Raw genomic sequence first — 53,387 nt, forward strand, 5'->3', positions numbered from 1 at the left:
GTCGGCGAGGTCGTCCACCAGGTTGTGATGAACAAGCGATGCGGACGGCCTCAGCGAGTGGCGTGTCTAGGCCCATACTGGAGTCAATGACAAAGCCAGCTGCACCGAAGCGCTATCTGCCCACCAGTCCCTTCAAGGCACCGGCCGCGGCGGCCCCCAAGCAGTTCGCCGTCGGCGACCAGGTGACACACGACATGTACGGCCTCGGCCGGGTCATCGGCATCGAGGACGGAATCGCGGTGCTCGTCGACTTCGGGTCGGCTCAGGAGCGCATCCTGAGTCCGTACTCCAAGATGAGCAAGCTGTAGGACCGCCGTGCCCGGTCACGGCACACCAGGTCCCAGCGGCCTGTAACGAACGGGAGACCTCTCATCGAACTGACCTCGTTGTTCTCCGCCCCGGAAGGGGCGTCCCGCAAAGCCAACGCGGGATCGCCCCCTCCGGCGACGAACCCCTTCCAGGCCCCGGACTTCGGGGAGGACGAGACCTTGCCGTTCGACGACGGGCAAGCGCTCTCGGACATGGACGAGGCCTTCCGCAGGGCGGGCTAGTCGAGGCGGGCTGGGCTTCCAAGGGCCCTGTCCGGCGAAGCCCGTCAACCACACGCCGCTCATTCAGTGCTCTTTCCGCGGTCCTTTCGCGGTCTTTACGCGGTCCTTCAGTGATCGTTCGCCGGCCGTCCGACGGCCCGGAAGACGGCCACGGGGTCCAAGTAGTCACGCCAGTGCGCCCCTTTGCGGTCCTTGACGGTGATCACGGAGACGAAGTGGTTGTCGTAGGCGCGCCCGGTGCGGACAGCCCGTCCGTGCACCGCGTATTCGAGTACGACCACTGACGTCCCGGGGTCCCGGTGGACGGCCGGTCCGTCCGCGCTGTGCAGGACCATGACGTCGCCGTAGCCGCGGTACAGGTCGGCCACCGCCCCGCGCCCCCGCACCCGGCGCGGGTAGCCGGGCACGGAGACGACGTACTCGACGACCACGTCCTCGGCCAGGAGGTCGAAGAAGTGATCGCCGTCGACGAGGCCCGCGAGCCCCTCCTGGACGATCCGGAAGAACGGGTCCAGCGCGGCGAAGTCGGTGAGGCCGGTGGACAGGCCGGTGGACAGGCCGAGGGACAGGCCCAGGGACAGGCCCAGGGACAGGTCGAGGGACATGGTCACCCCGCCACCGGTACGGCGCGGGCGCGGGCGTCGCGCCGGGCGAAGTCGTGGAAGCTTGCCGGCGGTCGGCCGGTGACCTTCTCGATGTCGTCGTTGGGCGTGGAGCCCTTGCCGGAGCTGATGCTCCGGGTCGGCCGGCGGAGCAGCACCGCGTAGTCGGCGGGGACGAGCCCGGCCGCGATCGCGCCGCCGATCCACACCTCGGGGTCGATGTCCTGGTGCCGTTCGGGCCGGCCGGTCACGGCGGCGAGGATGCCGGCGACCTCGCCGCCGGTGAGCGCCCGCGGTCCGGTGGGTTCGTACCGGGCACCGGCGTCCCTTACGCCGCCGCGCTGAACGCCGGCGATGTCACCGTCGGTCGTACCGCGATCGTGACCGGGGCCGAGGCGCCGCGGTCGGCGAAGACGAAGAGGCGGAGGACCAGGAAGCGGCCGATGCCGGCGATGCCCGAGGCGCTGAGGTAGACGATCTGCTCGGTGAGCATGCCGGGCGAGGGGTGGACGGTGTGGAGGACGAGGATCGCGGCGGAGGTCGCCGCGTAGGCGGCCGTGGCCGAACCCGCCGACTGCCAGTGCTCGCGCCGGCCGGGGCGGCGGCCGGTGCCGAAGGTGAACAGGGCGTGCAGCTCGGTGCAGAGGACGGTCGAGGCGACCGTGATCAGCGCGTTCGCCGTGGCCCAGGGCATCAGCGCGGCGAGCAGCGGTACCGCGAGACTGGACAGGACCCCGACACCGCCGCCGCACGCCACGAACCTCACGAAGGATGCGAAGGGGCCGGGCTTCATGGGATGTCCCTCCGTACGGCGGCCGTTGGGCCTGCGCCGATCCTCCGCCGATCCCCTTGACCGGCTGAGGTCAACGATGCCGTCGTACGCTTCCGGGCACGATGAAGCGGTCTCCCGAACCGTTGGTGTAGCGGGCTCCACCAACGGGGTCGGGCATATCCCCGGGTGCTCCTCGGGTCAGCTGTCCTTGTCCCGCGCCCGGAGCTCCTCGATGTAGTCCTGTGCCAGCGCCGACGTCCTCGTGAACCAGTCGGCCAGTACGGCGATCTCGGCGGGGGAGTAGTCGGCGAACTGGGCGTTGAGGCGGTCGTAGTAGGGGCCGTAGAGGGCGACGACCCGGGTCACCGCGTCCGGGACCGAGGCCACGCGGACGCGCCGGCGGTCGGTGGGGTCGGGGACGCGGGTGATGAAACCGGCGCGTTCGAGGCGGTTGAGGATGCCGGTCACTGCGCCCGTCGTGACGTGGGCGTGTTCGGCCAGGTCACCGGCCGTGAGGAGGTTCTCCCCCGCCTTCAGGACGCAGGCGAAGCAGAGGAGATCGGTGACGTTCAGGCCCAGCCGCTCGGCCATTTCCTGCTGACCGAGCTGGGCGGTGGCGATGAGGGAGTCCATCGCGTCCAGCGCCTGGGCCGGGGTGGCGGTGGGGCGAGGCTTGGCTTGCATCGTTATTGCCTTAGCTCGTGAGAGTTTTCTACTATGAACTTCTTAGGGTGTGAGGTATCTGTCATGGCTTCGAGGGAGGCTGGCACGTGAGCGCACACCAGTATGACGAGGGGCATACGGTCGCCGGTTGGACCGGATTCGGCATCGCGACCGTCGGGTCGACGGTCGCGGGATTGGGAGTGTGCGTGGTCTCCGCCCCGCTGATCGGCGGCGGGCTGGGGATCGTCGCGGCAAGCGTTCTGGTCACCTGGGCGCTGCATCTCAACGGGTGGGGCAAGCCGCCCGGCCGGCGGGACAGGGCGCAGTGGGGGATGCGGGTGCGGGATCCGCTGGCGCGCGCGGGGCATCCCGGGTGTGTCGGGTGCCGGCTGGCCGGGCGGGGGCGAGGGCAGGGGCTGGGGTGGAGGCGGGCGGTCGAGGCCCAGGAGTACCCGGTCGTGCCGGTGCCTCGCGAGTCCGCCCAGATCGGGGAAACCGCAGGCTGAGGCGGTTGTCAGTGCCGCCGTCTAGTCTCGTGGGCGATGGCAGAGACATCACAGGCGGCACAGTCATGGAAGTGCTCGGGGCTGCGGTGGGCGGCGGACGGTCCCGAGTTGAAGTGGGACGGCGGGCGGGGAAGCCTGTTGCGCCGGGGGAAGCGGGTGGCCTTCGAGGTCGCGGAAGGGGGCGTGCGGACATGTGTGGGAGCGCGGGGGCATCCCTGTCCGGTACGGGCGGCCGTGCCGGCGCGGACGACGGGGGCGCGGTGCGAGGAGTGCGCGCGGCTGGACCGGGCGCACTCGGTCGCCGCCGACACGATCGCGGACGACCCGCGGCCGTATCACGTATATCTGGCCTGGTTCGGACCCGGCCTCCTCAAGGTCGGCATCACCGCCGAAGAGCGCGGCTCCGCGCGGCTGCTTGAACAGGGCGCGATCTGCTTCAGCTGGCTGGGCCTCGGCCCGCTGATGGCGGCCCGCCGCTCGGAGGAACTCCTGCGCGCCGCACTCCGCGTGCCGGACCGGATTCCCTACGGCGAGAAGCGCGCCGTCCGGTCCGCGTTGCCGGACTCGGCGGCGGAGCGGGCCGCCGAGATCGCCGACCTGCACGCCCGCGCCCTCGCGCTGCGCGAATGGCCGGAGTCGCTCCACCGCGAGCCGTACCGACCCGTGGACCACGTCGACGTCTTCGGCCTCGCGGGACTCCCGGCCGCCGTCGGTGAGGTGAGCGCCCTGGTCGCGGGCGGGGTGGTGAGCGGGGAGCTGGTCGCGGTCGCGGGACCGGATCTCCACCTCGTGACCGGGCGGGGCGTGATCGTGCTCGACACACGGCTGATGACGGGGTGGGAGCTGATTCCCGCCGGGGGTGACACAGGTGGATTCACCGTGCCGGTACGGGAGTTCAGGCGGGAGGCGCCGGGGGTGCAGGAGGGGTTGTTCTGACGTCCGTTCCGGTGTTCCGGCGGCGTGGCCGAAGTGACCGTGGCCGAAGTGACCGTGCTTGAGGTGACTGTGGTTGAGGAGTGGGGTGGGGGTGGGGGAAGCCGTCATGGAAGTCGCGTCACGGTCAAGCTGGCCCCCGGCGGTGCGGCTCGCGCCGGGGCAGTGGGTCCGGCGGCAGCTCACCCACCGCTTCAGCAGCGCGGCCGGCGTGCGGGACTGCGGCGGGCGGGAAGCGGGAAGCAGGAAACGGGAAACGGGAAGTCGGCAGGGAGGGTCAAGACTTGGATCCCGTACGGATCCCTTTCGGCAAGCCGATGGACTCCGTCCGCCGCCGGGGCCGATCGTGGGTGACATGAGCGATCACCGTATTGCCCCTGTCCCGGTACCCGGCGCCGCTCCCGTCGCCGCCCATCAACCTCCCTACTACGCCGTCGTCTTCGCCTCCCTCCGGACCGAGGGCGACGGCGGGTACGGGGAGACGGCCGAGCGGATGGGGGAGCTGGTGAAGGAGATTCCCGGGTTCCTCGGGGAGGACTCGGCCCGGGTGCCGGGCGGGCTGGGGATCACCGTCGCCTACTTCCGGGACCTCGCCGGGATCGAGGCATGGCGGGCGCACGCCGAGCACCGGGCCGCGAAGGCGTACGGGCGGGAGCACTGGTACGAGCGGTACTCGCTGCACATCGCCAGGGTCGAGCACAGCCACGGATTCGAGCGGGCGCATGGCTGAGACGGAGGCGGAGGTGGAGTGGGAGCAGGGGGCAGGGACAGAGCCGGAGGAGGGGACAAGGGCGGTGGCCGAAGCGGTCGAAGTCCGGGCGTTCTGGCGGCGGCTGGGGCTGCCCGGACTCGTCGACGTGCACACCCACTTCATGCCCGAGCGGGTGCTGCGCAAGGTCTGGGGCTACTTCGACGCGCTCGGGCCGGCGACCGGCGGTGCCCTTGAGTGGCCGATCACGTACCGGAAGGAGGAGGACGAACGGGTCGCGCTGATAAGGGAGTTCGGAGTACGCGCTTTCACAGCCATGCTCTATCCGCACAAGCCCGGCATGGCCCGGTGGCTCAACGGCTGGGCCGTCGACTTCGCCGCACGCATCCCCGACTGTCTGCACACCTCGACTCTCTTCCCGGAGGAGGGAGTTGAGGACTATGTCCAGGAAGCGCTCGACTCCGGGGCGCGGGTGTTCAAGGCGCATGTGCAGGTCGGGGCGTACGACCCGGCCGACGAACTCCTCGATCCCGCTTGGGGGTTGCTCGCCGAGGCGGGGACGCCCGTCGTGGTCCACTGCGGTTCGGGGCCCGCGCCCGGCAAGCACACCGGGCCCGAGCCGATCGCGCGGGTGCTGGCCGGGCACCCCCGGCTGCGGCTGGTCGTCGCGCACATGGGGATGCCGGAGTACGAGGACTTCCTGGACCTGGCCGAGCGGTACGGGGAGGTGCGGCTGGACACGACGATGGCGTTCACGGACTTCGGCGAACGCCTCGCGCCCTTCCCACCGCGTGCGCTCCCCCGGCTCGCCGCGCTCGGGGACCGCGTGCTGCTGGGCAGCGACTTCCCGAACATTCCGTATCCGTACCTTCACCAACTGCACGCGCTGGAGCGGCTGGACCTGGGCGACGACTGGCTGCGGGCCGTCTGCCACGACAACGGGGCCCGGCTGTTCGGACTGTGAGGGCGGGCTGAGCGTACGGCGGGTACAGGTGATGCAGGGGAGAACGTGCAGATACGGAGGAGGGTGACGCGGGCACGGGAGGGATGCACGGCTGCATGACCGCCGGATGAGCGTTGGGCAAGCGGTTCCAAGGCGTTCCCTGAGAGGCGCCTGTGAGTTTCTCAGGAAAATCACAGACTCTAGAAAGCGTGCTCTTAGAGGACCCCGACAAGGTGTCCACTATGACCACGACCTCGCCCCAGGGGCGCACCGAACTGCTGAGGCCGGACGGGAGCCCCGTCCGAGTGCTTGTGGTGGACGACGAGCTGTCGATCACCGAGCTGCTGTCCATGGCCCTCCGCTACGAAGGCTGGCAGATCAGAAGCGCGGGTGACGGTACCGGCGCGATCCAGACCGCGCGCGAGTTCCGGCCCGACGCCGTCGTCCTCGACATGATGCTGCCGGACATGGACGGCCTGACCGTTCTCGGCCGGATGCGCCGGGAGCTGCCGGACGTTCCGGTCCTGTTCCTGACGGCGAAGGACGCCGTCGAGGACCGTATCGCCGGGCTCACCGCCGGCGGCGACGACTACGTCACCAAGCCGTTCAGCCTCGAAGAGGTCGTCGCCCGGCTGCGCGGGCTGATCCGCCGCTCCGGTGCCGCCGACCGCCGCTCCGACTCCGTCCTGATCGTGGGTGACCTCACCCTCGACGAGGACAGCCACGAGGTGTCGCGGGCCGGCGAGGGCATCCACCTCACCGCCACCGAGTTTGAGCTGTTGCGCTTCCTCATGCGTAATCCCCGGCGTGTACTCAGCAAAGCGCAGATCCTCGACCGTGTGTGGTCGTACGACTTCGGTGGGCAGGCCAATGTGGTCGAGCTCTACATCTCGTATCTGCGCCGGAAGATCGACGCGGGACGTGAGCCGATGATCCACACCCGGCGCGGGGCCGGTTACCTGATCAAGCCTGCCGCGTCATGAGCGGGCGACGACGGCCGCATGCGCAGAAGAAGCGAGCGGGTAAGCCGCGCACCCTGCGGACTCGGCTCGTCGTCGCGTCCGTGACGCTGATCGCGGTGGTGTGTGCGGTGATCGGTACGGTGACGACTGTCGCGTTGCAGTCCCATCTGTACCAGCAGCTTGAGGGCAAGGTGACGGACACGGCCATCCGGGCGGTGGGCCGTCCGCAGGGCAGCCCGGAAGGCGGACCGGGTGGTCCGGAGGACCCGGGCAAGTCATCCGCCAACTCGTCCACTTCTTCTTCGGGTTCCGATCCCGGCAAGACCGTCACGTCGGCCGGCAAGGTCAACAGGCTCCTCACCGGCCTCATCGGTCCGACGCAGGAGAAGAGCGTCGCTGCCTATGTGAAGAAGGGCGCGATCACCACCGCGTCCTACAACAAACAGAAGACCGACAGCAGCGGCGCGGGCAACGGGATGGCCACCGTAGGTCTCAACACGGCGCAGAAGCAGGCCGTCGCCTCCGTGGCGAAGGACAACAAGACACACACCCTGACCATCCCGGGTCTGGGGAACTATCTCGTCAAGTACGCCGCGATCCCTGACAACAGCAGCGAGGGCTTCTACGTCGCCCTGCCGACCACCGACGTCGACAACACCGTCAACACCCTCATCCTCGTCGAGCTCAGCGTCACCGCCGCCGGCCTGGTCGCCGCCGGGATCGCCGGCTACGTACTGGTCGGCATCGCCACCCGCCCCCTCCGCCGCGTCGCCGCCACCGCCACCCGGGTGTCCGAACTCCCCCTCCACACCGGCGAAGTGACCCTCAACGAACGCGTCCCCGAGTCCGAGACCGACCCGCACACCGAGGTCGGCCAGGTCGGGGCCGCGCTGAACCGGATGCTCGACCATGTGCACGGCGCCCTGCACGCCAGACAGCAGAGCGAGATGCGGGTACGGCAGTTCGTCGCGGACGCCAGTCATGAACTGCGGACGCCGCTCGCCTCGATCCGCGGATACGCGGAGCTGACCCGTCGCGGACGCGAACAGACCGGGCCCGACACCAAGCACGCCCTGGGGAGGATCGAGTCCGAGGCGGGGCGCATGACGCTCCTCGTCGAGGATCTGCTGCTCCTCGCGCGCCTCGACGCGGGCAGACCGCTCCAGTTCGACCAGACCGACCTCATCCCGCTCGTCGTGGACACCATCAGCGACTCGCGCGCGGCCGGCATGGACCACAACTGGCGCCTCGACCTGCCCGACGAACCGGCCCTCGTGTCGGCGGACGCGGCCCGTATCCAGCAGGTGCTGGTCAATCTGCTCGGCAACGCCCGCAAGCACACACCGCCCGGTACGACGATCACCGCACGCGTGCAGCGGCGCGGACCGTGGATGTGCGTGGACGTGGAGGACAACGGCCAGGGCATCCCGCCGGATCTGCTGCCGCACGTCTTCGAGCGGTTCGCGCGCGGCGACTCGGCGCGTTCCCGCTCCACGGGTTCGACGGGTCTGGGCCTCGCCATCGTGCAGGCGGTCGCGACCGCACACGGCGGCGCGGTCACCGTGGACAGCGTTCCCGGACGCACGGTGTTCACCGTGCATCTGCCCGCGCTCGCACCCGCTGTGCCCATGCCCGCCCCCGAAACGAATTGGCAATCGCACTCACAGGCACAGCACAGTGCCACCACATGGGTGCAACAGGGCGCTTGAGGAGAGTCGGTGCATGCGAACCGACTCTTCTCCCGGCACCCTGCCGGCGCGGGAGCACCTCCCGGCCGGAGACGCCGGTACGCCTGTCCTGGACGTAGTGATCCCCGTCTACAACGAGGAGAAGGACCTCCAGCCATGTGTGCTCAGACTGCACGAGCACCTCAAGCGCACGTTCCCGTACGCGTTCCGCATCACCATCGCGGACAACGCGTCGATCGACGCCACCCCTCAGGTGGCGGCGCGGCTGGAGTCGGACATCCCGGAGGTCACGTCCTTCCGGCTGGAGCAGAAGGGGCGCGGTCGAGCACTGCGCACCGTCTGGTCCGCTTCGGACGCCCCGATCCTCGCCTATATGGACGTCGACCTCTCCACCGACCTCAACGCGCTGCTCCCCCTGGTGGCGCCGCTGATCTCGGGTCACTCCGACCTGGCGATCGGTTCCCGGCTGGCCCGCTCGTCGCGTGTCGTGCGTGGCGCCAAGCGCGAGTTCATCAGCCGGACCTACAACCTGATCCTGCGCGGCTCGCTCCAGGCCCGCTTCTCGGACGCCCAGTGCGGATTCAAGGCGATCCGGCGTGATGTGGCCCAGGCGCTGCTGCCGCTCGTCGAGGACACCGGCTGGTTCTTCGACACCGAGATGCTGGTGCTGGCCGAACGGGCCGGACTGCGCATCCACGAGGTGCCGGTCGACTGGGTCGACGACCCGAACTCGACCGTCCACATCGTCAAGACCGCGACCGAGGACCTGAAGGGAGTGTGGCGCGTGGGCAAGGCCCTGGCCTCCGGTTCGCTGCCGCTCGACCGTGTCACGCGTCCCTTCGGCGACGACCCGCGCGACCGTGACATCAAGGACGTGCCCAAGGGCCTGGCCCGTCAGCTCGTCGGATTCTGCGTCGTGGGCGGTCTCTCCACCCTCTTCTACCTGGTCCTGTACAGCGCCTTCCGGCAGTTCTCCGGCTCGCAGATCGCCAACGCGCTCGCGCTGCTGGTCTCGGCGGTCGCCAACACGGCCGCGAACCGCCGCCTCACCTTCGGGGTGCGCGGCAAGGGCGGCGCCGTCCGTCACCAGGCACAGGGCCTGGTCGTCTTCGCCATCGGCCTCGCGCTGACCAGTGGTTCGCTCGCCGCGCTGAACGCGGCCAGCAGCGACCCGGCGCACTCCACCGAACTGGCGGTCCTGGTGGCCGCCAACCTCGCGGCGACCGTCCTGCGCTTCCTGCTCTTCCGCGCCTGGGTCTTCCCCGACCGCGGCGACAGCGCCGAGGACTCGGCCGTCGGGGACCTCAACGCCCCCTCGTCGCCCACCTATGCGACGGCGACGCCCCAGCACACGCAGCACCACGGTCCGTACGCCCCGCTGCCCCAGCGGCAGCAGCCGCAGGCCCACCAGGGGGCGTACGACACCACCACGCACACCACCCAGTTCCGCGCCGGTGAAGCCGCGGACGGCACCTGGAGGGACGCGACGATGCGGTTGCAGCCGGTGCGTCCCCACGACACCGACCCGAGGGACGCCCGATGAGTACCGACACCGATCAGACGACCTATCCGGGAGGAGGCAGTCCCTCGTCCTGGGGGCCGCCGACCGGTGACCTGGACACCGGCAGAGACACGGCCGTACAGGAGCCGGTGGCGCCCGCGGACACCCTGGCCCCCCAGGCCGGTGAGCCCAAGCAGCCGCTCGGGCGCCGGATGTGGCGCGGCCGGCCCGAGGACCCGCGCTGGGTGCGCCCCGCGTTCTGGGGCATGCTGCTGGCGACGGCGCTCCTCTACCTCTACAACCTGAGCGCGTCCGGCTACTCCAACTCCTTCTACTCGGCGGCGGTCCAGGCCGGCAGCAAGAGCTGGAAGGCGTTCCTGTTCGGCTCGCTCGACGCGGGCAACGCGATCACCGTCGACAAGCCGTCGGCCTTCCTGTGGCCGATGGAGATCTCGGTCCGCGTCTTCGGCCTCAACTCGTGGGCGATCCTGGTCCCCGAGGTCCTCATGGGCGTCGGCACGGTCGCGGTCGTCTACGCGGCGGTGCGCCGCCGGCACAGCCCCGAGGCCGGTCTGATCGCGGGCGCCGTACTGGCGCTCACCCCGGTCGCCGCGCTGATGTTCCGGTTCAACAACCCGGACGCCGCACTGGCGTTGCTGATGTCCCTCGCCTGCTACCTCGTCGTCCGGGCCCTGGAGGACGGCCGCACGAAGTGGCTGGTGTGGGCCGGTGTCGCGATCGGCTTCGCGTTCCTGTCGAAGACCCTTCAGGCCTTCCTGATCCTGCCGCCGCTGGCCATCGTCTACGCGGTGTGCGCGCCGGTGGGCGTGAAGAAGAGGTTCGCCCAACTGGGCCTGGCCACGGGCGCGTTGGTCGTCGCGGCCGGCTGGTGGGTCGCGCTCGTCGAGCTGTGGCCGGCGTCCTCGCGCCCCTACATCGGCGGCTCGCAGAACAACAGCTTCCTTGAACTGACCTTCGGCTACAACGGGTTCGGCCGCCTGAGCGGCGACGAGACCGGCAGTGTCGGTGGCGGCGGTGGCGGCGGCGGTACCGGCCAGTGGGGTGCCACCGGCTGGAGCCGGATGTTCAACTCCGAGATCGGCAGCCAGATCTCCTGGCTGCTGCCCACCGCGCTGATCCTCCTCGTCGCGGGCCTGGTGGCCACGCGCAAGCTCAACCGCACGTCGGTCAGGCGCAGTTCGCTCCTGGTGTGGGGCGGCTCGCTGGTGATCACCCTGGTCGTCTTCAGCTACATGGCCGGCATCTTCCACCAGTACTACACGATCGCCCTCGCCCCCTACATGGCCGCCGTCATCGGTATCGGCGCCGGTTCCCTGTGGGAGAAGCGCGGCGAGATCTGGGCGTCGATCACCCTCGCGGCAGCGGTGGTCGCCGCGGGCGTGTGGGGTTACGTCCTCCTCAACCGCACCTCCGACTACCTGCCCTGGCTCAAGTGGCTGGTCCTCCTCGGCTCCCTGGCCGGCGCGCTCGGCCTGATCTTCGTGGCGAAGATCGGCCGCCAACTCGCCCTCGCGGCGGTCGGCTTGAGCATCGTGGCGGGCCTGGCCGGTCCTACGGCGTACACGCTCTCCACGGTCAACTCGGCGCACACCGGCTCCATCCCGACGGCCGGTCCGGCCGGCGCGAGCATGATGGGCGGCATGGGCGGCGGCGGCCGAGGCGGCTTCGGCGGCGGCAACCGCACCGGCGGCACGGGCACGATGCCCGGTCAGCAGGGCGGCGGCACCACCCAGAACCAGGGCGGCGGCTTCCCGGGCGGCGGCACGATGCCCGGCGGCGGTACCGGCGGCGGTACCGGCACAGCGCCCGGCGGCGGTACGGGCACCACCCCCGGTGGCGGCGGCACCACCCAGAACCAGGGTGGCGGCTTCGGCGGCCAGATGGGCGGCGACGGCGGCGGCATGGGCGGCGGCGGTGGCGTCGGCGGCCTGCTCAACGGCGCGACGGTCACCTCCGCCGCGAAGAAGCTGCTGTCGGCGGACGCGAGCAAGTACACCTGGGTCGCCGCGTCCATCGGCTCCCAGAACGCCGCGAGCTACCAACTCGCCACCGGCGACCCGGTGATGGCGATCGGCGGCTTCAACGGCACCGACCCGTCCCCGACGCTGGCCCAGTTCCAGAAGTACGTGGCGGACGGAAAGATCCACTACTTCATCTCGGGCGGCACCGGCATGGGCGGCAGCAGCACCGGCAGCTCCTCGCAGATCTCCTCGTGGGTCGAGAAGAACTACAAGAAGGTGACGGTCGGTTCGGCCACCTTCTACGACCTGACGCAGAAGACGAGCAGCTGACGTCCGATTGACCCGAGAGGGGCGGTGACCACATGGTCACCGCCCCTTCTCCATGTCCGGAGAATCTCCGTTGTACGCCGTATAGGAACTGTTCTACGGTGTACAGCATGACCTCCCACCCCAAGCGCTGGATCGTCCTCGGAGTCATCTGCCTCGCGCAGCTCACCGTGCTGCTCGACAACACCGTCCTGAACGTCGCGATCCCCTCGCTCACCCGCGAACTGGACGCGAGCACCGCGGACATCCAGTGGATGATCAACGCGTACTCGCTCGTGCAGTCGGGGCTGTTGCTGACGGCGGGCAGCGCGGCCGACCGCTACGGCCGCAAGAAGATGCTGATCACGGGACTCGTACTCTTCGGGGCCGGCTCGCTGATCGCCGGACTCGCCGACTCCACAGGGCAGTTGATCGCTGCGCGGGCCGGGATGGGGGTCGGCGGGGCGCTGCTCATCACCACCACCCTCGCCGTCGTGATGCAGATCTTCGCCCCCGAGGAACAGCCGAAGGCGATCGGCATCTGGGCCGCCGTCAACGCGCTCGGCTTCGCGACGGGCCCGCTTCTCGGCGGCTTCATGCTGAACCACTTCTGGTGGGGCGCGATCTTCCTCATCAACCTCCCGGTCGCGGCCCTCGCCCTGGTCGCGGCGGTGGCCCTGGTCCCCGAGTCCAAGAACCCGCGCGGCGACCGCCCCGACCTCCTCGGCGCCCTGCTCTCGACCGTCGGCATGGCCGCGCTGGTCTACGCGATCATCTCCGGCCCGGCGCACGGCTGGACGTCGGACCGGGTGCTGCTCATTGCCCTGGTGGCGGCCGTCTTCCTCGCCGCCTTCGCATACTGGGAGAGCCGCGTCCCGTACCCCATGCTCGACCTGGACTTCTTCCGTGACCGCCGCTTCACGGGCGCGGTCACCGGGGTCGTCCTGATCACCTTCGGCATGGCCGGCTCCCTGTTCCTCCTCACCCAGCACCTCCAATTCGTCCTCGGCTACGGCCCGTTGGAGGCCGGCGTCCGCACGGCGCCGCTCGCCCTGACGATCGTCGCGCTCAACTTCTCGGGGCTGGCGGCGAAGTGGACGGCGAGGCTGGGCGCTCCGCGGGCCATCGCGCTGGGCATGGTGTTGATGTCGGCGGGGCTGGCGTCGATCGCGGTGGTCGCTTCCGGGGGGTATGCGGGGACGCTGGTGGGGCTGCTGCTGATCGGGGCGGGGGCGGCGATCGCCAATCCGGCGATGGCTCACGCGATCATGAGTGCGATTCCGCCGGAGAAGGCGGGGGTTGGTGCGGGCGTCAATGGAACGCTGGGGGAGTTCGGGAACGGGTTGGGGGTCGCCGTTCTTGGGGCGGTGCTGAGTTCTCGGTTCGCGGCGGGCTCCTTGCCGGAGGGGCTGGCGGCGGCGACTTCCGTGGCCGAACGGAGAAGGGTGACCGATTCCTTCTCTTCCGCGCTGGAGGTCAGTCAGTTGGTGGGGGCGGTTGCTGTTTTGGCCGGGGGGTTGCTTGCCGCGGCGTTGTTGTGGCGGGCGGAGCGGGCAGACTCGGGGGTGGTGGTCGCTCAGTAGCGGGTGCGGGTGCGTTGTGGCTGGTCGCGCAGTTCCTCGCGCCCCTAAGTTAAGTGATCCGGGATTTGGATCTTGAGGGAGGTTCGCCATGGCCAAGACAAGCTCGTCGGCGGGGCGTTCTGCGCGCACGAGTGTCTGGCTGGAACAGAAGTCACCTCGAAGTGCTCGCGGTGGCGGGCAGCCCTCCGGTCTTGATCGCGACCGCATCACCCTCGCCACCGTACGACTCCTCGACGCCGAAGGACTCGCGAAGTTCTCCATGCGGCGGCTCGCCACCGAGCTGAACGTGACCGCGATGTCCGTCTACTGGTACGTGGACACGAAGGACGATCTCCTCGAACTCGCCCTGGACTCCGTCTTCGGCGAGTTGCCGTTGCCGGATCCGGAGGGCGAGGACTGGCGGGAGCAGCTGCGCATGCTGGCCACGGAGTACCGGAGGCTGCTGGTCCGGCACCCGTGGCTGTCGCCGCTCGCCGGGACGTTTCTGAACATCGGGCCGAACAACCTGGCCTTCTCCCGCGTCGTGCAGCGGGTGATCCGGCGCACGGGGCTGCCGGACCACGGGCTGACGGGGGCCATCTCGGCCGTCTTCCAGTTCGTCTACGGCTACGGCACGATCGAGGGCCACTTCTTCGCCCGGGTCGCCGACACCGGCATGACCCCCGACGAGTACTTCCGGCACGCCATGACCACGGTGACCGAGGCCCCGACGACCGCCGAGGTCCTGGAGGAGTCCAGGGCACTCATGGCGGCCCGGGGCGGCGACACGGTCGCGGAGATGATGGACCGGGACTTCACCTTCGCCCTGGACCTGCTGGTGGCGGGCATCGAGGCGATGGTGAAGCGGGGTTGAGCGAGGGCGCTACTTGTCGTCCGCGAGCCGCGCCGGGAAGCCGCCGGTGGCGACCGGTCCCCACCGCTCCGGTGTCACCCTGATGATCGACTTGCCCTGCTTCAGCATCGCCGCGCGGTACTCGTCCCAGTCCGGGTGCTCACCGGAGATGTTCCGGAAGTACTCGACGAGCGGTTCCACGGAGTCCGGCGGGTCGATGACCTCGGCGGTGCCGTCGATCTGGACCCACGGGTCGTTCCACTCGTCGCTGAGGACGACGACGCTGACCCGCGGATCCCGCTTGGCGTTGCGGGTCTTGGCCCGCTCGGGGTACGTGGAGACGACGATCCGCCCGGAGTCGTCCACCCCACAGGTCAGCGGCGAAGCCTGAGCGCTGCCGTCGGCCCGCCGGGTCAGCAGCAGGGCGCGGTGGCGGGGTCGTACGAAGTCGAGCAACTCGTCCAGGGAGACGGTGGTGTTGGTCGCGATGTTCTTCGGTGCCATGGGGGCAGCCTAATTGGATGGCGTCTGACACTTGCGTGGCCCGAGCCTTCCCCTTCTTGACTCGGACCGGAGTGCGGTGACTTGGGGTTCGGCGTCCTGGAACACTTTGAGCTGGGGTTTCATGCGTTTCAGGGCGTTGTCGGGGGTGCGGGGTTTTGCGGACTCGCACTTCCCTGGGGCTCCCCGGGGAACGGGCGCCGCCCCTGCCCCTCTGACCAGTCGTGTTCTGGCATAACTTGCGTTCATCGTTCGCGTGCCGCGGTGCGCGCCTTGAGGCTGAACCAAGGGGGGGACACCTCACTGGTAGGAGGGCGCGCTTCGCGAATAGGCCATGGACGGGATCGGAGGCCAACACAACGAGGTGACCACCGCATCCGGCACCAAAGTGCACTTGGCCCCGGCTGACACTCCTACCATCTAGTCTTGCCGCGTGGTTGCACAGGTAGAGATGGAACAGAACGAAACGTCCGAGCCGGAGGCGACGGCATCCGACGATGCCCCGATCCAGGTGCGCCAGGGGGACGCATACGACCTCATGGCTGATTTGCCGGCGGAGTCCATCGACCTGCTGATCACGTCACCGCCGTACTGGGGGTTGCGCGCCTACGGCCAGGAGCACAACGAAGAGATCTTGAAGGAGTGGCTCGCCGAGGACTCCGAGCGCGTCCAGACAGACGTGCCACCGTATGGGTGGTACCGGAAGCATGGCGGCGTACTTGGGCTGGAGCCGCTCCCCGAGTGGTTCATCGGGCATCTTGTCGAGATCCTCCAGCGAGGCGCCGCTGCCCTCAAGCCCGAGGGCAGCATGTGGATCAACATCGGCGACACCTACTTCGCTCGCTGGTCCAGCATCCGCCACGATGGCCGGCAGGGACTCGGTGACAATCCTCGATCCCGGCGCCGGACTCCCATGGGCGGATTTCGCCAGGAGAAGCAGCTCCTGCTGATTCCTGCGCGCTTCGCAATTGCCATGCAGGATCTCCGATGGATCCTACGGAACGATCTTATCTGGCATAAGCCGAATGTTCCTCCCCGTCCGGAAAAAGATCGCCTTCGCCTTGCCCACGAGCACTTCTTCCACTTCGTGAAACGCCCAAAGGAAGGCCGAGCCAAATACCACTACGACATGGACGAGGTCGAGCACGGCGCACGTGACGTTGTTTTCTATGACTTCGATGAAGCTAGCTACGACGAGGCAGATCCCTCCTACTACGACTTCCAGGAAGTCGAAGAGGGCGAACACGACGTTGTGACTACACACGTTCGTTCCGGATCCGACGGGCACTCCGCCACGTTCCCCATTGGTCTCATCAAGCCGAGAATCCTCAGTTCGTGCCCTCCTGGCGGCACCGTTCTTGACCCGTTTTGCGGGACTGGCAGGTCACTGACCGTGGCCGCCGAATCTGGTCGTCGAGCCATCGGTTTTGAACTAAGTACCGAATTTTACGAGGCAGCCCAAAAAAACAGTGACCAAATCCTTGGACAGCTCACCTTCGAGTTGCCCGACGTCGAATAGATCTAGGTGGGGGAACCTTGACTAGGCCGAATGGCTCCGCAAGAGGCAAGGAGCGGAGCAATTTCATCGCCGAGTGGTATGGGCATCGCTTGTACCCGAGCGTGGCTCAGACTTCCGAAAGCCTCAGCGATCAGGAGAACCAGCGTTGCCCGTTCCTCACTCAAGCGACCGGGACGAACTATCAATGCGTCAAGGTAGACAGGAACGGCGGAAAATCGCGGGGCGTCTGCACGATTAGCAGCACCACCGGTGGAGCAAGGAAAGACTGGCTCGCCTGCCCGTTCCGCGCACTCGACACGTCCATGCTCCGCGATGCGGCAAACCGACTCTTCTCCTATGACGCCGATCAAGGATTCACGCTCACACCGGCAACTCTGCTCGGAAAAGACGAAGAAGTGCAGAAACTGCGCGATCGCGTAGCAGCAGAAGAACCCTCTCTCGTCTATTTTCAGAACGCATTTGGTGGCGAAATCAAGCTCAGCGCCACGGATCGCTCTCCGGCATTCTCCTTCGATTCCACCATGGTGGAAATACTCCGCGGCCCCGACGGGGGCTTGACCGTGGGTAAATACGGAATCTTTGAGATCCAGACCGCAGATTTCCATGGTACGTACGAGACAGCGGTCAACAACATCAGCCAGAACTTGCGGATGTTTCCGGATGAATTCAAAGAGCAGATCGACGCACACCAATACCTCCTCTCAGAAGACGTCGAGGGCCCCAACACGGCAAACATCTTCAAGCGCACTTTCTATCAGATGATGTTTAAGTTCCAGGTGGGCGCACATGACACCTCCGCTGGATGTATTTTTGCGGTCCCACGAGCCGTCTGGGACAGCTGGCAGAAACACCTTGGTGCGCCAGAACTCGTAGAAGCATCGGATGGCACGTGGCGCCTCAGCAAGCCCGACGCCGACTTGTCGACTATCCCGCGCTCGTGGATCTACATATTCGACATCGATGCCTCCAGTACGCACACGCCCAACAAGCTGGACCTTTGGCGCGTTATCGGCACCGATGCTCCAACACTCAGCTACTTCGCTCTGGAGGTGGCCCCCGAGGCCGCCCTGGAGACCGGAGGTTCGGTAGACCGCCTTCGAGAAAAAATCACGCAGCGTCTCGGCGAGTACCTGCCCGAGTTCCAGCCAATCGCACGACTTCGAGCAAAAAAGACAACATCGACATCAAGTAGCAAATGATCCGCCAGGTGCCGACGCTCAGACCTCGCTTCGAAGCACGTCGGCGACGAGGGCGATTTGGGACCGCGAGAAGTGAAGGAGCGCCTCGGGAGTAGAACCCTCAACCGTGAGAGGAATGTTCATCCGCCATGATCCAGGACTCCAGGGGTGGTGTATCCACTCGCCGAGCACTGCAGTTCCAGCGAGCAACTCAACCAATCGTTGGGCGTCGTGCACCGGCATTTTCAACAGTGCGTAGCCTTGGTGATACGCGATGAATCCGTCACCGCCGTAGCCGAGCGGGGTGTCGCTCTGGTCGCGGACGCCGACGGTGGCTTCGCCGACGCCCTGGCAGCAAGCCGTGGTTGTGAAGCCGAGGCGCCAGAGTTCACGGATGACGGGGACCATCCCGGCGTCGATGTCCGCCTGGTCCCCAGTGGGACTGATGAGCGCCTCGGTGGGGTGAACGAGCGGGTCGGTGCTCACCGGGGGCGTCCGCGGCGATGCCCTCCCACAGGCGCTGCTGAGCGGCCGCGAACACGTCGAGGGCACGGTTCGGCGCGATGCACCAGGCCGGCGTCACGGCGGCCCACGGTTCGGCCACTTTGGGCACGTGGCCGGCAGAGATCAGCCAGACGACCCAGCACGCAACGTCGATTCAGGCAGCACCCCGGGTGGGCCAGGCCCAGTCGACGACCCGGGCGGCGTTGTCGACGATGAGGACGTTGTCCGAGGCCAGTCGGTGTGCAGCAGGGCGTCACCGCGGAGGAGTTGGGCGTCCGCGGGACTGTCGAGGTAGTAGGCGAAGCGCTGCTCGATCTGCTTCAGCTTGCTGTCCGCCGGGGCCGCGACCGATGCGAGCGTGATGATCGCCTCGGCGATGAGGGGCAGGTCGGGGGGAAGGGCTGTAGTCCGCGGCTCGGCCGTCGAGGTGTTCGAAGTCAAGGAAGTTCTAATCGCCGTCGTCGACCTTGCAGAGGAGGCGCGGGGAGAGCGGCGTGACGTGAGGGTTGAGGGCGACTCCGCGCTGTTGGGTCCAGACGCTGGGGTGGTGGCTGCGCAAGCCCTTGGCGAAGACGCGCCCGGCGGCGGTGTCGAGGGTGACGGCTACCTCGCTGTTGAGGCACTCGTCCGCAGTGGTCGCGGCGTAGACGGGGCCGGTACAGGCGACGACGGCGCCACGGGTGGCGGCGGGGAGGTCGGTCCGGTGCAGTCTCGTGGTCACCACGACGGAAGTGTAAAAGCGGGAGCGCAAGTCCTCTTTGGCTGACCTGCTCAGTGATCCGTCGGACACGGTCGGCGTTGCTCAGACCGGACAAGGCGAGGTCACGAACACCGCTTCGTGATCACCCACGGGGGATGCAGGCGCGCACCATGAGGGTGCCCATGTCCTTGAGGTTAGGGGCTTTGAGGATGTGGGCGTCGATGTCGGTGAAGCCGTGCCGCTTGAGGATGTCCGCCCACATCTCGGGGGCGTACTGCCAGCGAAGTACCGTCAGCTCGCTTTCGCGGCCTTCGAGCCATTTGCCGTGCATCTGCTGGGGGCCGTAGGCGCCCGCGACCGGCTCGGCTTGGGAGAACGCGAAGACCCCGCCGGGGGCGAGGCCCTTGACGATGGGCGGGAACAGCTCCTCGGGGTCCGTGAACCACACGGCGCCCCACACCGAGTAGATCGCGTCATACGCCGTGGTGGTGGAGGCGAGGTAGTCGCACGCTTCCCTGTGGACAAACGACAGTCCCCGGGTGTCTTTCCAAAAAGTGCGGGCGCGGTCGACTTGCACAGAGGAGAAATCCACTGCCGTTACTTCGACGCCTCGCTGAGCCAGGTAAGCGGCTTCCTTGCCCTCGGCCGGCCCCAACTCCAAGGCACGGAGAGGCTGTCCGAGGATCTCGGCGCCGGGTCCATGACCGGGGAACTGGGTCCAGTCGAACCGGTCGGCCTGCGGAGCGGGCTGAACACCCTCGCCGCGGAAGGGCTTGTACTTGTCCCAGTATTCGGCCGGTGACATTGGCGCGTGGGGCATGAAGCTCCTCGGGAGGATGGTGGGACCGGTGTCCATCGAGCTGGACACCGTATCGGCGCTTCCTCCCGCGGCACGGGCGAATGACACAACGTCACCCGGATGTGCACGCACAGAGGCCCGGTAGCGCTCAAGGCGCTACCGGGCCTGCTTGCTTCGGATCAGTGGCAGTTCGCCCCCGGGCTGCACGGACCGCACTTGCCGTAGTCCCGCTCCCACAGCTTCCAGTCCACGTCGAAGCCCGCGTCCGCGATGATCTGCGCTGTGCGCTCCACCGAGCCGTCGTACTTGAACTCGATCTCCGGAATGTGCTCCAGGAACCTGCCGCCGAAGTGCTCCGTGCAGAACTCGCGGTAGTTCTTCGTGTCCAGGATGAAGACGTGAACCGCCAGGTCGACCAGGCGGCCACAGCACATTTCCAGGCCCTGGCCCCACTTCTCCATGGCCGTGATCAGGTACGAGACGGCTGCGCCGAACAGGCGGTTGGCCATCACCTCGTCCACGGGGTGATCCCGCATCAGGAGCAGGATCTCGCGGTCCCACACGTCACGCTGCACGTAGTCCCGCGGGACACGGACCGGGTTTTCGACTGCTGTCGTCATGCTGTCCTCCGTGATGTCGTTCGGGCCGGCCGCCCAGAGCAGGCCCGTGTTTGAACGACACCACCGGGCAGCCGCTCACGGTGGTCAACTGCCATGGCGTGCAAGCGATTTGCAGAAGATGCACACGCCGTCGACGCACCGTCGAACGCTCGCTACCGTGGGTAGACCCGGCCGTTGGCCAGTGGGAGGCAGGATGCGCACAATCGACCCGCTGTGGAGTTCCACCAAGGTTCGTGCGCTCATCGACCACAGCGACCCCGGAGGGCTCATCCGCATGGGCCGCATCGGCCGGGGCTGGCGGCAAGCCGATCTGGGCGCACGGCTCGGATGCTCCGCCTCCACTGTTTCCCGGATGGAGCAGCGGGGCGGACGAGCGGCTGACCTGCAACTCCTGCGGCAGGCCGCCCGAGAGGTGGGCGTGCCGACACATGTCCTGGGTGCGGCACTCGGATTAGGCACACTCCAACCCACTAGAGTTGCGTCGGACGGTCCACGTTGCGTCGAGGAGGACCCAATGCGCCGCCGCACACTGCTCGCAGCCGCCGGGCTGGCGGCCCCCGCTCAGCTCCTCGCCGGCATGGATGACGCCCTTGCGATCACGCCCGCGCCGACCGGCTCGACCGTCCCTCTCGATACCCGTCTCGCGCGAGCGCGCGCCCTCTTCGACGCCGGCAAGTACGCCGATCTCTTGGAGTCGCTGCCAGGGCTGCTTGCCGATGCGCACGACGGCGCCCTGTCCCGTGCGGACCTCGCGCACGCCCGTCTCTCGGCCTGCTACAGCCTGGCCGCTCAAGTCCTGGTCAAGATCGGACGCTATGACCGGGCACGGCTCACCGCCGACCGGGCCACCGTCTACGCAGACCTCTCCGGCTCGCCGCTGGTGGCCGCGGCTGCGGCCCGAGAGCTGAGCATCGTCCTACGCCACCAGAACCAGGCCGCCGCCGCGCAACGGCTCATCCTTGACGCCGCGACCAGGGTCGAGGCCACTGGTCTCACGACCCCGGCGCAAGCGGCGGCGTACGCACAGATGTTGTGCACCACCTCTTATACGGCGGCGCGGGCCGGAGACCGTGATCAGGCGCAGGCCATGATTTGCGAAGCCTCCAAGGCCGCACGCAGGTTCCCGGAGCAGGCCCCGGCCGGGCGACTGTTCCCCATCACTCCGGCTGCCGTCGACCTCTACGAAGTCGGCGTTCACTGGGCGCTCGGAGACGCCGGGGCCGCACTCCATGCCGGCCGCGCACTGCGCGCCGACCAGTTCCCCACGGCCGAACGCAAAGGACGGATGCACACCGACCTCGGGCGCGCATGGTGGCAGTGGGGCAAGCCCGAACAGACCGCGCACGAGTTGCTCTCCGCCATGCGCGTCGCGCCGGGCGAGGTTCGCGACCGCCCGGCGATCCGAGAGATCGTCGGAGACCTCGCTGTGCGACACCCACGGGTGAGCGGCGTCCGGGCGTTGGCCGCGGCGACCGGAGTACGTGGCTGATCGCCGCTGCATAGATCGCGGCGGACCAAGAGCGCGGCGCTGTCAACGGCGGCCCTCGCAACTGTGGCCCGATGCCACGCACCTGCACAGGGCGGGTTCGGCGCACGGCCACGGCAGACCACCGTCGGCATGGGCCATGGGCAGGAACAGTACGGGGCGGGCGGACCACTCGATACGCGTGTCCCCTGAGGACGCGACGAACGCGTACGGCTCGCCTGCCTTGAGGCGCGCGATCGCTTCCCATTGGCCCTGGTCGAGCCATCGGAACGCTCGCTCGATGTCCTCCGGATCGAACGCGGAGACCAGTAGGCGCACGGCCAGGTGCATCCACACCATGGCCTGTTCCGGGGTGTCGGCTGTCCCCGTCCGGAACCGCGCACTGCCGTCGTGTGCGCGGTGAACTCACACCACCAACCATTGCGGTCGGCAGAAGCGGGATGATGCATCAAGCTACGTCGCATGATTTCCCCTGCCCGGCGTCGCAGTGGGCGGGGAGAGCGCAACTGGAGTCTCGGTCGGCGGACAGCACGCCGCCTCCCCGCGGTTGATGGACATGTGAGCCCAGACCGTCTTGCCGAACTCCCGTGGCCGTACGCCCCAGTTGTCGGACAGGCACTCGACGATGACCAACCCGCGCCCGTTGACGTCCTCGGGGTCCGCGTCGCGCTTCTCAGGCATTTGCCACTGGTGCGAGTCGGACACCTCGACGATCAACACGCCATCTCGGCGGCGTAACCCAACCTCGAAGAACTCGCCGACGCCCTTCGCGTGCATGACGGCGTTGGCCGCCAGCTCTCCCACGATCGACACGGCGTCGTCAGCAAGCCCGGCGAGCTTCCACAGGGTCAAGGTCGCGCGGACATGATCGCGAGCGACCGACACCGAGTCCCTGCGTAACCGGAATCTTTTGCTGTGCGTGCGCCCGGACATACGTCCCCCTGAGTCTATGGACACGCGGAACCAAGATCACCCCTCGCACCCAGACGGGAACGGGGTGTTACGCAATGAACGTAGCGCGGGATGTCGCATCTTCGCAATCGAATCCTTATGCAAGTTTGCAATCTACTCGGCGTGGCAACATGCTGGCGACCACGGTTCGTTGCCGTGCAGACTGGAACCAGTAGAGAGGGGGCGACATGCCATCAGGTGGGCGGCCCACGGTCCGTAGTCGGCGGCTCGGCTCCGCGCTGCGCAAGTTCCGTGAGGGCCTACGGCTTGACCTGAAGGACGCGGCAGAAGCCGTCGGATGCTCAACGTCCAAGATCAGTCGCCTGGAGTCCGGCCAGTCAGCGCCACGCGTCGGAGACGTTCGTATCCTCCTGGATCTCTACCAGGTCGAGGATGCGGAACGGCGGGCCCAGCTTGAGTATTTGGCGCGACAGAGCAACAAGCGTGGTTGGTGGTTGGACTACCAAACCACGATCACCAGTGAGTTCGCCGACTTCGTGACGCTTGAGGCAGATGCCTCCCTCATCCGCACATGGCAAAACGTATTCATTCCTGGAATCTTGCAGACGCCGGAGTACACCCGAGCGCTCATCGAGGCCGGGCCATCGGTAGTGGCTGAGCATCACATCGACGAGATTGTCAAGATCCGGCAAGAGCGGCGGCGTGCAATTGAGGAAACGGGGGCTCTGTTCGCCGCTGTAATCTGGGAGCCTGCACTGACATCCCCCATGCCGAGCCGTTCAGCACATCGTAAACAGCTTGAACACATCATCCGGATCGCTGGACAGAAGAACACTACGATTCAGGTGCTGCCCCAGAGCGAGTGGGGCCCGGCAAGGATCGCAGGGCACTTTGTCACTTTCTCGTTCGGCAACGAGTCGGCGCCCGAGGTTGTAGCAATCGACAGCCTCAACAACACGGTCATCATCGAGGACGCAGACGAGTTGGCCAACTACGCGTACGTCTTCGACGCGCTTCGATCAGCTGCGCTGAACCCCGGAGACAGCATCGCTTTTCTCCGGAGAGTAATAAGCAAAATCTCTCAGGAAGAAGAGGAAGAGTGAGCAAGAACCGGGACGTTGTCACCCCCTTTAAGAAATCCTCGGCATCGCAAGGGGCGAATACGGACTGCGTAGAGATAGCACACACTGCTGACGGAGGCTGCGCAATACGTGACAGCAAGGATCCTCACGGGCCCGTCCTCTTCTTCGCCCCTACGGAGTGGGAGGCATTCGCCACTGGTGTCAGGAGTGGAGAATTCGACGGCTGAGGACCGAGGAAAAGAAAATGCGCCCCGCTCCGGCTATGCCGGAGTGGGGCGCATTGCGTTACGGGTTGGCGTTTTGCCACAAGGCGATGACAGCGGCGGCCACGGCCGCGAGCGCGGCAATTGTGGGCCATGGTCACCGGTTGGACTCAATACGACGGATGCGGTCTTCGTGGTCGTCGAGTTGGTCGGTGATGGTGGCGATGCCGGCGAGAGCCAGGCCGCGGCCCCAGGGGAGAGCGAGGAGGTCGGCGGCGTCGAGGCCGAGGGTGGCGAGGAGGCCCTCGGCGACCAGGGCGTACTCGACCCGGAGGACTTCGTTGTTGTGGGTGGTGTGGCTCTGCTTCGCGCTCGGATCGGTACGGGCGGCTCCTCGATGTGCGCGAGGTTGACCCGCGGGACGACAGGGAGGCCGTTCGTCTGTGTATCTGCGGTCGGCTTCTTGCAGAGGCGGGCAGCGACGCAGGCGCGCCGGTCGGGCATGCCGAAGCCGTGCGGGTCGATCTTGCTGTTGGTCCACTTCTTGTGGTCGATGACGGACTTCGCGTTCCAGCCGTGGGCACGGCAGACAGCGGCGGCGACTCGCTCGATGGCCTCCAACTGGGCGTCCGGCCACAGGTCGTTGTCGTCGCGCTGGAAGCGATGTTCCGTGTGGAGCTGCTCACCGACGAGCCGGGACTGGTCGCGGCCAGTCGGCAGGCACTGATGTCAATCGACCGGATCGACCGTGTGGACACACGGCCCCAACTGGATCAGGAACGGGCAAGCTCCCGGACATTGATCTATGCCTTCGTCACCGCTTCAAAACCGCACGTCTCTGACCTGGCTGCTCAGGCGTAGTTCTCCGCCCACCGCGCTGCGGGGGTTTATCTGACCAGTGCCCGGAGAGTCATCCTTACGCCTGAGGCAGCGACTCCCCCTGCACCGCCTGGATGTCCAGCTCGACCTTGAGGGTCGTACCGATCGCGGCGATGCCCGCCTGGACCACCTGGTTGTAGTTCATCGCGAAGTCCTCGCGGCGCAGTTCCGTGGTCGCGCGGAACGCGGCCCGCGTGCCGCCCCAGGGGTCGGATCCGGTGCCGAGGTAGGCGAGGTCGAGGTCGACGGGCCGTACGACACCGCGGAGGGTCAGGTCGCCGTGGACGGTCCAGCGGTCGGAGCCGGCCGGGGTCAGGCCCGTCGAGGAGTAGGTGATCTCCGGGTGGCGGGCCACGTCCAGGAAGTCGGCCGAACGCAGGTGGTCGTCGCGTGTGCCGTTGCCGGTGTCGATGGACGCGGCCCGGATGACCGCCTCCACACGGGACTTGGCGATGTCGTCGGGGGCGATCCCGACCGTGGCGGTGAAGTCGGTGAACCGGCCGCGCACGCTGGAGATGCCCAGGTGCTGGGCGAGGGCGCCGACCGTGGAGTGCGCCGGGTCGACGGTCCAGGGGCCGGGCGGCGGCAGTTCGGTGCCGCCCTGCCGCGCCAGCGTGACCGTGCCGACCTCGGCCCGGCCGCTCGACGTGACGATCGAGGTGGCGGCGGCGGGCGCGTACCCGACGGCCGTGACGATCACCGTGTACGGTCCGGGGGCCAGCGGGTCGGCGTCCCGCACCGCCCCCTCCGCGTCCGCCTCGGCCCGCAGCACCTGCGACCCGGTCGCGTCGGTCACCGTGACGACCGCGTGCGACACGGCCCATCCGTCGCGGGTACGGATCCTCGCGGTCAGTCCCATGTTCCTCAAGCTCCTCGTCGTACACATGAGAACCGGTCTGCGCAACACGTCTCCGTTCGGGACGGTTGCGCAGACCGGGGTATCAACTATTCGCCGGGGTGGGCGAGTTCGATGTCGTGGCCGTCGGTCCCGCGGCCGTTGAGCGTCAGGGTGGTCGCGACCGGCGGGTAGCCCGTCGCGATCACCGTGTACTCGCCGCCGCTCAGATCGGTGAAGGCGTACGCCCCGTCCGAACCGGTCGTCGCGGTGCCGACCACGTTGCCCGCCGCGTCCACGAGGGTGACGCGGGCGTCGGCCAGCGGGCCGTGCGGGGCGCGGACGACGCCCAGGACCTGGGCACCGGAGTCGAGGTCGATCTCGACTCGGGTGACGCCGGTGCCGCCGACCTCGACGGGCAGGGCGCGCGGCCGGTACCCGTCGGCGTTCACCGCGACGGTCACGGCACCCGGTACCAGCTCGGAGAAGGCGAACTCGCCCTGCTCACCGGTGGTTCCGGTGCCCAGCAGATCACCGCGTACGTCCGTCACGATGACCATCGCGTCCTTGACGGGCGAGCCCGAATCCGCCGCGCGGACAAGGCCGTTGAGGCCGCTGGTGCCGCTGAGCAGCACGTCGTAGGACACGGGTTCGGCGCTGTTGACGACGACCGTGGAGGCCTGCGGCTGGAAGCCGTCGGCGGAGGCGATCAGGACGTACGAGCCCACGCTCGGGGCGTCCAGCCCGTACGAGCCGTCCGCCTGCGTGACCGAGCGGCCCAACTGGCGTCCCCCGAGGGAGATCAGGGTGACGGCGGCCTGCGGGACGGGCGCGCTCTCGGCGCCGCGGACGAAGCCGCGGACGGGAATCCCACCGGACATGGTGGTGATCTCCTCTCTGGTCACCGCGGCCACGGCACCGGTCCGAGCCTCGGAAGTGGCTGCCCAACTGGGGGTGTTCTCCTGGACCGGCGCGGGAACCTCGGCCGCGTCCAGCACGCCCACGGCCTCCTCGGCCGCCTGGGCCAGTCCGCCGGACGTCCGCAGCGGGACCTCCTTGATGAACATGACGACGACGAAGGCGACGAGTGCGAACGGCGCCGCGTACAGGAAGACATCGGCGATGCCGTGGCCGTAGGCGCTCTCCAGCCAGGTGCGGACCGTGCCGGGCAGGGCGTTCATGTCGGGGAGCGCGCTGCTGCCGACGGCCTTCGCGGCGGCGGCCTGCGACTGCGGGTCCAGGGAGGTGACGGTGTCCTTGGCGTAGTGGGTGATCCGGCCGGACATGACCGAGCCGAGCACACCGACGCCGACCGCGCCGCCGAGCGAGCGGAAGAAGCTCACCGTGGAGGAGGCGGCGCCGAGGTCCTTCGGAGTGACCTGGTTCTGCGTGGAGAGGACCAGGTTCTGCATCATGGTGCCGACGCCGATGCCCAACAGGGCCATGTAGAGGGACAGTTCCCAGTACGGGGTGTCGTAGCGCATCAGGCCGAGCAGGCTCAGACCGGCGGTGAGGAAGAGGCCGCCGGCGACCAGCCAGCCCTTCCAGCGGCCGGTCCTGGTGATGAAGCGGCCGGAGACCATCGACGCGACGAACAGACCGCCGATCATCGGGATCGTCATGACACCGGACATCGTCGGGGACTTGTCGCGGGCGAGCTGGAAGTACTGGGAGAAGAACACCGTGCCCGAGTACATGCCGACACCAACGAAGAGGGAGGCCAGCGAGGCCAGCGACACCGTGCGGTTGCGGAACAGGCGCAGCGGGATGATCGGCTCGCTCGCCCGGGTCTCGGTGAACACGAACAGCAGCGCCAGCACGAACGTGCCGCCCACCATCGTGTACGTCTGCCACGACAGCCAGTCGTACTTGTCGTCGGCGAAGGTCACCCAGACCAGCAGCAGGGAGGCGGCGGCGGTGATGAAGAAGGCGCCGGTCCAGTCGACCTTGACCTTCCGCTTGGCGACCGGGAGGTTCAGCGTCTTCTGGAGCACGATCAGCGCGACCAGCGCGAACGGGATGCCGACGAACAGGCAGTAGCGCCAGCCGAGCCACGAGGTGTCGGTGATCACGCCGCCGAGCAGCGGACCGCCGACGGTCGCGACGGCGAAGGTGGCGCCGGTGTAGCCGGAGTACCGGCCGCGCTCGCGCGGGGAGATCATCGCGGCCATCACGACCTGGACCAGGGCGGACAGCCCGCCGGCGCCGAGGCCCTGGATGACGCGGGCGCCGATCAGCATCGCCGGGTTCTGCGCGAGACCGGCGACGACCGAGCCGATGATGTAGATGACCAGGGATATCTGGACCAGGGCCTTCTTGCTGACCAGGTCGGCCATCTTGCCCCACAGCGGCACCGAGGCCGTCATGGAGAGCAGGGCCGCGGTGACGACCCAGGTGTAGGCCTCCTGGCCGCCGCCCAGGCTGCCGATGATGGTCGGCAGGGCGTTGGTGACGATCGTCGAGGAGATGATCGCGGCGAACAGACCGAGCAGCAGCCCGGAGAGGGCCTCCATGATCTGCCGGTGCGTCATCGGGGCACCGTCGGGGGCAGCCCCTCCGTGCTTGGCGTGAGCCCGCACACCGGCTGGTGTGGTCGTTGCCATGGGCTTCCTATTCTTCCGTGCTTATGCGGGTGTACGGGTGGTGTGTTCGAGTTCGGGGTGGGGGGTGCGGGGGGTTTCGGAGTGGGGGGCATCGAGGCGTGACGGGGTCGCGGTGCGGCAGTCGCCGAAGTCGGCCCGCAGCCGGGCCATGAGCCGGATCAGCTCCCCGACCTCCTCGTCGCTCCAGTCGCTCAGCCGGTCGGCGAGCAACTGGGCGGTGCGCCGGGAGAGTTCGTCGAGCCGGGCCTGTCCGGCGGGGGTGAGGCGCAGGATGCGGGAGCGCTTGTCGGCGGGGTCGGGGGACCGTTCGATCCAGCCCCGGTCGGCGACGTGTGCGACATGGCGGCTGGTCACGGACATGTCCACGGAGAGCAGCTCCGCGAGCCTGCTCATCCGCATGTCGCCGTGCCGGCCGAGCAGGGTGAGGACGGCCGCGGATCCGCTGGGGCAGTCGGACGGCAGGATCCGTCCCAGCTCCCTGCGGACGGCGCCGAAGGCGCTGAACTGACGCATCAGCTCCTCGTACTGCGCCTGCTCGGCCATTGCACCTCCCCTGCTCTCCATGTTCGTTGCTTAGGGCAACCATAAGAGAGGTTGGTTGCTACAGGCAAATAAAATGGGGTGGGTACGGCATAAAAAGTTGGCAAAGGCAAGCATTATCGAACGTAAACCCACAGGTGGGAGTGGCCGTTCGAGGCCCCGCACTTGGGTGTCCCCCGGGGATTCGCTAGTGTCTCGGCCCATGGCAAACACCCAGGGCCCCGAGGGCAACTACGACCCCGCCGGCAGCACCCAGATGTTCCGTGCCTTCGTCGACGAGACCCCTCCGGGCGCACAGCCGCAGGCCGCGGCCTCCGCCGGACCCCGCGTCGGACTGATCGTCGGCGTCGTCGTCGCCGTACTGGTCGTGGCGGCGGTGGCCTACCTGGCCTTCATGTAGCACCGACCCGGCACCGACCGCGTCACCCGGGCGGCTACCGGTCCTGCTCCAGGGCGAACCGGTAGACCGTCGACTCCCGGGCGCGGAATCCCAGCCGCTCGTACAGTCGGTTCGCCGCGGTGCGGTCCGGCCGAGAGCTGAGATCCACGGTCCGGGCACCGGCCTCCCGCGCGATCCGCAGCGCCTCGTTCGTCAACAGCGCGGCGATGCCACGCCCCCGGGCCGCGCTGTCGACGACCACGTCCTCTACGCGCCCGCGCAGCCCGGAAGGCACCGGGAACAACACCAGCGTCAGGGTGCCGACGATCGTGCCCTCCGCCCGCGCGACCAGCACCGTGGTCGTCGCGCACGACACCAGCCGCTCGACCGCCGCCCGGTCCAGCGGCACGGCCGTGGAGGACAACTGCGGCAGCAACCGGCCGAAAGCGTCCACGAGTTCCCGGGTCGCCTCGCGCGCGACCTCCACCTGAACGTCCATGCCGCGGAGCCTATCGACCGGCTACCGCCACTGGGGGAGCCGTGATCCGTCGTCAATTTTCTGCGGCGCCGTCGTGGCTGGTCGCGCCCACGTGGCGGAGCCGCGTGTCGACACAACCTCGCGCCTCTTTGGGAGCCGCAGAGCCCGGCGCCTAGAGCCACTCGGCCGACACGTCCCGCGTCTCGATGTGCATCCCCAACGGCACGCGCCAGGCGTCGACGCACACGGTCCAGGTGTGGTCCTTGCGTGCGCCGGCTGCGATCGGCACCGGAAGCCGCTCGGTCGAGTCGATCGTCGCCCAGTCGATCCCGAGGGCGTCGATGATGTGCGTCCCGAACGTCACCGTGCCCGAACGCACCGCCGTGCCACCGGAGTTGCGGAAGGTCAGGATGACGTCCTCGCACCAGCGGTGGGCCGTGGCCCTGCGCACGGGGGTGCCCCAGGTAAGGGCGGCGGGGGTGGCGGGAGTCGTCGTAGGAGCTGTAGTTGGGGCCGGTGATGGTGCGTACGCGCTGCTACGACCGGACTTGGCGTCCGCCGCTGGTGAAGTGGCCGGGGCGGGCGGGGTGGACGCCGGTCCTGGTGCGGTCCCGGTTTCCGTCCCCGAAGTACCGCTCACGTCAGGCGACTTGGGGACGTCCAGCGGTACCAGCGTGACGCCGCCGGTCGGGCCGGACGCCGTAGCCGATGGACGGGGCGGTCCGACCGCCGCGTAACCGTCGCTGCCGCCTCCGCACGCGGTCAGCGTGACGCAGACGACGGCCGCCGACGCGCCCAGCAGGGCGCCTCGGCGGCCAGTTGTCCGTGTCGAACGAAGCATCGTGCCATGGTGGCTGACACTCCGTCACATAGGAACCCTTGGCGGCGGGTTCAGGAGGTGCTTCAGTCGGAGATGAGGCCCTCGCGCAGGGTGGACAGGGTGCGCGTGAGGAGGCGGGAGACGTGCATCTGCGAGATGCCGACCTCCTCGCCGATCTGCGACTGGGTCATGTTGGCGAAGAAGCGCAGCATGATGATCCGGCGCTCGCGGGGCGGGAGTTTGGCGAGCAGCGGCTTGAGCGACTCGCGGTACTCCACGCCTTCCAGGGCCGTGTCCTCGTAGCCGAGGCGGTCCGCCAGCGAGCCCTCGCCGCCGTCGTCCTCGGGGGCCGGGGAGTCGAGCGAGGAGGCCGTGTACGCGTTGCCGACCGCCAGGCCGTCGACGACGTCCTCCTCGGACACGCCCAGGACCGCGGCGAGTTCGGGCACCGTCGGCGACCGGTCCAGCTTCTGGGAGAGCTCGTCGCTGGCCTTCGTCAGGGCCAGCCGCAGCTCCTGCAGGCGGCGCGGGACGCGCACCGACCACGACGTGTCGCGGAAGAAGCGCTTGATCTCGCCCACGACGGTCGGCATCGCGAACGTCGGGAACTCCACCCCGCGTTCGCAGTCGAAGCGGTCGATCGCCTTGATCAGACCGATCGTGCCGACCTGGACGATGTCCTCCATCGGCTCGTTGCGGGAGCGGAAACGCGCGGCGGCGTAACGCACCAGCGGGAGGTTGAGCTCGATGAGGGTGTCCCGGACGTAACCGCGCTCGGGGCTGTTCTCGTCGAGTGCGGCGAGCCGCAGGAAGAGGGAGCGGGACAGGGTGCGGGTGTCGATGGCTCCCGTGGTCGGGAGGGCCGGGGCCGGTACGGCGGGTACGGCCTCCAGGACCGTAACGGCGTCGAGTGCGGGCTCAGCCTCGCTCTTGGTGAGCGTGAGCACCTTCGAGCTGCCCTGGTCTGCGGACATGCCACCCCCTTTGGGTCGCGGGACGGTCGTGGCAATCGTTCCCGTCTGGGGAGCGGTGCCTTCACCTGAATACCGGAGCCTGGGCCTCGGCAAACGCGCTTCCCGCAGAATGTCACATGTCGGCAACACGCTGTAGTGACATGTCGACTTGTCTGTTACGAAACGGCCCTGGAAAAAGGGGGTCTGACGGTTTTTCAGCGCAGAACTGTCGGGAACCGCCCCGATGAGCGATTCGTTCGTACCGGTGACAGTTCGCCAGTGCTTTCGGTTATGCCGCTACGCCTCGATGCGGTTCGCGGAGCGCAGCCGCTGGAAGCTGCGTGCGAGGAGGCGCGAGACGTGCATCTGGGAGACGCCGAGTTCCGCGCTGATCTGCGACTGGGTGAGGTTGCTGTAGTAGCGCAGGAGCAGGATCCGCTGTTCGCGTTCCGGGAGTTGGACGAGGAGGTGCCGGACGAGGTCGCGGTGTTCCACGCCGTCCAGGGCCGGGTCCTCGTAGCCGAGCCGGTCCAGCAGGCCGGGCAGTCCGTCGCCCTCCTGGGCGGCCTCCAGGGAGGTCGCGTGGTACGAGCGGCCGGCCTCGATGCAGGACAGCACCTCGTCCTCGCCGATGCGCAGCCGCTCCGCGATCTCGGCGGTGGTGGGGGTGCGTCCGAAGGCGGTCGTCAGGTCCTCGGTCGCGGCGTTGACCTGCACCCACAACTCGTGCAGCCGGCGCGGGACGTGGACCGTGCGGACGTTGTCGCGGAAGTACCGCTTGATCTCGCCGACGACGGTCGGCATCGCGAACGTCGGGAACTGCACACCCCGGTCCGGGTCGAAGCGGTCGATGGCGTTGATCAGACCGATGGTGCCGACCTGGACGACGTCCTCCATCGGCTCGTTGCGGGAGCGGAAGCGGGCGGCGGCGTAGCGCACGAGCGGGAGGTTCGCCTCGATGAGCGCCCCGCGCACCCGGTTGTGCTCCGGCGTACCCGGCTGGAGCCCCTTGAGCTGGCCGAACAGCACCTGGGTGAGGGCCCGGGTGTCGGCGCCGCGGCTGCGCGGCGGAGCGGCTGCCGCCGGGGGCTGGGCGGGCGCCTCTTCCTGGGGCGGCGCTGTACTGGCCGACACGGTCAACGCCACACCTCTTCAATAGGTCAACTCATCCGTCAAAAGCGGTCATAGCATCACAAGACATGTGCACTGTGTGCAAGCACCTACTAATACCTTGTTAAGCCGTGTTGAGGGGCAAGTTGGGGCGTGAGACGTGGAAGAGCCCTCCGCCGGAAGGGCGGAGGGCTCTGGGGGAGTCGGCTCAGAACTCGTAGTCGGCGATCACCCAGGTGGCGAACTCGCGCCACAGCGCGACGCCCGCCTGATGCGCCGGGTGCTCGATGTACCGCTTCAGGGCGTCGGCGTCGTCGACCGCCGAGTTGATCGCGAAGTCGTGGGCGATGGGGCGGTCGCTGATGTTCCAGCCCAGCTCCCAGAAACGCAGGTCCTCGATCAGGTCGCCGAGCGGGCGGAACGCCTCGACGCCGGCCAGGACGCGCGGGTCGTCGCGCCCGACGCCCTCGTTGAGCTTGAAGAGGACGAGGTGGCGGATCATCTGCGCGCTCCTGGGTGGTAGTTCGCTACTTCGCCCCGTTGGCCAGCCAGGTCATGAAGTCGCCGATGGCCTTCGCGGCGTCCGATATGCCCTCGAAGCCTATCTGGACGTAGTCGGCCGCCTTGGACGGGTCCGTGATGATCACGTACAGCGCGAAGACCACGAGCACATAGACGGCGATCTTCTTCGCGTTCACCGCCATCGCGGCCTCCCCTGTGACGTCCGTGCCCGAGGGCCCCCTGTTGCCGGCGGTGAGTTTAACCTTCACCGCCGTTTTTGGATCTACGCACGAAAGGCCCCGTCTTTCGACGGGGCCCTCCAGAAGCGGTAGCGGAGGGATTTGAACCCTCGGTGACTTGCGCCACACTCGCTTTCGAGGCGAGCTCCTTCGGCCGCTCGGACACGCTACCGAGAGAGACCTTACAACACGGTGGGGTGTGGTTTGAAATCGGTAATCAGCGGCCCGCCAAGGGCGCTGACTACCGGTCCCGGAAGAACTCCGTGAGGACGCGCGCGCACTCCTCCGCGAGCACGCCCCCGATCACCTCGGGGCGGTGGTTGAGCCGCCGGTCCCGTACGACGTCGAAGAGCGAGCCGGCCGCGCCGGCCTTCTCGTCGCGGGCGCCGTAGACGACCCGGTCGACCCGGGACTGCACCAGCGCGCCCGCGCACATCGTGCAGGGTTCGAGGGTGACGACGAGTGTGCAGCCGGACAGGCGCCACTCACCCAGGTGAGAGGCGGCCCGGCGGATCGCGAGGACCTCGGCGTGCGCCGTCGGATCGCCGGTGGCCTCGCGTTCGTTGTGCCCGGTGGCGAGCACGGTCGTACCGTCCGGGGACAGCACGACCGCGCCGACCGGGACGTCGCCGCCCTGGGCGGCCGACCCGGCTTCGTCCAGGGCGAGCCGCATCGCGGCCCGCCAGCGGTCGCGTACCGGGTCCCAAGGCCCTTCTGTGCGTGCTGTGGTCAGCGGACGGTCTCCAGGACCTCCGAGGCCCCCAGGGCCTCGGCGATGGAGCTCAGCGCGTCGTCGGCGTCGAGGAGCCGCAGCTCCTTCTCGCCGACGCCCAGGTCGTCGAGGATCTGGCTGTCACCGACGGGGCTGTGCGGGACGGCCTCGGCCGAGGTGCCGGCCTCGTCGTCGTCATCCTCAGTGTCACCGTCCTCCGTACCGTCGAGGTCGAGCGAGTCCAGATCGACGTCATCGTCGTCGTCCGGATCCCGTCCGAGCAGCTCGTCGGTGAGCAGGATCTCGCCGTACGAGCTGCGTGCGGCGGCAGCGGCGTCCGAGACGTAGATCCGAGGGTCGTCCTCGCCGTCGATACGGACGACGCCGAACCAGGCGTCCTCCTGCTCGATGAGCACCAGCACCGTGTCGTCCTCGGGCGAGGCTTCACGGGCCAGTTCGGCCAGATCCGACAGGCTCTCGACATCGTCGAGCTCTGTGTCGCTCGCTTCCCACCCGTCTTCGGTGCGCGCGAGCAGTGCGGCGAAGTACACCGTGACTCTCCCACTGGTCTTAGGCGTGCCGGTTGGGGGTCCCCCCGGCGGAGGTTGCGGGCGGGGAGAGCTCGTGCTCCGAGCCCCACCCACTCGGAATCGTGGCAGAAACAAGGCGTTCAGGGGACGTCTTCGGCTCCCTGTGTCCGCCCGTTTTGATCGACCACCAGCGGGATCGTACGCGGCGATCGCCGTGCACACGCACCCGGTTGGCCTTACAAGGTCCTGTGAGACAGGCCTCAGTCACCAGCGGAACGTGCGCATACGCATGGCGTGGCGCAGCCGGGCGGCCTTGGCGCGCCGGGGCTGGACCCGGTCGCGCAGCTCGCGCGCCTCGGTCAGTTCCCGCAGGAACCGCGCCCGGCGGCGTCTTCGCTCGGCCTCGGTCTCCCGGCCGGCGTGCTGCGACGGGTCCTCGTGGGACTCACGGTCAGGCATCGGTTCACCACCCCGTTCCGTCCCTGCCACTTTCCCCCGGACGGGCGGTTTGATGCCACTTCGGGCGGGATCGCGGCCGGTGGGGGCCGTTGTCGCGGCCGGCGGGAGCGGGACCGCGGCAGCCGCGGGGCCCGGCTACTGTTGTGGACATGCGTCTCCACGTCGTCGACCACCCCCTGGTCGCCCACAAGCTCACCACGCTGCGCGACCGGCGCACCGACTCCGCGACCTTCCGCCGCCTCGCCGACGAGCTGGTCACCCTGCTCGCCTACGAGGCCACGCGCGACGTGCGCACCGAACAGGTCGACATCACGACGCCGGTCGCCCCGACCACCGGCGTCAAGCTGTCCTACCCGCGCCCGCTGGTCGTACCGATCCTGCGGGCCGGCCTCGGCATGCTGGACGGCATGGTCCGGCTGCTGCCCTCCGCCGAGGTGGGCTTCATGGGCATGGTGCGCAACGAGGAGACCCTCCAGGCCTCCACGTACGCCACGCGCATGCCGGAGGACCTCTCCGGCCGCCAGGTGTACGTCCTCGACCCGATGCTGGCCACCGGCGGCACCCTGGTCGCGGCGATCCGCGAGCTGATCAAGCGCGGCGCCGACGACGTGACCGCCGTGGTGCTCCTCGCCGCCCCCGAGGGCGTCGAGGTCATGGAGCGCGAGCTGGCGGGCACCCCGGTGACCGTCGTGACGGCCTCGGTCGACGAACGCCTGAACGAGCACGGCTACATCGTCCCGGGCCTGGGCGACGCGGGCGACCGGCTGTACGGGGCGGCCGAGTAAGGCTCGGTAAGTCCGAGTGGGGCCGGGTAAGTCCGGGTAAGTCCGAGTAAGGACGCTTCAAGACCTGGTAAGGCCGAGCAGGACTCGGCCGGCACCTGATCAACACCCGATCAACACCCGATTCCCGTACGGCTCTTACTCGGCCGTACGGGCGTGCGCGTGTGGTGCCCTACGGCTGCTCCCGTACGGCTGCTCCCGTACGGCTACGAGCACGCCTTCGGTGAAGCGCTGGCCGTCGATGCGGCCGGCCCGCTCAGCGCGGCCAGGGCCTTGTCGGCGGTCGCCTCGGCCGTGAGGTCCTTGAAGGCGGTGCCGATGATCAGGTCGACGGCGGTGCCCTTGCGGGTGGCCTCGGTGCGGCGCTCGGCGCCGGTCAGCTGGGTGGCGAGGACCGGCAGCGAGGTGTCGAGGGAGGCGGCGGGGCCGAGCAGTACGCCGGTGCCCTTGACCTTCTTGTCCCACTGCGCGGACGCGTTGCCCACGTCGCCGATCTTGAAGCCGCGCTTCTTGAGTTCGTCGGCGGTCGACTTGGCGAGACCGCTGCGGGGCGTGGCGTTGTAGACGTTCACGGTGATCTGGGCGGGCTTCGGGACGGCGGCGTCCGCGTTCGCGCTCGCCGAGGGGCTCGCCTTGGACGCGCAGGCGGCCTTGGAACCGGCGGCCGTTGCCTGCTTGCCGCCACCGGTGAAGACGTCGATGAGCTGCAATGTGCCCCACCCGCCCACACCCAGTACGGCGACGGAGGCGACCACCATGAGGACGAGCTTCCCGCGACGCCGCGGACGGCGCATGCGCGGGTATTTGTCCCCCGTGATCCGGTACTGGCCGCCCATGCCTGGGGGAGTCAGCATGCTCATGAGCGCAGCGTAGTGCGCCTGGGCGACGATGCCTACTAGATGATCATTCGACAGCGCCGAGACCAACCCGAAAGGGTCAACGCCCTACCGGTGGAGCGTTCAGCCGAGTTCGAGCACGCGCGCGTGCAGGACCTGCCGCTGCTGGAGCGCGGCGCGGACCGCGCGGTGCAAGCCGTCCTCCAGGTACAGGTCGCCCTGCCACTTCACGACGTGCGCGAAGAGGTCGCCGTAGAAGGTCGAGTCCTCGGCGAGGAGGGTTTCCAGGTCGAGCTGGCCCTTGGTCGTCACCAGCTGATCGAGGCGGACCGGGCGCGGCGCGACATCCGCCCACTGCCGGGTGCTTTCCCGGCCGTGGTCGGGGTACGGCCGGCCGTTTCCGATGCGCTTGAAGATCACACGGAAAGCCTACCGGTCATGACGTTCCGGGCGCAGCCATGGAGGCGGAGTGCGACGCCGGGAAATATGGAGCAAAGCAGGGCAAAAAGGGAACTGCGGCCTGATATGAGTGACAGCGAGTCGATCGCCGCGGGCTACGCCTTCACAGGACCTGCACTCACCGCACTCACCAGCTGGCGCGAACCCGTCCCCGACCCGAGACGCGCTCGGCATGATCGCTCACTGGGCTCGCTCGCGCTCCCGCTCGGTTGGTGTGACGCTGGACATACCACCGAACGGCGGGAGGCGGCATGTTCACCAGAACGCGAGCCGGACTCGCCTCGCTCGCTGTGGCCGGCGCGGTGTTCGTACCCCTCGCGGCGGCAGCTCCAGCGGACGCGGCAGCGGTGCCTGCCCTCACAAGCTGCGCACATCACACGGTTGGCTCCTGCAACGCCAACTCCCCACACCCGAGCGGGGCTACGGCCCAGTGCCGGGACGGCACGTACTCGTACAGCAAGCACTTCTCCGGTACGTGCTCCCGCCACCACGGGGTGAAGTACTGGTACCGGTGAACGCGGTGAAGGAGACCGGGCCCCGTCGGCGGGGCCCGGTCCGTGTTCCACGGCTACGACGTCGGTTCCTTCTCGACCACTGGAGCGCCGGCCGCGTTCGCCTTCACGGACTCGATGCCGTGCATGCAGGAGGCCTTGTTCTCGTACGCCTCACCGACCGCGATGATCTCGCCGTTGCCCGCCTTCAGCCGGAACCGGTACTTGTCCGCCTTGTCCTTGTAGACCTCGAACTTGCCAGTCATGACGTGCCGCCTCTCGGATGTGCCCCCTGAAGCGACGCTAAGCGGGACTACGGGTCTGCGCAGCTCGGGGAGGTCTGGAGGAGGGGGCGGAGGCGGTGGCCGGGCGACCTCCTCCGCCGGCCGGTCAGAGTTCCGGCTCCCGCGGCGGCCGTGGCGACTCGCTGTTCTGCGGCTTCGGTGCCGGTGCCGGTTCCTGTGCCGGCTTGGGCGCGTTGCGGACGGCCTCCGCGCGCAGCAGGGCGCGCAGGACCGCGTACGGGTCGATGGGCATGGCTGTGTTCCTAGCGTCGCTGTGACGGGTTGACCTCGGGGGACGGTCGGTCCGTCAGCAGCGCAGGACCACCGTGCGCAGAGTGCGCAGGGTGTACGACGGCTCGGGCGGCGCGGGGAGCCGGCGGCGCGCGGGGACGCCGGGCGCCGGGGCGGGGGCCGGGCGCAGGGGCGGGGGCCGGGCGCAGGGGTGCGGTGGGCCGCTGGACGGTGAGGGTCGGGGGCCGTAGGACGGCGGCCGGGTCGAGGACGTCGTACTCGATGGTCGTCTCGACGGAGGACGCGACGGGTGTCGCGCGTGCCTCGGTGTGCGTGCCCGGCACCAGCAGGGCGAGGAGCAGCACGAGCGCCCGCAGCCAGGCGCGGCTGCGGGGGAGGCTTCGTGCGGGGCTCACGGGGGTCAATCTGCCCTGCGGTGCTACGGCGTTCATCGCGTCCGGCGCGAGATACGCCCACATGGAGTAGGGGTCGTCGTCACAGGGCGGCCGGGATTTGCTCGGCCCGGCCCTTCATCCGGATCGCCGTGATGATCTCGACCACGCCGACCGCGACCAGCCAGATGCCGCCGACGAGGGTGAGGACGGCGACCGAGCGGAAGGGGGAGTCGATCAGGACGATGCCGGCGACGAAGGTGACGACGCCGAGGAAGATCTGCCAGCCGCGGGCGGGCATGTTCTGGTCGGAGGCGGCGGCCAGGGTCTGGGTGATGCCGCGGATCAGCCAGCCGATGCCGACCCACAGGGCGAGCAGCAGGATCGACTGCATCGGGCCGCGGAAGCAGAACAGGCCCAGCACGATCGACAGCGCGCCGCTGATGAACGCCAGCACGCGCAGCGAGGTCGCCTTGTGGGTGCCGAAGGCGGAGACCAGCTGGAAGACGCCGCTGATCAGGAGGTAGACGCCGAAGAGGATGCCGGCCGCGAAGAGGGACGCGCCCGGCCACACCAGGACCAGGACGCCCAGGACCAGCGACGCGATGCCGGTGAGCAGGACGACCTGCCAGGCGGCCTTGGACAGGGCGTGCAGGGGGCCTTCGAGGTCCAGGTCCCGTTCGCGTTCGCGTTCGCGTTCTCGTTCACGCACGTCGCGTGGCGCGCTCGCGTCGTGGGCGCGGCGGTCGTCGAACTCCGGGCCCCAGGAGGGGCCGCTCGGTGCCTCGGTCATGGTCCATGTTCTGACCGGGCGGGGACGGCCCGCCACCGGGGGCGGGCCACCCGGCTGACGGGGTCGCCGAGGCGGTTGCCGACGTGCCTACTTGCCGCCGGCGGCCTTCGCCACCTTCGCCGCCTTGTCCGCTTTGGCCGCCGCCTTCATCTCCTGCTTGTGGGCGCGGACCTTGGTCAGCGACTCGGGGCCGGTGATGTCGGCGACGGACCGGAAGGACTTGGGCTCGCCGTACGCCCCGGCCGCCTCTCGCCACCCCTTCGGCGTCACCCCGAGCTGCTTGCCGAGCAGGGCCAGGAAGATCTGCGCCTTCTGCTTGCCGAACCCGGGCAGCTCCTCAAGGCGCTTGAGCAGCTCGGCGCCGGTGCCGACGTCCTCCCAGACGCCGCTCGCGTCCCCGTCGTAGTGCTCGACGAGGTACTGGCACAGCTGCTGGATGCGCTTGGCCATCGAGCCTGGGTAGCGATGCACGGCCGGCTTCTCGGAGAGCAGCGCGGCGAAGGCCTCGGGGTCCCGCGCCGCGATCTCGTGGGCGTCCAGATCCTCGGTCCCGAGCCGGTCCGCGATCGTGCGCGGCCCCTTGAACGCCCACTCCATCGGCACCTGCTGGTCGAGCAGCATCCCGACCAGCGCGGCGAGCGGGGAACGGCCGAGGAGTTCGTCGGCGGCAGGGTCCTGGGCGAGGTGAAGGGTGACGTCCATGACCCCGATGATGCCTCCGCGCGGGTCAGAGCTCCACGTGAGGGCTGCCGAGCGCGGCGCCGAAGTAGCCCTTCACGCCGTGCACGGTGATGCCGGTGCTCTTGCCGCAGATGTTGGCCGAACCCTTGAGCACGGGGCCCGAGGCCGAGCCGCGGGCGACCCAGACGCAGCCGTCGCTGTTCTCCGTGGGGGCTCCTACGACCGTCTCGGCCTTGCCGTCCTTGTTCAGGTCGGCGAGGTGGACGGCCGCGCCGAACTGGTCCCCGGTCTCGACCGTGCCGGGCACCCCCGCCGTGTCCTGGGTGTATCCGGCGGCCTTGGCGGTGGTCAGGCCGGCGGCGGAGCCGCGCAGCAGGACAGCCGTGCCGGCCGTCTTGTGCGTGCCGACGCCTTCGCCGGGGGCGCCGACGAGGACATCGGCGTATCCGTCCTTGTTCACGTCGCCGATGCTGAGGGACTGGCCGAACATGTCACCGTTCTCGGCGGCGCCGGGCACGCCGGCGGTGTCCTGCTGGTAGACCTTCGGCTTCTGGCCGGCGGTGATGCCCTGCGCGCTGCCGTAGAGGACCTGGATCTCGCCACCGCGGTGGGCCCAGCCCGCCGGGCCGCCGGACATGGAGTCGTCGGTCGAGATGCCGGTGACGAGGTCGCCGTAGCCGTCGCCGTTGATGTCGCCGATCGCGCCGGCGTGGCCGTCGGCGTAGGGGAGCTCGACGCGGCCTTCCTGTTCCGTGATGACGTACACCGGCCCGCGGAGGTCGCCGTCCGTGGGGCCGGGCAGCCAGAACTGTTCGGCCTTGCCGTCGCCGTCGACGTCGCCCATCACGACGCCACGGGTCGCGCCGAAGTCCGAACCCCGGTCGTCGTAGGTGCCCTTGCCGGCGCGGGTGAACGGGCCGCGGTAGGTCGCGCCCTCGCAGTCCGAGCCGATGGCCGCGTCCGGTACGCCGTCGCCGTCCACGTCGCCGGTGGCCAGGGACATGCCGTAGCGGCAGTACGTCCTGCCGTCCCCGAACCCGGTCGGCGGGGCGATGTTCGCGCCGCCCTTCAGACCGCTCGGGCCGCCCCATACGACGGTCACGGTGCCCCGCGACGACTTGCCGCTCACGCCCTCGTCCGGGGCGCCGACGATCAGGTCCGCGTATCCGTCCCGGTCCAGGTCGGCGCTGGTCACCGTGGTGCCGAAGCCGTCGTACTCCTCGGGGTCCCCGGGAATTCCCGTCGTAGCCTGGGTGATGACCGTCCGCCGCGTCGCACCGACCGTCGACGCCGAGCCGTACAGCACGACGACCGAACCGGCGGCCTCCACACCGCCGTTGGCGGCATCCGGCGCCCCGATCGCCAGGTCCCGGTACCCGTCCCCGTTGAAGTCGTCCTGTACGGCAGCCGTGTTGGCCCCCTTGTAGGGCGAGGCTGCCGACGACGACACCGGGGTGAGCGGGACGGCGACGGCGGCGGCGAGCACGACGGCCGTGGCGACAGCTCTGCGCAAGGGGGTACTCCTCGGTCGGGACAACAGGCGTACGCCTGGACACGCGAAGCACGCGGATGGTTGTACGCCCCGCAGCCGCGTCCCGCAGTCGCCCCGCCGCTACGCCCGCCAGTACCCCAGCGCGTGCAACCGCTCCCGCCGCACCCCCAACTCCTTGCGCACGTACGACGACAGGGCCCGCGTGGTCGTCGTGTCGCAGGTGATCCAGACGTAGGGGTCGGCGCTGCTCTTCAGCAGGTCGGGGAGTTCCGCGCGTACCCGCTGGGCGAGTTGGCCCCTGGCGAGGCGACGGACCTCGTGGAGTGACGGGTCGGTGCGGAACGGCAGGCCCTCGGTCTCGCCCTCGAACCAGATCGTCGCCGGCACCTTTGAACCCGGCGAACCCACCGCCCCCAGCAGGGAGTTGATCGCCGGGAGTGACGCCGGGTCGCCGATCGCGAAGAGGTGGGAGGGGGCCGGGACGGGCTCCTCGAAGCCCGTGCCCTGGACCGTGGCCTCGATGGTGTCGCCGGGCTTCGCCGAACGCGCCCAGTCGCTCGCGCGGCCCTCGTGCAGGGCGAATTCGAGGCCGAAGGTGCCGGCCGCCGGGTCGGGGTCGACCAGGGTGTACGCCCGCTGGTGCGGCCTGCCCGCGTTGTCGAACCAGAGCCGGACCCACATCGTCGGGTGGACGCCGGTCGCCGCGAGCATGCCGCCGTCGGTGAGGCGGAGCCGCCGGTAGTGCGGGGTGACGTCCTCGGCCCTCGTCACCGTGAACGCGAAGTCCTTCGCGCGCAGCAGCCGGAGAACCGCGCCCTCCCAACCGCGCCCCTGCACCATGGTCTCTTCACCCTTCGCGTACGCTTCCCCCATCAGTAACTTAGGCAAGGCTAACCTAAAGAGCAGCCGTGGAACAGGGAGGTCAGAGGGTGTCGACCCAGATCTACCGCGATACCTGGGGAATCCCCCATCTGCGCGCCGGCAGCGCCGACGCACTCTCCCGCGCCCAGGGACGGGTCACCGCCCGCGACCGTGCCTGGCAGTTGGAGGTCGAACGGCATCGCGCGCAGGGCACCTCGGCCGCCTTCCTCGGCCCGGACGCCCTGCCCTGGGACCTCTTCGCCCGCCGCGTCCGCCTCGACGACACGGCGAGGCGTTGTTTCGCCGCGCTGGAGCGACGGGATCCGGAGACCGCGCGCTGGGTCCGGGCGTATGTCGACGGCGTCAACGAGGGGCTGGCCGCGAGTGACGCCCCCGAGTTCGCCAAGTGCGGCCTCGCGCCCGGCCGTTGGGAGCCCTGGACGCCGCTCGGCGTCTGGCTCGGCACGCACATCCTGTTCGCGGGGTTCCCGGCGAAGCTGTGGCGCGAGGAGGCGGTACGGCACCTCGGGCCGGACGCCGTCGGGTTGTTCGCCACGGACGGGCCCGGCACCTCCGGCAGCAACGGCTGGCTGGTGAGCGGGGGGCGGACCACGACCGGGCTCGCCGTGCTCGCCGGTGATCCTCATCGCTTCATCGAGGAACCCGGTGTCTACCAGCAAGTCCACCTCTCCTGCCCGGAGTTCGACGTCGTCGGCCTCACTGTCCCCGGCGTCCCCGGCATCGCCCACTTCGGGCACACCGGCACGGTCGCCTGGGCCATCACCAACGCCATGGCCGACTACCAGGACCTCTACCGGGAACGGCTGCGCCGCACCGGCGCCGGCGTGGAAGCCCTTGGCCCGGACGGCAGTTGGCGGCGCGCGGCCCGGCACACGGAGATCATTGAGGTGGCGGGCCAGGAGTCCGTCGAGGTCGAAGTCGTCGAGACCGAGCGGGGGCCGGTCGTCATCGGCGGCCCGGAGGGACTCGACGGCGGAGTCACCGAGCCGCCCGGTACCCCGCCCCTCGCCGTCAGCCTCCGCTACCCGCCCCGTGTCACCGGCGACCTCGGCTTCACCGCCCTGCTCCCGCTCCTCCGAGCCCGCCAAGTCGCCGACGTGGACCGGGCGTTCGACGACTGGGCGGAGCCCGTCAACGTCGTCCAGGCCGCCGACACCGAGGGCGGACTGCTGCACCGGGTCGCCGGCAAGGTGCCGGTGCGCGCCGAGGCCAACCGCACCCGGCTCGTCCCCGCCTGGGAACCCGGTCACGAGTGGCACGGCTGGCACGAGCCCCCTCGCGGACAACTGACCGACGGCATCGCGGTCATGGCCAACCAGCGCGGCGCCGCCACTCCCCTCGGCGTGGAGTTCGCGCCGCCGCACCGCGCCGATCGCATCACCGCGCTGCTCGCCGAGCGCCGGAAGTGGTCCGCCGCCGACATGCCCGCGATCCACAGGGACACCCATCTCGGCTCCGCCGCACCCCTGTTGGACCACCTGGCCGCACTCACCGACCTCACCCCCGGGGCCTCCGCACTCCGCGACCGGCTGCTGACCTGGGACCGCCGCATGGACGCCGACAGCGCCGACGCCGCCGCCTACGCGGCCGTACGAGGGGCGGTCGTACGACGGCTCGCGGCGCACCCGGCGTTCGCCGCGCTTGCCGAGTCGCCCGCGTACCCGGAGGTGTTCCTGCCATGGCTCGCGCTGCTGCCGCGTGTGGGTTTCGCGCTCGAACACCTGCTGCGGGCCCGGGAGTTGTACGGCGTGGTCCGTCCGGCGGTCGTCCGGGCGGCGGTCGAGGAGGCGGCTGTCACACCGGCCGGCGTCTGGGGTGACACCCATCGCCTCACACCGTGGCGGGCGCTCGCCCAGACGACGGACACCGAGCGGCCGGGCCTCTCCGGCGACCACGACTGCGTGCTCTGCACCTCCTCCGTGCCGGGCCTCACCGACCTGAGCGCGCGGGGTCCGGCGGCCCGTTTCGTGTGGGACCTGGCCCGGCGGGAGGACAGCCTGTGGGTGGTGCCGACGGGGGCGTCGGGGGTGCCCGGCGCACCGCACCACCGCGATCAACTGCCCTTGTGGCTCAAGGGAGATCTCGTTCCGGTCGTCACCGACTTCACCCGACTCACCCTCGACGAGGAGACCGATGTCTGACCCGCGCACCACCACCCGCCGCCCCGTCCACTCCCAGCACGTCGACGGCTTCGGCACCGTCCGCGTCCTGCCCCTGGACGCGGCGGCCGACGCCGAGGTGATCCACCGCTGGGTCAGCGCGGAACGGGCCGCGTTCTGGGGCATGAACGGCCTCACCCGGGCCCAAGTCGCCGAGATCTACGCCCACATGGACACCTTCGCCACCCACCACGCCCACCTGGTGGTCAGGGACGGCGAACCGGTCGGGCTCCTCCAGACCTACGAGCCCGAGGCCGACCGCGTCGGCGACCGCTACGACGTACGACCCGGAGACATCGGCATCCACCTCCTCCTCGCACCCGCCGGACCGGGCGGCGACCGGCCCGGCTGGTCGGCGGCGGTGCTGGGCGTCCTCGTCTCCTACGTCCTGCTCGGTCTCGACCGGCGCCGGATCGTGGTCGATCCGGACGTGCGCAACGAGAAGGCGATCGCGCGGTTCCTGCGGCAGGGGTTCGTGGCGGGGCCGAGAGTCGTCCTGCCGGAGATCGACATCCCGGACGTGTACCTGCCCGCAAAGCACGCCCAACTGGCGTTTCTCCCTCGCGAGGTGGCCTTCCCGTAGCCTGCGGCGGCCTTCCCGACGCCTGAACCGGCCTTCCCGTAGCCTGCCGAAGTGACCGGAGTGACCCCAGAAGACCTCGTCGCCCACTACAACCTGGAGCCGATCCCCCGCGAGGGCGGCCTGTTCCGCCGTACCTGGGCGGGCCCGGAGCGGTCCGACGGCCGCCCGGAGGGCACGGCGATAGTCGCGCTGCTGAAAGTGCCCGACCACTCCGCCCTGCACCGCCTGCCCGGCGACGAGGTCTGGCACTTCTACCTCGGCGACCCGCTCGAACTCCTGCTCCTCGCCCCCGACGGCACCTCCCGCACGACGGTCCTCGGCCCGGACGTCCTGCACGGCCAGCACGTGCAGTTCACCGTGTCCGCCGGCACCTGGATGGGCGCGCGGGTGGTCGCGGGCGGCGCGTGGACGTTCTTCGGCTGCACGATGGCACCCGGTTTCACCTTCGAGGGCTACGAGCACGGCGACGCGGGCGAGTTGACCGCCCGCTACGCCCGCTCCCCGGCCGAGGCCGCCCGCATCACCGGGCTGTGCCGTCCATGAGCCGCCTGCTGGAGGGCCAGGTCGCCCTCGTCACGGGCGCGGGCGGCGGCATCGGCCGGGGCATCGCGCTGCGGTTCGCCGAGGAGGGCGCGGCGGCGGTCGCGGTGCACTGTCGTACGGCGGTGCGGGCGGCCGGTGAAGTCGCCGCGCGCGTACGGGAGTTGGGCGCCCGGTCCGTCGTACTGCAAGCCGATCTGACCGACGAGGACGCCTGCCGCGGACTGGTCCGCGAGGCGGCGGAGTGGGGCGGCGGGCGGCTGACGGCGCTGGTCAACAACGCGGGTGTACAGCCGACGCAGCCCCTGGACGGGATGACGGCGGCGGACTGGCGGGCGGTGGTCGACATGAATCTGATGAGCGTGTTCGCCTGCACGCAGGCGGCGGCCGAGGTGATGCGGGAGCAGGACGTGGATGGCGACGGCGGTGGCGACGGCGGTGGCGGCACGGTGACGCATATCGCGTCCATCGAGGCGAGCGCCCCGGCCCCGCTGCACGCGCACTACTCCGCGTCCAAGGCGGCCGTGGTGATGCACGCCCGGTCGGCGGCCCTGGAGTACGGGCCGTACGGCATCCGCGTCAACACGGTCTCGCCCGGTCTGATCGACCGGGAGGGGCTGGCGGAGGCCTGGCCGGAGGGGGTGCGGAGGTGGCGGGAGGCGGCGCCGACGGGGCGGCTGGGGCGCCCGGAGGACGTGGGGGACGCGTGCGTGTTCCTGGCCTCGCGCCTTGCCTCCTGGGTCACCGGGCACGACCTGGTCGTGGACGGCGGAGTGTTGGCGCGGCCCACATGGTGAGTGAAAGGGACGGTTCGCCCGTACATATGCGGAGGCCGGGAAGTCCGAAGACGGAGATGTGACGTGCGCCGACGACGGAATGAGGGACAGCGTTTTGGACACCACGGAGCCGGTCGACGGCGAGGAGTTCAAGGGCTGGTGCTGCTGGGCTCCCTGCTGGTCCTGCTCCTCCTCGGCACCGCGGGCACCGCGTCCGCGCACGCCGCCCTCGAATCCACCGACCCCGCCGACGGAAGCGTCCTCAAGTCCGCCCCCCGCTCCCTCACCCTCACCTTCTCCGAGTCCGTCGCCCTCCTCGACGACTCCTTCCGCGTCTACGACCCCGACAACCGGCGGGTGAGGACGAGTTCCGCGCACCACGCCAAGGACGCCGGTGACACGGCGAGCGTCACCCTCCCCGCCAAGCTCGGCACCGGCACCTTCACGGTCGCCTGGCGCGTGGTCTCGGCCGACAGCCACCCCGTCTCGGGCGCCTTCACCTTCTCCGTCGGCAAACCCTCCGCCACGACCACCCCGATCAGCACGGCCCCGAACGAGGACCCCCTCACGGGCAGCCTGTACGACATCGCCCGCTACTTCGCGTACATCGCCGCGGCCCTCCTCATCGGCACGGCCGCCTTCGTCACCCTGTGCCGCCCCCCGGACCCGTCCGTCCTCAACAAGCCGATCCTGACCGGCTGGTGGACCCTGCTCGCGGCGACCCTGGCCCTCCTGCTCCTCCGGGCCCCCTACGAGGCGGGCACCGGCCTGGCCACGGCTTTCGAACCCGCCGCGATCCCCAGGACGCTGACGACCCGCCCGGGCCTGGCACTCGCGGCCCGGCTGCTCCTGCTCGCCGCAACGGCCTTCTTCCTCCTACGACTTCGGGGGCGGGAGCGGTTCGGACGGGTGGCCCTGGGGACGGGTGCCGCCCTGGCGGTCGGGCTGGCGCTGACCTGGGCGTCGGCGGAACACGCGTCGGCCGGTATCCAGGTGCCGGTGGCCATGACGTCGGCGGTCCTGCATCTCCTGGCGATGGCGGTGTGGCTGGGCGGCCTGACGGCCCTGCTCACCGTGCTCTACCGCGCGCCGAACCTCGACGCGGCCCCGGTCGCCCGCTTCTCCCGGCTCGCCTTCGCCGCGGTGACCGTGCTGGTCGCCACCGGCGTCTACCAGTCCTGGCGGGGCCTCGGCTCCTGGAACGCCCTGACCGGCACCTCGTACGGCCGCATCCTGCTGGTGAAACTCGGCGCGGTGGCCCTGCTGCTCGCGGTGGCGGGGTGGTCGCGGCGGTGGACGGCGCGGATGGTGGAGGCGGAAGTGCCGGTCCACGTACCGGAGTTGGTGCGGGCGGGGGCGGACGGGGCGACGACTTCCACGGGCACGGGCACAGGCACGGGCACGGGCACGGGCACAGGCACAGACACAGGTACGGGTGAGGGCGTCGCGGACCCCGGTGACGGCTCCCCGGACCGGTACCGGCGTGGTCTGCGCCGCTCGGTGCTGTGCGAAGTCGCCGTCGGGGTCGCGGTGTTGGTGATCACGACCGTGCTGACCACCACGCTGCCGGGCCGGGCGGCGGCGGACGCGCAGCAGACCGCGACCCCGGCCGGGATACCGGCGGCCTCCGTCACCACCGTCCCCTTCCGCGTCGGCGACGCCGGCGGCAAGGTCCAGATCACCCTCGACCCCGGACGCGTCGGCCAGAACTCCGTCGAGGCGGTCGTCTACGGCCCCGACGGCGGCTTCGCCACCGTCCCCGAACTCCGCCTCTCCTTCACCCTCGCCGCCCAGAAGATCGGCCCCCTCGACGCCAACGTCAAGGACGAGGGCGGCTATTGGGGGACCAACTCCCTCAACCTGCCGATCGCCGGGACGTGGACGATGAAGGTCACGGTCAGGACGACGGATGTGGACCAGGTGAGTGTGTCGCGGGAGGTGCGGATCGTGAGGTAGCCGGGGTGCGCGGTCACGTCGGCTGCTTGCTGGCCCGCCACTCCAGTGCCTGGGTCTCCTCGGTGAACTCGATCAGGTGCTGGCCGGTGAACGGCCGTAGCGCGTCCCGTACTTCGGTCGGGGTGGCGTGGAAGAACTCCTTGCGGCTGTTCACCTGGTTGACCCGGCGCGGGGCGGACTGCTGGTGGAGTTCCGATCGCCCATACCGATGAGGTCGGGTGCCAGTAACCGCCCGGAGGCCACGCCCGGCAGGACGTTCCGCCACAGGTGCGACGAGGCCGGGTTGCCGTGCAGGAAGACGATCGGTGCTCCGGTGCCGGACTCCCGGTGGGAGACGGCCGAGTCCAGGACGCGCGTCATGTGCGAGGCCGTCACCGGAACGCCGCCGCATTGCGCTCCGCCCAGGCCGCGAACGCACCCGGCGCCCGCCCCAGCACGCGCTCGACATCCGGACTCACCCGCCGCTCCTCCTCGGTCGGGTCGCCCAGCAGGGCCAGCGTGCCCTCGACCACGGGCAGTGGCATGAACCGGGCCATCACCTCGTGCGCCTCCGCGCGGGACTGTTCCGTGAAGGTCACCGGCTCGCCCAGGGCCGCCGCTATCGCCGCCGCACGCGCGCGGGGTGTCGTCGGGGCGGGGCCGGTCAGGGTGTAGGTCGCGCCCGTGTGCGCATCGCCGCGCAGGACGGTGGCGGCGACCGCGGCCACGTCGTCCGGGTCCACGAAGGGCAGGCCCACGTCGCCGAAGGGCGCCGCCGCCGTGCGCCCGGCGCGGATCGACCCGGCCCAGGCGAACGCGTTGCTGTCCAGCCCGCCCGACCGCAGGATCGTCCAGTCGAGCCCCGACTCCCGTACGGCCGCCTCGAATTGGCGCGGATGCGCGTACGCCTCCGGCCGGGTCGCCGCCCCCTGCGAGGACAGCAGCACCACCTTGCGGACACCGGCGGACTTGGCCGCGTCCAGGATGTCGTACGGCCGCTCGCCCGCCACCAGCAGGAACAGCGCCCGCGCTCCCGCGAACGCGCCCCGCAGACCGTCCGGTTCGGCCAGGTCGGCGGCCACCGTGCCCGGCCCGCCGATGTGCCGGGCCACGGCCGTCACCTGGACCTGGTCCTCCGTGAGCAGTCGTACCAGTGTCCGCCCGACGTTCCCGGTCGCACCCGTCACCACGATCATGTCGATACCCCCGCCGTCGTTTGTATGAGTTAGTCGGCTGACTAACTCCGCTGGGAACGACGCTAGCACGATGGACCCGCCTGTTGTCTATAGTTAGTCAGGTGACTGACTCAAAGGATTCCCGGACCGCCACCGCCACCGCCACCGCCGTCGGCAAGCGGCAGCGTCTGACGACCGCCACCGCACGGGTCCTGCACGAGCAGGGCGTGGAGCGCACGACCATCGCCGACATCGCCCGCGCCGCCGACGTCCCGACGGGCAACGTCTACTACTACTTCAAGACCAAGGACGAGCTGATCGAGGCGGCCCTCTCCGAGCACACCGACTCCCTGGAGACCCTGACCGCCCGGCTCGACCGGCTCCCCGACCCGCGCGCACGCCTCAAGGCCCTCATCGGCGGCTGGGTCGACCAGAAGGACATCGCGGCCCGCCACGGCTGCCCCATGGGCACCCTCGCCGTAGAGCTGGACAAGCGGTACGAGGGCGGTCTCGATCTCGCCGCGGGGCAGGTCATACGGCGGCTGCTGGACTGGGTGGAGCAGCAGTACCGGCAGCTCGGCGCGGCCGATCCCGAGGGGCTCGCGCTGACCCTTGTGAGTGCCTACCAGGGCATGTCGCTGCTCTCCAACGCCCTGCGCGACCCGGAGATCATGACCCGTGAAGGGGCCCGGCTGACAAGGGAGTTGGACGCCCTGACCGTGGCCTGAGGGGCGACGGGGAACCCCCCTACTGCTGTCCCCGGATGCGCTGCGCGACCTCGCTGTTCTCGGTCTCCCACCAGGGGCGGACGAGTTCCGGGCCGCCGGTCGCCGCAGTCGCCTCCGCCGGTGTCGCCCGGACCAGTTCCGTGTCCAGGCGGCGGTCCAGGGCGACCGTCTCGGCGCGTTCGGTGCGGGCCCACTGGACCAGGATGGCGAGGAGGAAGGGGACGGCGACCAGTTCGGCGATGCCGACCATCGCGCCGCCGCCGAGCTGTTGGTCGTGCTGGACGTCGGGTGCCCAGGACGGGGAGTGCTTCAGGTACCAGGCGCCGGCGATCAGCGTGCCGTGGGTCATCACCACGATGCCCGGCACCGCGTCGATGATCCCGTCGACGAACACCAGCCCCGCCCGCACCGGATGCGTGCACCAGGCGGGCAGCGCCTCCTCGCGGGTGAGCACCGGCAGGACGAACAGGCTCCCGGCGAGCAGCAGTTGGAGGTACATCAGCTGGTGCAGCCAGTCGTTGGCCAGGGCCGTCTCGAAGTACGGCGTGAAGTAGATCGTCAGCTCGGTGGTGAGGACGAGGGCCGTGCTGACCAGGGGGAAGGTGAGCAGTCGTAGGAGGCGGCCGGTCAGCGCTGCCTGTGCTCGCGCGGCGGCGCGTTCGGGCAGGGCTCGCAGGGCCAGCCGCAGCGGATCGCCGAGGGCCAGGCCGAGCGGGGCGATCAGGTCCAGGAGGACGTTCTGGACGGCGGCCGGCCAGAACAGCACCCGGTCGTACACGGCGAGCGCGGACATCGTGGCGACCACGAGCGTGCCGAGACCGAGCACCGCGAACGCGGCGGTCCGCGCCACCGGCCAGGCCTCGCCGCGACGCCTCAGCCGCAGTACGCCCCACCCGTACAGGCCCCCGAGGAGCACGACGAGCAGCAGCGCCGGGACGTCCGCCTGCCAGGACGAGAACAGTCGTGCCACGGTGAGCTGCGGCGGTGTCTCCATCGCGATCTACCTCCACGGCCGGCCTGCCGGTTGTGCCGGTTCTGTCGGATCTGCCGCAGCACTCTATGCCGCGCGGCACCGCGGCGAGGACCCGCCCCCGTGGCCCGGGGCGCACGCGGCGGTCCCGCCCCCCGGGGTTCGTGCGCCCGACCGGCCACCCGTACGCGATCCACCGCCGCGCCTCTACGACGGTGCGCCGCCGCGCCGCTACGACGGTGCGCGCAAGGCGTCCACCGGCTCCATGCGGGCGGCGCGCAGCGAGGGGTAGAGCCCCGCGAGGAGTCCGACGAGGGCGCCGGCGAGTGGGGCGCCGAGGGCGAGGCGCAGGTCCAGTACCGGTGTCCACTCCTTGAGGACGGCGACCGACACCACGACCGCGATGCCCAGGGCCGCGCCGACGACCCCGCCGAGCAGCCCGATGGTCGTCGATTCGAGCAGGAACTGTCCGGCCACCTGTCTGCGCGAAGCCCCCAGCGAGCGGCGCAGCCCGATCTCGCCGACGCGTTCCATGACCGTCACCAGGGTCACGTTGGCGATGCCGATCGCGCCGACGACGAGGGAGACCAGCCCGAGGACGAGGAAGAGGCTGTCGGTGTCGTTCTGGACGCCGGCGCGTGCCTTGGACAGGTCGGGCGGTGCCACCACGGCGAGCGAGTCCTGGTGTCCGGGCGCGAGCGCGATCGGTGCCTGGCGTGCCACCTGCCTGGCCGCGCCCAGCGCGGTGTCGACGAGGACGCGGGTGATGTCCCGCAGCCCGATCCGGTCGGCCGCGGTGGTGGGCGGCACCATCACGGCGGTGGACAGCCGCTCCTCGCGCCGGATCCCGCCGAGGATGCCGATCACGGTGTACGACTGCCCCTTGAAGAAGACCGCCGGCGCGTCCTCCACCCGCTTGATCCCGAGCAGCCGGGCCGCCTGGTCGCCGAGCACCACCACCTGGTCGTGCCGGGCGATGTCCCCGGCGTCGTAGAACCGTCCCGCCGTCATCGCCCCGTGCACGGCGGTCGGCAGACCCGCCGACGCGGCGATCACGGCGAGGGTCTGGCCGGACAGGTCGCCGGGCGCGGTCACGTCGTTGGACCGCACCAGGACGCTGTCGGTCGCGTCCGAGTCGGCGAGCGCGGCCACCGACTCCACACCCGCCAGCCGCCGTACGGCATCGGTCCCCGACCAGGGCACCAACGGCCCGGCGTCCTCCTCGCCGGGCAGCCGCTCCGGCACGGTCACGGTCACCGAGGTCGCGGTGAGGGCGTCGAAGCGGCCGACGATCTGGTTGCCCGCGGTGGACGCCACCCCGATGGTGATGACGAGGGTGGTGATGCCGAGGACCGTGCCGAGCGTGGTCAGCGCGGACCGCACCGGCCGGGCGAGGACACCGGCGAGGGCCTCCGTCCACAGGTCCCGGGGGTCCATCCAGGGTCGTTCGACCTTCCCCTCCCCGCGTATCACCCGGCCTCCTCGGCCAGGCGCCCGTCGGTGATACGGACCCGGCGCCCCGCCCGCCGACTGACCGCCTCGTCGTGCGTGATCACGACCAGGGTCATGCCCTGGGCGCACAGGTCGTCGAAGAGTTCCAGTACGGAGAGGGTGTTCTCGGTGTCGAGGTTGCCGGTCGGCTCGTCGCAGAGCAGCAGCGCCGGGTCGCTGAGCAACGCCCGTGCGATGGCGACCCGTTGACGCTCACCGCCGGACAGCCGGTCGGGCCGGAAGCCCACCCGGTGCCCCAACCCCACCTGTTCCAGGGCCTGATGGGCGCGGGCGAGCCGGCTGCCGCGCCCGAGTCCGGGGCGCGGTCTACGGTAGGCCTCGGCCAGCATGACGTTCTCGTCGACCGTCCGGTACGGCAACAGATGGAAGGACTGGAACACGAACCCGATCCGGCTCCCGCGCAACGAGGTCCGCTCCAGGTCGCCGAGCCCGGTGGTCTCCACCCCGTCCAGCAGATACGACCCCGCCGTGGGCCGGTCCAGCAGCCCCAGCGTGTTGAGCAGCGTCGACTTCCCGGAACCGGACGGCCCCACGATGGCCAGATGCTCTCCGCGCCGCACGGTCAAGTGCACGTCGCGCAGGGCGTGCACGGGCGGTTCGGAGGGGAACGT

64 protein-coding genes, 1 tRNA gene and 1 pseudogene (1 of these 66 cut by a window edge) are annotated in these 53,387 nt (G+C 69.7%); 26 read left to right on the forward strand and 40 right to left on the reverse strand.

The annotated features are described in order from the left end of the window. The first annotated feature begins 86 nt into the window (after window positions 1-86). Window positions 87-308, forward strand: coding sequence for a hypothetical protein (locus ACIQBL_RS36685; protein WP_043685661.1), 222 nt, complete (start codon window positions 87-89; stop codon window positions 306-308). A 350-nt stretch (window positions 309-658) separates the two neighbouring features. On the opposite strand, the gene ACIQBL_RS36690 is transcribed toward ACIQBL_RS36685, so the two are convergent. From ACIQBL_RS36690 to ACIQBL_RS36705, 4 genes are all read right to left on the reverse strand, one after another. Then, window positions 659-1,156 (reverse strand): nuclear transport factor 2 family protein, encoded by a 498-nt coding sequence (locus tag ACIQBL_RS36690; protein ID WP_401950390.1) that lies wholly within the window; start codon window positions 1,154-1,156, stop codon window positions 659-661. Window positions 1,157-1,158: 2 nt separating this feature from the next. Continuing rightward, complete coding sequence (locus ACIQBL_RS36695; RefSeq protein WP_401950013.1) at window positions 1,159-1,404, reverse strand: hypothetical protein; 246 nt, start codon at window positions 1,402-1,404, stop codon at window positions 1,159-1,161. A 77-nt stretch (window positions 1,405-1,481) separates the two neighbouring features. After that, window positions 1,482-1,946, reverse strand: coding sequence for a GtrA family protein (locus tag ACIQBL_RS36700; protein ID WP_401950016.1), 465 nt, complete (start codon window positions 1,944-1,946; stop codon window positions 1,482-1,484). A 177-nt stretch (window positions 1,947-2,123) separates the two neighbouring features. Then, the gene (locus ACIQBL_RS36705) at window positions 2,124-2,609 is read right to left on the reverse strand and encodes a MarR family winged helix-turn-helix transcriptional regulator (RefSeq protein ID WP_401950019.1); all 486 of its coding nucleotides are present in this window, start codon (window positions 2,607-2,609) and stop codon (window positions 2,124-2,126) included. A gap of 86 nt (window positions 2,610-2,695) precedes the next feature. On the opposite strand from ACIQBL_RS36705, the gene ACIQBL_RS36710 reads away from it, so the two are divergent. The 10 genes from ACIQBL_RS36710 to ACIQBL_RS36755 all read left to right on the forward strand — a co-directional run bounded on the left by ACIQBL_RS36710 (window position 2,696) and on the right by ACIQBL_RS36755 (window position 14,554). After that, a complete protein-coding gene (locus ACIQBL_RS36710; protein WP_401950022.1) occupies window positions 2,696-3,094 on the forward strand; it encodes an HGxxPAAW family protein in 399 nt (132 codons plus the stop codon). Window positions 3,095-3,130: 36 nt separating this feature from the next. Further along, window positions 3,131-4,030 (forward strand): DUF2797 domain-containing protein, encoded by a 900-nt coding sequence (locus ACIQBL_RS36715; protein WP_401950025.1) that lies wholly within the window; start codon window positions 3,131-3,133, stop codon window positions 4,028-4,030. A 352-nt stretch (window positions 4,031-4,382) separates the two neighbouring features. Further along, window positions 4,383-4,757, forward strand: a complete 375-nt coding sequence (locus ACIQBL_RS36720; protein WP_401950392.1) for an antibiotic biosynthesis monooxygenase family protein — start codon at window positions 4,383-4,385, stop codon at window positions 4,755-4,757. Beyond that, window positions 4,750-5,700, forward strand: a complete 951-nt coding sequence (locus ACIQBL_RS36725; RefSeq protein ID WP_401950028.1) for an amidohydrolase family protein — start codon at window positions 4,750-4,752, stop codon at window positions 5,698-5,700. Before ACIQBL_RS36720 ends, ACIQBL_RS36725 begins: the two co-directional genes overlap by 8 nt. Before the next feature lie 221 nt (window positions 5,701-5,921). Further along, complete coding sequence (locus ACIQBL_RS36730; protein WP_033285546.1) at window positions 5,922-6,662, forward strand: response regulator transcription factor; 741 nt, start codon at window positions 5,922-5,924, stop codon at window positions 6,660-6,662. Continuing rightward, window positions 6,659-8,350, forward strand: coding sequence for a sensor histidine kinase (locus ACIQBL_RS36735; protein WP_401950031.1), 1,692 nt, complete (start codon window positions 6,659-6,661; stop codon window positions 8,348-8,350). Before ACIQBL_RS36730 ends, ACIQBL_RS36735 begins: the two co-directional genes overlap by 4 nt. Before the next feature lie 13 nt (window positions 8,351-8,363). Next, on the forward strand, window positions 8,364-9,872 hold the full coding sequence (locus ACIQBL_RS36740; protein WP_401950034.1) for a glycosyltransferase: 1,509 nt from the start codon (window positions 8,364-8,366) through the stop codon (window positions 9,870-9,872). Continuing rightward, the gene (locus ACIQBL_RS36745) at window positions 9,869-12,142 is read left to right on the forward strand and encodes a glycosyltransferase family 39 protein (RefSeq protein ID WP_401950037.1); all 2,274 of its coding nucleotides are present in this window, start codon (window positions 9,869-9,871) and stop codon (window positions 12,140-12,142) included. Before ACIQBL_RS36740 ends, ACIQBL_RS36745 begins: the two co-directional genes overlap by 4 nt. A gap of 107 nt (window positions 12,143-12,249) precedes the next feature. After that, window positions 12,250-13,701 carry an MFS transporter gene (locus ACIQBL_RS36750; RefSeq protein ID WP_401950040.1) on the forward strand — a complete coding sequence of 484 codons (1,452 nt, stop codon included), beginning with the start codon at window positions 12,250-12,252 and terminating at the stop codon, window positions 13,699-13,701. 88 nt (window positions 13,702-13,789) lie between these two features. After that, entirely contained in the window at window positions 13,790-14,554 is a 765-nt protein-coding gene (locus ACIQBL_RS36755) for a TetR/AcrR family transcriptional regulator (RefSeq protein ID WP_401950043.1), read from the forward strand. A 9-nt stretch (window positions 14,555-14,563) separates the two neighbouring features. On the opposite strand, the gene ACIQBL_RS36760 is transcribed toward ACIQBL_RS36755, so the two are convergent. Then, complete coding sequence (locus tag ACIQBL_RS36760; protein WP_401950046.1) at window positions 14,564-15,037, reverse strand: PPOX class F420-dependent oxidoreductase; 474 nt, start codon at window positions 15,035-15,037, stop codon at window positions 14,564-14,566. A gap of 430 nt (window positions 15,038-15,467) precedes the next feature. On the opposite strand from ACIQBL_RS36760, the gene ACIQBL_RS36765 reads away from it, so the two are divergent. After that, window positions 15,468-16,553, forward strand: a complete 1,086-nt coding sequence (locus ACIQBL_RS36765; RefSeq protein ID WP_401950049.1) for a DNA-methyltransferase — start codon at window positions 15,468-15,470, stop codon at window positions 16,551-16,553. Between the two features lie 101 nt (window positions 16,554-16,654). Further along, on the forward strand, window positions 16,655-17,752 hold the full coding sequence (locus ACIQBL_RS36770) for a hypothetical protein (RefSeq protein WP_401950052.1): 1,098 nt from the start codon (window positions 16,655-16,657) through the stop codon (window positions 17,750-17,752). Window positions 17,753-17,770: 18 nt separating this feature from the next. Here the strand turns inward: ACIQBL_RS36770 and ACIQBL_RS36775 are convergent, their stop codons facing one another. The 4 genes from ACIQBL_RS36775 to ACIQBL_RS36790 all read right to left on the reverse strand — a co-directional run bounded on the left by ACIQBL_RS36775 (window position 17,771) and on the right by ACIQBL_RS36790 (window position 20,354). Beyond that, window positions 17,771-18,217, reverse strand: coding sequence for a hypothetical protein (locus ACIQBL_RS36775; RefSeq protein ID WP_401950055.1), 447 nt, complete (start codon window positions 18,215-18,217; stop codon window positions 17,771-17,773). 466 nt (window positions 18,218-18,683) lie between these two features. After that, complete coding sequence (locus ACIQBL_RS36780) at window positions 18,684-18,959, reverse strand: hypothetical protein (protein ID WP_401950058.1); 276 nt, start codon at window positions 18,957-18,959, stop codon at window positions 18,684-18,686. A gap of 118 nt (window positions 18,960-19,077) precedes the next feature. Then, window positions 19,078-19,791, reverse strand: coding sequence for a class I SAM-dependent methyltransferase (locus ACIQBL_RS36785; protein ID WP_401950061.1), 714 nt, complete (start codon window positions 19,789-19,791; stop codon window positions 19,078-19,080). Between the two features lie 122 nt (window positions 19,792-19,913). Continuing rightward, entirely contained in the window at window positions 19,914-20,354 is a 441-nt protein-coding gene (locus ACIQBL_RS36790; protein ID WP_401950064.1) for a hypothetical protein, read from the reverse strand. A 193-nt stretch (window positions 20,355-20,547) separates the two neighbouring features. On the opposite strand from ACIQBL_RS36790, the gene ACIQBL_RS36795 reads away from it, so the two are divergent. Continuing rightward, window positions 20,548-21,843: a helix-turn-helix domain-containing protein gene (locus tag ACIQBL_RS36795; protein ID WP_401950067.1), complete on the forward strand. Its 1,296-nt coding sequence runs from the start codon at window positions 20,548-20,550 to the stop codon at window positions 21,841-21,843. Between the two features lie 42 nt (window positions 21,844-21,885). Here the strand turns inward: ACIQBL_RS36795 and ACIQBL_RS36800 are convergent, their stop codons facing one another. Continuing rightward, entirely contained in the window at window positions 21,886-22,179 is a 294-nt protein-coding gene (locus ACIQBL_RS36800) for a hypothetical protein (protein WP_401950070.1), read from the reverse strand. A gap of 114 nt (window positions 22,180-22,293) precedes the next feature. Further along, window positions 22,294-22,725, reverse strand: coding sequence for an ATP-binding protein (locus ACIQBL_RS36805; RefSeq protein ID WP_401950073.1), 432 nt, complete (start codon window positions 22,723-22,725; stop codon window positions 22,294-22,296). Between the two features lie 254 nt (window positions 22,726-22,979). Between ACIQBL_RS36805 and ACIQBL_RS36810 the strand changes: the two genes are divergently transcribed. Then, complete coding sequence (locus ACIQBL_RS36810; RefSeq protein ID WP_401950076.1) at window positions 22,980-23,855, forward strand: helix-turn-helix domain-containing protein; 876 nt, start codon at window positions 22,980-22,982, stop codon at window positions 23,853-23,855. Beyond that, window positions 23,852-24,061 (forward strand): DUF397 domain-containing protein, encoded by a 210-nt coding sequence (locus tag ACIQBL_RS36815; protein ID WP_401950079.1) that lies wholly within the window; start codon window positions 23,852-23,854, stop codon window positions 24,059-24,061. Before ACIQBL_RS36810 ends, ACIQBL_RS36815 begins: the two co-directional genes overlap by 4 nt. Window positions 24,062-24,194: 133 nt before the next feature. On the opposite strand, the gene ACIQBL_RS36820 is transcribed toward ACIQBL_RS36815, so the two are convergent. After that, window positions 24,195-24,578 (reverse strand): hypothetical protein, encoded by a 384-nt coding sequence (locus ACIQBL_RS36820; RefSeq protein ID WP_401950082.1) that lies wholly within the window; start codon window positions 24,576-24,578, stop codon window positions 24,195-24,197. A gap of 35 nt (window positions 24,579-24,613) precedes the next feature. Between ACIQBL_RS36820 and ACIQBL_RS36825 the strand changes: the two genes are divergently transcribed. Next, entirely contained in the window at window positions 24,614-24,898 is a 285-nt protein-coding gene (locus tag ACIQBL_RS36825; protein ID WP_401950085.1) for a hypothetical protein, read from the forward strand. Between the two features lie 55 nt (window positions 24,899-24,953). On the opposite strand, the gene ACIQBL_RS36830 is transcribed toward ACIQBL_RS36825, so the two are convergent. The 3 genes from ACIQBL_RS36830 to ACIQBL_RS36840 form a co-directional block, all read right to left on the reverse strand. Further along, entirely contained in the window at window positions 24,954-25,775 is an 822-nt protein-coding gene (locus ACIQBL_RS36830; protein ID WP_401950088.1) for a YceI family protein, read from the reverse strand. Window positions 25,776-25,861: 86 nt separating this feature from the next. Continuing rightward, window positions 25,862-28,354, reverse strand: a complete 2,493-nt coding sequence (locus ACIQBL_RS36835; protein WP_401950091.1) for an MFS transporter — start codon at window positions 28,352-28,354, stop codon at window positions 25,862-25,864. A gap of 21 nt (window positions 28,355-28,375) precedes the next feature. Beyond that, a complete protein-coding gene (locus ACIQBL_RS36840) occupies window positions 28,376-28,897 on the reverse strand; it encodes a MarR family winged helix-turn-helix transcriptional regulator (RefSeq protein WP_401950094.1) in 522 nt (173 codons plus the stop codon). Between the two features lie 199 nt (window positions 28,898-29,096). Between ACIQBL_RS36840 and ACIQBL_RS36845 the strand changes: the two genes are divergently transcribed. Next, complete coding sequence (locus ACIQBL_RS36845) at window positions 29,097-29,294, forward strand: hypothetical protein (RefSeq protein WP_401950096.1); 198 nt, start codon at window positions 29,097-29,099, stop codon at window positions 29,292-29,294. A gap of 34 nt (window positions 29,295-29,328) precedes the next feature. On the opposite strand, the gene ACIQBL_RS36850 is transcribed toward ACIQBL_RS36845, so the two are convergent. The 10 genes from ACIQBL_RS36850 to ACIQBL_RS36895 all read right to left on the reverse strand — a co-directional run bounded on the left by ACIQBL_RS36850 (window position 29,329) and on the right by ACIQBL_RS36895 (window position 35,075). Next, the gene (locus ACIQBL_RS36850; protein WP_401950099.1) at window positions 29,329-29,772 is read right to left on the reverse strand and encodes a GNAT family N-acetyltransferase; all 444 of its coding nucleotides are present in this window, start codon (window positions 29,770-29,772) and stop codon (window positions 29,329-29,331) included. Window positions 29,773-29,923: 151 nt separating this feature from the next. Then, window positions 29,924-30,592, reverse strand: coding sequence for a hypothetical protein (locus ACIQBL_RS36855; RefSeq protein WP_401950102.1), 669 nt, complete (start codon window positions 30,590-30,592; stop codon window positions 29,924-29,926). A gap of 62 nt (window positions 30,593-30,654) precedes the next feature. Continuing rightward, window positions 30,655-31,545: an RNA polymerase sigma factor SigF gene (locus tag ACIQBL_RS36860; protein WP_019073292.1), complete on the reverse strand. Its 891-nt coding sequence runs from the start codon at window positions 31,543-31,545 to the stop codon at window positions 30,655-30,657. 276 nt (window positions 31,546-31,821) lie between these two features. Beyond that, window positions 31,822-32,670, reverse strand: a complete 849-nt coding sequence (locus ACIQBL_RS36865) for an RNA polymerase sigma factor SigF (RefSeq protein ID WP_401950105.1) — start codon at window positions 32,668-32,670, stop codon at window positions 31,822-31,824. Window positions 32,671-32,842: 172 nt separating this feature from the next. After that, entirely contained in the window at window positions 32,843-33,136 is a 294-nt protein-coding gene (locus ACIQBL_RS36870; RefSeq protein WP_401950108.1) for a Dabb family protein, read from the reverse strand. Between the two features lie 25 nt (window positions 33,137-33,161). Continuing rightward, window positions 33,162-33,338: a hypothetical protein gene (locus tag ACIQBL_RS36875; RefSeq protein ID WP_401950111.1), complete on the reverse strand. Its 177-nt coding sequence runs from the start codon at window positions 33,336-33,338 to the stop codon at window positions 33,162-33,164. Between the two features lie 123 nt (window positions 33,339-33,461). Continuing rightward, window positions 33,462-33,546 (reverse strand) — tRNA-Ser (locus ACIQBL_RS36880). Between the two features lie 69 nt (window positions 33,547-33,615). Beyond that, entirely contained in the window at window positions 33,616-34,047 is a 432-nt protein-coding gene (tadA, locus tag ACIQBL_RS36885; RefSeq protein WP_401950114.1) for a tRNA adenosine(34) deaminase TadA, read from the reverse strand. A 56-nt stretch (window positions 34,048-34,103) separates the two neighbouring features. After that, window positions 34,104-34,637 (reverse strand): hypothetical protein, encoded by a 534-nt coding sequence (locus ACIQBL_RS36890; RefSeq protein ID WP_401950117.1) that lies wholly within the window; start codon window positions 34,635-34,637, stop codon window positions 34,104-34,106. Window positions 34,638-34,880: 243 nt separating this feature from the next. Continuing rightward, entirely contained in the window at window positions 34,881-35,075 is a 195-nt protein-coding gene (locus tag ACIQBL_RS36895; RefSeq protein ID WP_401950120.1) for a hypothetical protein, read from the reverse strand. Between the two features lie 149 nt (window positions 35,076-35,224). On the opposite strand from ACIQBL_RS36895, the gene upp reads away from it, so the two are divergent. Further along, entirely contained in the window at window positions 35,225-35,860 is a 636-nt protein-coding gene (upp, locus tag ACIQBL_RS36900) for a uracil phosphoribosyltransferase (protein WP_401950123.1), read from the forward strand. Between the two features lie 203 nt (window positions 35,861-36,063). Here upp and ACIQBL_RS36905 read toward each other — a convergent pair whose 3' ends face one another. Further along, complete coding sequence (locus ACIQBL_RS36905) at window positions 36,064-36,693, reverse strand: LytR C-terminal domain-containing protein (protein WP_401950394.1); 630 nt, start codon at window positions 36,691-36,693, stop codon at window positions 36,064-36,066. A gap of 123 nt (window positions 36,694-36,816) precedes the next feature. Further along, entirely contained in the window at window positions 36,817-37,113 is a 297-nt protein-coding gene (locus tag ACIQBL_RS36910; protein WP_003955420.1) for a type II toxin-antitoxin system VapB family antitoxin, read from the reverse strand. 290 nt (window positions 37,114-37,403) lie between these two features. Between ACIQBL_RS36910 and ACIQBL_RS36915 the strand changes: the two genes are divergently transcribed. Beyond that, a complete protein-coding gene (locus tag ACIQBL_RS36915; protein WP_401950126.1) occupies window positions 37,404-37,667 on the forward strand; it encodes a DUF3761 domain-containing protein in 264 nt (87 codons plus the stop codon). 53 nt (window positions 37,668-37,720) lie between these two features. Here ACIQBL_RS36915 and ACIQBL_RS36920 read toward each other — a convergent pair whose 3' ends face one another. From ACIQBL_RS36920 to ACIQBL_RS36950, 7 genes are all read right to left on the reverse strand, one after another. Continuing rightward, complete coding sequence (locus ACIQBL_RS36920; protein ID WP_363094852.1) at window positions 37,721-37,909, reverse strand: YegP family protein; 189 nt, start codon at window positions 37,907-37,909, stop codon at window positions 37,721-37,723. Between the two features lie 124 nt (window positions 37,910-38,033). Then, window positions 38,034-38,180: a hypothetical protein gene (locus ACIQBL_RS36925; RefSeq protein ID WP_401950129.1), complete on the reverse strand. Its 147-nt coding sequence runs from the start codon at window positions 38,178-38,180 to the stop codon at window positions 38,034-38,036. Between the two features lie 10 nt (window positions 38,181-38,190). Next, the gene (locus ACIQBL_RS36930; RefSeq protein WP_401950132.1) at window positions 38,191-38,574 is read right to left on the reverse strand and encodes a hypothetical protein; all 384 of its coding nucleotides are present in this window, start codon (window positions 38,572-38,574) and stop codon (window positions 38,191-38,193) included. Between the two features lie 79 nt (window positions 38,575-38,653). Continuing rightward, window positions 38,654-39,343: an HdeD family acid-resistance protein gene (locus tag ACIQBL_RS36935; protein ID WP_401950135.1), complete on the reverse strand. Its 690-nt coding sequence runs from the start codon at window positions 39,341-39,343 to the stop codon at window positions 38,654-38,656. 87 nt (window positions 39,344-39,430) lie between these two features. Then, window positions 39,431-40,045, reverse strand: coding sequence for an HhH-GPD-type base excision DNA repair protein (locus ACIQBL_RS36940; protein WP_401950138.1), 615 nt, complete (start codon window positions 40,043-40,045; stop codon window positions 39,431-39,433). 25 nt (window positions 40,046-40,070) lie between these two features. Then, a complete protein-coding gene (locus ACIQBL_RS36945) occupies window positions 40,071-41,537 on the reverse strand; it encodes a hypothetical protein (RefSeq protein WP_401950141.1) in 1,467 nt (488 codons plus the stop codon). Window positions 41,538-41,636: 99 nt separating this feature from the next. Further along, complete coding sequence (locus ACIQBL_RS36950; RefSeq protein WP_401950396.1) at window positions 41,637-42,356, reverse strand: siderophore-interacting protein; 720 nt, start codon at window positions 42,354-42,356, stop codon at window positions 41,637-41,639. An 89-nt stretch (window positions 42,357-42,445) separates the two neighbouring features. Between ACIQBL_RS36950 and ACIQBL_RS36955 the strand changes: the two genes are divergently transcribed. The 5 genes from ACIQBL_RS36955 (at window position 42,446) to ACIQBL_RS36975 (ending at window position 48,412) form a co-directional block, all read left to right on the forward strand. Beyond that, window positions 42,446-44,539 (forward strand): penicillin acylase family protein, encoded by a 2,094-nt coding sequence (locus ACIQBL_RS36955; RefSeq protein ID WP_401950144.1) that lies wholly within the window; start codon window positions 42,446-42,448, stop codon window positions 44,537-44,539. Next, window positions 44,532-45,140, forward strand: coding sequence for a GNAT family N-acetyltransferase (locus tag ACIQBL_RS36960; protein WP_401950147.1), 609 nt, complete (start codon window positions 44,532-44,534; stop codon window positions 45,138-45,140). The genes ACIQBL_RS36955 and ACIQBL_RS36960 overlap by 8 nt, the downstream gene beginning before the upstream one ends. Before the next feature lie 60 nt (window positions 45,141-45,200). Next, window positions 45,201-45,683: a cupin domain-containing protein gene (locus ACIQBL_RS36965; protein ID WP_401950399.1), complete on the forward strand. Its 483-nt coding sequence runs from the start codon at window positions 45,201-45,203 to the stop codon at window positions 45,681-45,683. Further along, window positions 45,680-46,477: an SDR family NAD(P)-dependent oxidoreductase gene (locus ACIQBL_RS36970; protein WP_401950150.1), complete on the forward strand. Its 798-nt coding sequence runs from the start codon at window positions 45,680-45,682 to the stop codon at window positions 46,475-46,477. Before ACIQBL_RS36965 ends, ACIQBL_RS36970 begins: the two co-directional genes overlap by 4 nt. Before the next feature lie 138 nt (window positions 46,478-46,615). Further along, window positions 46,616-48,412: a copper resistance CopC/CopD family protein gene (locus ACIQBL_RS36975; RefSeq protein WP_401950153.1), complete on the forward strand. Its 1,797-nt coding sequence runs from the start codon at window positions 46,616-46,618 to the stop codon at window positions 48,410-48,412. A gap of 13 nt (window positions 48,413-48,425) precedes the next feature. Here ACIQBL_RS36975 and ACIQBL_RS36980 read toward each other — a convergent pair whose 3' ends face one another. The 3 genes and pseudogenes from ACIQBL_RS36980 to ACIQBL_RS36990 form a co-directional block, all read right to left on the reverse strand. Then, window positions 48,426-48,566: a hypothetical protein gene (locus ACIQBL_RS36980; protein ID WP_401950156.1), complete on the reverse strand. Its 141-nt coding sequence runs from the start codon at window positions 48,564-48,566 to the stop codon at window positions 48,426-48,428. Window positions 48,567-48,607: 41 nt separating this feature from the next. After that, window positions 48,608-48,772, reverse strand: a pseudogene (locus tag ACIQBL_RS36985) (alpha/beta fold hydrolase); the annotation flags it as partial. An 11-nt stretch (window positions 48,773-48,783) separates the two neighbouring features. Beyond that, on the reverse strand, window positions 48,784-49,587 hold the full coding sequence (locus ACIQBL_RS36990) for an SDR family oxidoreductase (RefSeq protein ID WP_401950159.1): 804 nt from the start codon (window positions 49,585-49,587) through the stop codon (window positions 48,784-48,786). 101 nt (window positions 49,588-49,688) lie between these two features. Between ACIQBL_RS36990 and ACIQBL_RS36995 the strand changes: the two genes are divergently transcribed. Further along, the gene (locus tag ACIQBL_RS36995; RefSeq protein ID WP_401950162.1) at window positions 49,689-50,294 is read left to right on the forward strand and encodes a TetR/AcrR family transcriptional regulator; all 606 of its coding nucleotides are present in this window, start codon (window positions 49,689-49,691) and stop codon (window positions 50,292-50,294) included. A 19-nt stretch (window positions 50,295-50,313) separates the two neighbouring features. Here ACIQBL_RS36995 and ACIQBL_RS37000 read toward each other — a convergent pair whose 3' ends face one another. The 3 genes from ACIQBL_RS37000 to ACIQBL_RS37010 all read right to left on the reverse strand — a co-directional run. Then, window positions 50,314-51,288: a cytochrome c oxidase assembly protein gene (locus tag ACIQBL_RS37000; protein ID WP_401950165.1), complete on the reverse strand. Its 975-nt coding sequence runs from the start codon at window positions 51,286-51,288 to the stop codon at window positions 50,314-50,316. A gap of 207 nt (window positions 51,289-51,495) precedes the next feature. Further along, window positions 51,496-52,701 (reverse strand): ABC transporter permease, encoded by a 1,206-nt coding sequence (locus tag ACIQBL_RS37005; RefSeq protein WP_401950168.1) that lies wholly within the window; start codon window positions 52,699-52,701, stop codon window positions 51,496-51,498. Window positions 52,702-52,733: 32 nt separating this feature from the next. Then, window positions 52,734-53,387: the 3' portion of an ABC transporter ATP-binding protein gene (locus ACIQBL_RS37010; protein WP_401950402.1), read on the reverse strand. It continues 75 nt past the right edge of the window; only the last 654 of its 729 coding nucleotides appear in the window; the start codon falls outside the window, past its right edge; it ends in the stop codon at window positions 52,734-52,736.

Source organism: Streptomyces sp. NPDC088350, assembly GCF_044753545.1.
GTDB lineage: Bacteria > Actinomycetota > Actinomycetes > Streptomycetales > Streptomycetaceae > Streptomyces.

What these genes read in the sequence shown, in the direction of transcription:
- ACIQBL_RS36895 (WP_401950120.1), bottom strand. Translation starts at nt 35,075, where the DNA reads ATGCCTGACCGTGAGTCCCACGAGGACCCGTCGCAGCACGCCGGCCGG.
- ACIQBL_RS36855 (WP_401950102.1), bottom strand. Translation starts at nt 30,592, where the DNA reads ATGCTTCGTTCGACACGGACAACTGGCCGCCGAGGCGCCCTGCTGGGC.
- ACIQBL_RS37005 (WP_401950168.1), bottom strand. Translation starts at nt 52,701, where the DNA reads ATGGACCCCCGGGACCTGTGGACGGAGGCCCTCGCCGGTGTCCTCGCC.
- ACIQBL_RS36970 (WP_401950150.1), top strand. Translation starts at nt 45,680, where the DNA reads ATGAGCCGCCTGCTGGAGGGCCAGGTCGCCCTCGTCACGGGCGCGGGC.
- ACIQBL_RS36745 (WP_401950037.1), top strand. Translation starts at nt 9,869, where the DNA reads ATGAGTACCGACACCGATCAGACGACCTATCCGGGAGGAGGCAGTCCC.
- ACIQBL_RS36925 (WP_401950129.1), bottom strand. Translation starts at nt 38,180, where the DNA reads ATGCCCATCGACCCGTACGCGGTCCTGCGCGCCCTGCTGCGCGCGGAG.
- ACIQBL_RS36875 (WP_401950111.1), bottom strand. Translation starts at nt 33,338, where the DNA reads ATGGCGGTGAACGCGAAGAAGATCGCCGTCTATGTGCTCGTGGTCTTC.
- ACIQBL_RS36840 (WP_401950094.1), bottom strand. Translation starts at nt 28,897, where the DNA reads ATGGCCGAGCAGGCGCAGTACGAGGAGCTGATGCGTCAGTTCAGCGCC.
- ACIQBL_RS36800 (WP_401950070.1), bottom strand. Translation starts at nt 22,179, where the DNA reads ATGGTGTGGATGCACCTGGCCGTGCGCCTACTGGTCTCCGCGTTCGAT.
- ACIQBL_RS36700 (WP_401950016.1), bottom strand. Translation starts at nt 1,946, where the DNA reads ATGAAGCCCGGCCCCTTCGCATCCTTCGTGAGGTTCGTGGCGTGCGGC.
- ACIQBL_RS36920 (WP_363094852.1), bottom strand. Translation starts at nt 37,909, where the DNA reads ATGACTGGCAAGTTCGAGGTCTACAAGGACAAGGCGGACAAGTACCGG.
- ACIQBL_RS36720 (WP_401950392.1), top strand. Translation starts at nt 4,383, where the DNA reads ATGAGCGATCACCGTATTGCCCCTGTCCCGGTACCCGGCGCCGCTCCC.
- tadA (WP_401950114.1), bottom strand. Translation starts at nt 34,047, where the DNA reads ATGCGGCTCGCCCTGGACGAAGCCGGGTCGGCCGCCCAGGGCGGCGAC.
- ACIQBL_RS36735 (WP_401950031.1), top strand. Translation starts at nt 6,659, where the DNA reads ATGAGCGGGCGACGACGGCCGCATGCGCAGAAGAAGCGAGCGGGTAAG.
- ACIQBL_RS36845 (WP_401950096.1), top strand. Translation starts at nt 29,097, where the DNA reads ATGGCAAACACCCAGGGCCCCGAGGGCAACTACGACCCCGCCGGCAGC.
- ACIQBL_RS36830 (WP_401950088.1), bottom strand. Translation starts at nt 25,775, where the DNA reads ATGGGACTGACCGCGAGGATCCGTACCCGCGACGGATGGGCCGTGTCG.
- ACIQBL_RS36755 (WP_401950043.1), top strand. Translation starts at nt 13,790, where the DNA reads ATGGCCAAGACAAGCTCGTCGGCGGGGCGTTCTGCGCGCACGAGTGTC.
- ACIQBL_RS36915 (WP_401950126.1), top strand. Translation starts at nt 37,404, where the DNA reads ATGTTCACCAGAACGCGAGCCGGACTCGCCTCGCTCGCTGTGGCCGGC.
- ACIQBL_RS36850 (WP_401950099.1), bottom strand. Translation starts at nt 29,772, where the DNA reads ATGGACGTTCAGGTGGAGGTCGCGCGCGAGGCGACCCGGGAACTCGTG.
- ACIQBL_RS36785 (WP_401950061.1), bottom strand. Translation starts at nt 19,791, where the DNA reads ATGGACACCGGTCCCACCATCCTCCCGAGGAGCTTCATGCCCCACGCG.
- ACIQBL_RS36960 (WP_401950147.1), top strand. Translation starts at nt 44,532, where the DNA reads ATGTCTGACCCGCGCACCACCACCCGCCGCCCCGTCCACTCCCAGCAC.
- ACIQBL_RS36835 (WP_401950091.1), bottom strand. Translation starts at nt 28,354, where the DNA reads ATGGCAACGACCACACCAGCCGGTGTGCGGGCTCACGCCAAGCACGGA.
- ACIQBL_RS36740 (WP_401950034.1), top strand. Translation starts at nt 8,364, where the DNA reads ATGCGAACCGACTCTTCTCCCGGCACCCTGCCGGCGCGGGAGCACCTC.
- ACIQBL_RS36990 (WP_401950159.1), bottom strand. Translation starts at nt 49,587, where the DNA reads ATGATCGTGGTGACGGGTGCGACCGGGAACGTCGGGCGGACACTGGTA.
- ACIQBL_RS36905 (WP_401950394.1), bottom strand. Translation starts at nt 36,693, where the DNA reads ATGGGCGGCCAGTACCGGATCACGGGGGACAAATACCCGCGCATGCGC.
- ACIQBL_RS36795 (WP_401950067.1), top strand. Translation starts at nt 20,548, where the DNA reads ATGCGCACAATCGACCCGCTGTGGAGTTCCACCAAGGTTCGTGCGCTC.
- ACIQBL_RS36725 (WP_401950028.1), top strand. Translation starts at nt 4,750, where the DNA reads ATGGCTGAGACGGAGGCGGAGGTGGAGTGGGAGCAGGGGGCAGGGACA.
- ACIQBL_RS36690 (WP_401950390.1), bottom strand. Translation starts at nt 1,156, where the DNA reads ATGTCCCTCGACCTGTCCCTGGGCCTGTCCCTGGGCCTGTCCCTCGGC.
- ACIQBL_RS36715 (WP_401950025.1), top strand. Translation starts at nt 3,131, where the DNA reads ATGGCAGAGACATCACAGGCGGCACAGTCATGGAAGTGCTCGGGGCTG.
- ACIQBL_RS37000 (WP_401950165.1), bottom strand. Translation starts at nt 51,288, where the DNA reads ATGGAGACACCGCCGCAGCTCACCGTGGCACGACTGTTCTCGTCCTGG.
- ACIQBL_RS36935 (WP_401950135.1), bottom strand. Translation starts at nt 39,343, where the DNA reads ATGACCGAGGCACCGAGCGGCCCCTCCTGGGGCCCGGAGTTCGACGAC.
- upp (WP_401950123.1), top strand. Translation starts at nt 35,225, where the DNA reads ATGCGTCTCCACGTCGTCGACCACCCCCTGGTCGCCCACAAGCTCACC.
- ACIQBL_RS36870 (WP_401950108.1), bottom strand. Translation starts at nt 33,136, where the DNA reads ATGATCCGCCACCTCGTCCTCTTCAAGCTCAACGAGGGCGTCGGGCGC.
- ACIQBL_RS36750 (WP_401950040.1), top strand. Translation starts at nt 12,250, where the DNA reads ATGACCTCCCACCCCAAGCGCTGGATCGTCCTCGGAGTCATCTGCCTC.
- ACIQBL_RS36860 (WP_019073292.1), bottom strand. Translation starts at nt 31,545, where the DNA reads ATGTCCGCAGACCAGGGCAGCTCGAAGGTGCTCACGCTCACCAAGAGC.
- ACIQBL_RS36685 (WP_043685661.1), top strand. Translation starts at nt 87, where the DNA reads ATGACAAAGCCAGCTGCACCGAAGCGCTATCTGCCCACCAGTCCCTTC.
- ACIQBL_RS36790 (WP_401950064.1), bottom strand. Translation starts at nt 20,354, where the DNA reads ATGACGACAGCAGTCGAAAACCCGGTCCGTGTCCCGCGGGACTACGTG.
- ACIQBL_RS36950 (WP_401950396.1), bottom strand. Translation starts at nt 42,356, where the DNA reads ATGGTGCAGGGGCGCGGTTGGGAGGGCGCGGTTCTCCGGCTGCTGCGC.
- ACIQBL_RS36810 (WP_401950076.1), top strand. Translation starts at nt 22,980, where the DNA reads ATGCCATCAGGTGGGCGGCCCACGGTCCGTAGTCGGCGGCTCGGCTCC.
- ACIQBL_RS36940 (WP_401950138.1), bottom strand. Translation starts at nt 40,045, where the DNA reads ATGGACGTCACCCTTCACCTCGCCCAGGACCCTGCCGCCGACGAACTC.
- ACIQBL_RS36705 (WP_401950019.1), bottom strand. Translation starts at nt 2,609, where the DNA reads ATGCAAGCCAAGCCTCGCCCCACCGCCACCCCGGCCCAGGCGCTGGAC.
- ACIQBL_RS36730 (WP_033285546.1), top strand. Translation starts at nt 5,922, where the DNA reads ATGACCACGACCTCGCCCCAGGGGCGCACCGAACTGCTGAGGCCGGAC.
- ACIQBL_RS36760 (WP_401950046.1), bottom strand. Translation starts at nt 15,037, where the DNA reads ATGGCACCGAAGAACATCGCGACCAACACCACCGTCTCCCTGGACGAG.